This window comes from Lederbergia citri, assembly GCF_018343625.1.
Lineage (GTDB): Bacteria > Bacillota > Bacilli > Bacillales > Bacillaceae_C > Lederbergia > Lederbergia citri.
In genome coordinates this window covers 1175516-1233186 of record NZ_JAGYPG010000001.1, presented here as the reverse complement: position 1 = coordinate 1233186, position 57671 = coordinate 1175516, and the positions used below count along the sequence as shown (strand labels likewise).

The 57671-nt window shown below is 34.7% G+C and carries 65 protein-coding genes, 3 pseudogenes and 3 riboswitches (2 of these 71 running past the window's edge); of the genes and pseudogenes, 54 read left to right on the top strand and 14 right to left on the bottom strand.

Going from position 1 to position 57671, the window contains the following annotated elements; translation table 11 throughout:
- On the top strand, positions 1-527 hold the end of the coding sequence (locus KHA97_RS06285) for an LTA synthase family protein (RefSeq protein ID WP_213123845.1). The gene continues 1354 nt to the left of window position 1, outside the view; 527 of the gene's 1881 nt are visible here — the last part of the coding sequence; the start codon falls outside the window, past its left edge; the stop codon is at positions 525-527.
- A 146-nt stretch (positions 528-673) separates the two neighbouring features.
- Entirely contained in the window at positions 674-1810 is a 1137-nt protein-coding gene (locus tag KHA97_RS06280) for a YqgU-like beta propeller domain-containing protein (protein WP_213123844.1), read from the top strand.
- A gap of 61 nt (positions 1811-1871) precedes the next feature.
- Here the strand turns inward: KHA97_RS06280 and KHA97_RS06275 are convergent, their stop codons facing one another.
- On the bottom strand, positions 1872-2045 hold the full coding sequence (locus tag KHA97_RS06275; protein ID WP_213123843.1) for a DUF2759 domain-containing protein: 174 nt from the start codon (positions 2043-2045) through the stop codon (positions 1872-1874).
- 217 nt (positions 2046-2262) lie between these two features.
- Between KHA97_RS06275 and KHA97_RS06270 the strand changes: the two genes are divergently transcribed.
- A complete protein-coding gene (locus KHA97_RS06270) occupies positions 2263-2886 on the top strand; it encodes an MBL fold metallo-hydrolase (RefSeq protein ID WP_213123842.1) in 624 nt (207 codons plus the stop codon).
- A gap of 103 nt (positions 2887-2989) precedes the next feature.
- Here KHA97_RS06270 and KHA97_RS06265 read toward each other — a convergent pair whose 3' ends face one another.
- Entirely contained in the window at positions 2990-3235 is a 246-nt protein-coding gene (locus tag KHA97_RS06265) for a DUF2626 domain-containing protein (RefSeq protein ID WP_213123841.1), read from the bottom strand.
- Positions 3236-3484: 249 nt separating this feature from the next.
- On the opposite strand from KHA97_RS06265, the gene comGA reads away from it, so the two are divergent.
- From comGA to KHA97_RS06205, 12 genes and pseudogenes are all read left to right on the top strand, one after another.
- Positions 3485-4540, top strand: a complete 1056-nt coding sequence (comGA, locus tag KHA97_RS06260; RefSeq protein ID WP_213123840.1) for a competence type IV pilus ATPase ComGA — start codon at positions 3485-3487, stop codon at positions 4538-4540.
- The gene (gene comGB / locus KHA97_RS06255) at positions 4494-5564 is read left to right on the top strand and encodes a competence type IV pilus assembly protein ComGB (RefSeq protein WP_213123839.1); all 1071 of its coding nucleotides are present in this window, start codon (positions 4494-4496) and stop codon (positions 5562-5564) included. Before comGA ends, comGB begins: the two co-directional genes overlap by 47 nt.
- 19 nt (positions 5565-5583) lie before the next feature.
- Positions 5584-5784, top strand: coding sequence for a competence type IV pilus major pilin ComGC (gene comGC, locus KHA97_RS06250; protein WP_213123838.1), 201 nt, complete (start codon positions 5584-5586; stop codon positions 5782-5784).
- Between the two features lie 518 nt (positions 5785-6302).
- Positions 6303-8324, top strand: a complete 2022-nt coding sequence (locus KHA97_RS06245) for a hypothetical protein (RefSeq protein WP_213123837.1) — start codon at positions 6303-6305, stop codon at positions 8322-8324.
- 887 nt (positions 8325-9211) lie between these two features.
- Positions 9212-10066, top strand: coding sequence for a tyrosine-type recombinase/integrase (locus tag KHA97_RS06240; protein ID WP_213123836.1), 855 nt, complete (start codon positions 9212-9214; stop codon positions 10064-10066).
- Positions 10067-10394: 328 nt separating this feature from the next.
- Complete coding sequence (locus KHA97_RS06235) at positions 10395-10940, top strand: DUF5067 domain-containing protein (RefSeq protein ID WP_213123835.1); 546 nt, start codon at positions 10395-10397, stop codon at positions 10938-10940.
- 46 nt (positions 10941-10986) lie between these two features.
- Positions 10987-11145 carry a hypothetical protein gene (locus KHA97_RS06230; protein ID WP_213123834.1) on the top strand — a complete coding sequence of 53 codons (159 nt, stop codon included), beginning with the start codon at positions 10987-10989 and terminating at the stop codon, positions 11143-11145.
- Positions 11146-11302: 157 nt separating this feature from the next.
- Positions 11303-11443: a hypothetical protein gene (locus KHA97_RS06225; protein ID WP_213123833.1), complete on the top strand. Its 141-nt coding sequence runs from the start codon at positions 11303-11305 to the stop codon at positions 11441-11443.
- 211 nt (positions 11444-11654) lie between these two features.
- Entirely contained in the window at positions 11655-12779 is a 1125-nt protein-coding gene (locus KHA97_RS06220; protein ID WP_213123832.1) for a hypothetical protein, read from the top strand.
- 134 nt (positions 12780-12913) lie between these two features.
- Positions 12914-13114 carry a sporulation protein Cse60 gene (locus tag KHA97_RS06215; RefSeq protein WP_213123831.1) on the top strand — a complete coding sequence of 67 codons (201 nt, stop codon included), beginning with the start codon at positions 12914-12916 and terminating at the stop codon, positions 13112-13114.
- Between the two features lie 68 nt (positions 13115-13182).
- A pseudogene (locus tag KHA97_RS23905) lies at positions 13183-13383 on the top strand (DnaJ domain-containing protein); the annotation flags it as partial.
- A 671-nt stretch (positions 13384-14054) separates the two neighbouring features.
- Positions 14055-14217: riboswitch (cobalamin riboswitch) on the top strand.
- A 128-nt stretch (positions 14218-14345) separates the two neighbouring features.
- Entirely contained in the window at positions 14346-14972 is a 627-nt protein-coding gene (locus KHA97_RS06205) for a hypothetical protein (RefSeq protein WP_213123829.1), read from the top strand.
- A gap of 248 nt (positions 14973-15220) precedes the next feature.
- Here the strand turns inward: KHA97_RS06205 and KHA97_RS06200 are convergent, their stop codons facing one another.
- The 4 genes from KHA97_RS06200 to KHA97_RS24260 form a co-directional block, all read right to left on the bottom strand.
- Positions 15221-15583: a response regulator gene (locus KHA97_RS06200; protein WP_213123828.1), complete on the bottom strand. Its 363-nt coding sequence runs from the start codon at positions 15581-15583 to the stop codon at positions 15221-15223.
- Positions 15584-15654: 71 nt separating this feature from the next.
- Positions 15655-15742: riboswitch (cyclic di-GMP riboswitch) on the bottom strand.
- A gap of 109 nt (positions 15743-15851) precedes the next feature.
- Complete coding sequence (locus KHA97_RS06195) at positions 15852-16223, bottom strand: hypothetical protein (protein WP_213123827.1); 372 nt, start codon at positions 16221-16223, stop codon at positions 15852-15854.
- A 134-nt stretch (positions 16224-16357) separates the two neighbouring features.
- Complete coding sequence (locus KHA97_RS06190) at positions 16358-17179, bottom strand: ATP-dependent DNA ligase (protein ID WP_213123826.1); 822 nt, start codon at positions 17177-17179, stop codon at positions 16358-16360.
- Between the two features lie 198 nt (positions 17180-17377).
- On the bottom strand, positions 17378-17563 hold the full coding sequence (locus KHA97_RS24260; protein ID WP_213123825.1) for an aspartyl-phosphate phosphatase Spo0E family protein: 186 nt from the start codon (positions 17561-17563) through the stop codon (positions 17378-17380).
- 1825 nt (positions 17564-19388) lie between these two features.
- Here KHA97_RS24260 and KHA97_RS06180 point away from each other — a divergent pair.
- The 5 genes from KHA97_RS06180 (at position 19389) to KHA97_RS06160 (ending at position 22941) form a co-directional block, all read left to right on the top strand.
- Positions 19389-19613, top strand: a complete 225-nt coding sequence (locus KHA97_RS06180; protein ID WP_213123824.1) for an ArsR/SmtB family transcription factor — start codon at positions 19389-19391, stop codon at positions 19611-19613.
- 138 nt (positions 19614-19751) lie between these two features.
- Positions 19752-19901: an FAD-dependent oxidoreductase gene (locus KHA97_RS06175; RefSeq protein WP_213123823.1), complete on the top strand. Its 150-nt coding sequence runs from the start codon at positions 19752-19754 to the stop codon at positions 19899-19901.
- 527 nt (positions 19902-20428) lie between these two features.
- Entirely contained in the window at positions 20429-21133 is a 705-nt protein-coding gene (locus KHA97_RS06170) for an FTR1 family iron permease (protein ID WP_213123822.1), read from the top strand.
- A 267-nt stretch (positions 21134-21400) separates the two neighbouring features.
- Complete coding sequence (locus KHA97_RS06165) at positions 21401-22249, top strand: DUF2935 domain-containing protein (protein ID WP_213123821.1); 849 nt, start codon at positions 21401-21403, stop codon at positions 22247-22249.
- 305 nt (positions 22250-22554) lie between these two features.
- Positions 22555-22941 carry a YmaF family protein gene (locus KHA97_RS06160; protein WP_213123820.1) on the top strand — a complete coding sequence of 129 codons (387 nt, stop codon included), beginning with the start codon at positions 22555-22557 and terminating at the stop codon, positions 22939-22941.
- Positions 22942-23548: 607 nt separating this feature from the next.
- Here the strand turns inward: KHA97_RS06160 and KHA97_RS06155 are convergent.
- Complete coding sequence (locus KHA97_RS06155) at positions 23549-24424, bottom strand: cation diffusion facilitator family transporter (RefSeq protein WP_213123819.1); 876 nt, start codon at positions 24422-24424, stop codon at positions 23549-23551.
- 824 nt (positions 24425-25248) lie between these two features.
- On the opposite strand from KHA97_RS06155, the gene KHA97_RS06150 reads away from it, so the two are divergent.
- From KHA97_RS06150 to KHA97_RS06140, 3 genes are all read left to right on the top strand, one after another.
- Positions 25249-25332 (top strand): YjcZ family sporulation protein, encoded by an 84-nt coding sequence (locus tag KHA97_RS06150; protein WP_213124332.1) that lies wholly within the window; start codon positions 25249-25251, stop codon positions 25330-25332.
- A 136-nt stretch (positions 25333-25468) separates the two neighbouring features.
- On the top strand, positions 25469-25540 hold the full coding sequence (locus tag KHA97_RS24585; protein WP_407658005.1) for a YjcZ family sporulation protein: 72 nt from the start codon (positions 25469-25471) through the stop codon (positions 25538-25540).
- 69 nt (positions 25541-25609) lie between these two features.
- The gene (locus KHA97_RS06140) at positions 25610-25804 is read left to right on the top strand and encodes a hypothetical protein (protein ID WP_213123817.1); all 195 of its coding nucleotides are present in this window, start codon (positions 25610-25612) and stop codon (positions 25802-25804) included.
- Between the two features lie 220 nt (positions 25805-26024).
- Here KHA97_RS06140 and KHA97_RS06135 read toward each other — a convergent pair whose 3' ends face one another.
- The gene (locus tag KHA97_RS06135) at positions 26025-26258 is read right to left on the bottom strand and encodes a hypothetical protein (protein WP_213123816.1); all 234 of its coding nucleotides are present in this window, start codon (positions 26256-26258) and stop codon (positions 26025-26027) included.
- 152 nt (positions 26259-26410) lie between these two features.
- On the opposite strand from KHA97_RS06135, the gene KHA97_RS06130 reads away from it, so the two are divergent.
- The 7 genes from KHA97_RS06130 (at position 26411) to KHA97_RS06100 (ending at position 30480) form a co-directional block, all read left to right on the top strand.
- Positions 26411-28141: a recombinase family protein gene (locus KHA97_RS06130; RefSeq protein ID WP_213123815.1), complete on the top strand. Its 1731-nt coding sequence runs from the start codon at positions 26411-26413 to the stop codon at positions 28139-28141.
- A 50-nt stretch (positions 28142-28191) separates the two neighbouring features.
- Positions 28192-28344, top strand: a complete 153-nt coding sequence (locus KHA97_RS06125) for a hypothetical protein (RefSeq protein ID WP_213123814.1) — start codon at positions 28192-28194, stop codon at positions 28342-28344.
- On the top strand, positions 28328-28777 hold the full coding sequence (comGD, locus tag KHA97_RS06120; protein ID WP_213123813.1) for a competence type IV pilus minor pilin ComGD: 450 nt from the start codon (positions 28328-28330) through the stop codon (positions 28775-28777). The genes KHA97_RS06125 and comGD overlap by 17 nt, the downstream gene beginning before the upstream one ends.
- Positions 28764-29072, top strand: coding sequence for a hypothetical protein (locus KHA97_RS06115; protein WP_213123812.1), 309 nt, complete (start codon positions 28764-28766; stop codon positions 29070-29072). Before comGD ends, KHA97_RS06115 begins: the two co-directional genes overlap by 14 nt.
- Positions 29044-29538, top strand: a complete 495-nt coding sequence (gene comGF, locus KHA97_RS06110; protein WP_213123811.1) for a competence type IV pilus minor pilin ComGF — start codon at positions 29044-29046, stop codon at positions 29536-29538. Before KHA97_RS06115 ends, comGF begins: the two co-directional genes overlap by 29 nt.
- A 199-nt stretch (positions 29539-29737) precedes the next feature.
- The gene (locus KHA97_RS06105) at positions 29738-30244 is read left to right on the top strand and encodes a shikimate kinase (RefSeq protein WP_213123810.1); all 507 of its coding nucleotides are present in this window, start codon (positions 29738-29740) and stop codon (positions 30242-30244) included.
- Between the two features lie 56 nt (positions 30245-30300).
- Entirely contained in the window at positions 30301-30480 is a 180-nt protein-coding gene (locus KHA97_RS06100; protein WP_213123809.1) for a YqzE family protein, read from the top strand.
- A 4-nt stretch (positions 30481-30484) separates the two neighbouring features.
- Here the strand turns inward: KHA97_RS06100 and KHA97_RS06095 are convergent, their stop codons facing one another.
- Both KHA97_RS06095 and KHA97_RS06090 read right to left on the bottom strand, forming a co-directional pair.
- Positions 30485-31297, bottom strand: a complete 813-nt coding sequence (locus KHA97_RS06095; RefSeq protein ID WP_213123808.1) for a YqhG family protein — start codon at positions 31295-31297, stop codon at positions 30485-30487.
- Entirely contained in the window at positions 31266-32960 is a 1695-nt protein-coding gene (locus tag KHA97_RS06090; RefSeq protein ID WP_213123807.1) for a DEAD/DEAH box helicase, read from the bottom strand. Before KHA97_RS06090 ends, KHA97_RS06095 begins: the two co-directional genes overlap by 32 nt.
- A 118-nt stretch (positions 32961-33078) precedes the next feature.
- Positions 33079-33169: riboswitch (glycine riboswitch) on the top strand.
- Between the two features lie 158 nt (positions 33170-33327).
- Between KHA97_RS06090 and gcvT the strand changes: the two genes are divergently transcribed.
- The 3 genes from gcvT to gcvPB are packed head-to-tail and all read left to right on the top strand — an operon-like array spanning position 33328 to position 37253.
- On the top strand, positions 33328-34434 hold the full coding sequence (gcvT, locus tag KHA97_RS06085) for a glycine cleavage system aminomethyltransferase GcvT (protein ID WP_213123806.1): 1107 nt from the start codon (positions 33328-33330) through the stop codon (positions 34432-34434).
- A 19-nt stretch (positions 34435-34453) separates the two neighbouring features.
- Positions 34454-35800 carry an aminomethyl-transferring glycine dehydrogenase subunit GcvPA gene (gene gcvPA, locus KHA97_RS06080; RefSeq protein ID WP_213124331.1) on the top strand — a complete coding sequence of 449 codons (1347 nt, stop codon included), beginning with the start codon at positions 34454-34456 and terminating at the stop codon, positions 35798-35800.
- Positions 35801-35825: 25 nt separating this feature from the next.
- Complete coding sequence (gene gcvPB / locus KHA97_RS06075) at positions 35826-37253, top strand: aminomethyl-transferring glycine dehydrogenase subunit GcvPB (protein ID WP_233713399.1); 1428 nt, start codon at positions 35826-35828, stop codon at positions 37251-37253.
- A gap of 45 nt (positions 37254-37298) precedes the next feature.
- Here gcvPB and KHA97_RS06070 read toward each other — a convergent pair whose 3' ends face one another.
- The gene (locus KHA97_RS06070; protein WP_213123804.1) at positions 37299-38096 is read right to left on the bottom strand and encodes an AAA family ATPase; all 798 of its coding nucleotides are present in this window, start codon (positions 38094-38096) and stop codon (positions 37299-37301) included.
- Between the two features lie 288 nt (positions 38097-38384).
- On the bottom strand, positions 38385-38774 hold the full coding sequence (locus KHA97_RS06065; protein WP_213123803.1) for a rhodanese-like domain-containing protein: 390 nt from the start codon (positions 38772-38774) through the stop codon (positions 38385-38387).
- 416 nt (positions 38775-39190) lie between these two features.
- On the opposite strand from KHA97_RS06065, the pseudogene KHA97_RS06060 reads away from it, so the two are divergent.
- From KHA97_RS06060 to KHA97_RS06050, 3 genes and pseudogenes are all read left to right on the top strand, one after another.
- A pseudogene (locus tag KHA97_RS06060) lies at positions 39191-40009 on the top strand (ribonucleotide reductase N-terminal alpha domain-containing protein); the annotation flags it as partial.
- Between the two features lie 321 nt (positions 40010-40330).
- A pseudogene (locus KHA97_RS06055) lies at positions 40331-42067 on the top strand (vitamin B12-dependent ribonucleotide reductase); the annotation flags it as partial.
- Between the two features lie 113 nt (positions 42068-42180).
- On the top strand, positions 42181-43065 hold the full coding sequence (locus tag KHA97_RS06050; protein ID WP_213123802.1) for a patatin-like phospholipase family protein: 885 nt from the start codon (positions 42181-42183) through the stop codon (positions 43063-43065).
- Here the strand turns inward: KHA97_RS06050 and KHA97_RS06045 are convergent.
- Both KHA97_RS06045 and KHA97_RS06040 read right to left on the bottom strand, forming a co-directional pair.
- Complete coding sequence (locus tag KHA97_RS06045; RefSeq protein ID WP_213123801.1) at positions 43062-43406, bottom strand: SA1362 family protein; 345 nt, start codon at positions 43404-43406, stop codon at positions 43062-43064. The two genes, KHA97_RS06050 and KHA97_RS06045, sit on opposite strands and share 4 nt — an antisense overlap.
- A gap of 60 nt (positions 43407-43466) precedes the next feature.
- On the bottom strand, positions 43467-44411 hold the full coding sequence (locus KHA97_RS06040; RefSeq protein WP_213123800.1) for a DUF1385 domain-containing protein: 945 nt from the start codon (positions 44409-44411) through the stop codon (positions 43467-43469).
- A 299-nt stretch (positions 44412-44710) separates the two neighbouring features.
- Between KHA97_RS06040 and KHA97_RS06035 the strand changes: the two genes are divergently transcribed.
- From KHA97_RS06035 to xseA, 18 genes are all read left to right on the top strand, one after another.
- On the top strand, positions 44711-45211 hold the full coding sequence (locus tag KHA97_RS06035) for a YqhR family membrane protein (protein ID WP_213123799.1): 501 nt from the start codon (positions 44711-44713) through the stop codon (positions 45209-45211).
- A gap of 78 nt (positions 45212-45289) precedes the next feature.
- On the top strand, positions 45290-45736 hold the full coding sequence (aroQ, locus tag KHA97_RS06030) for a type II 3-dehydroquinate dehydratase (protein ID WP_213123798.1): 447 nt from the start codon (positions 45290-45292) through the stop codon (positions 45734-45736).
- Positions 45736-46797 (top strand): M24 family metallopeptidase, encoded by a 1062-nt coding sequence (locus KHA97_RS06025; protein ID WP_213123797.1) that lies wholly within the window; start codon positions 45736-45738, stop codon positions 46795-46797. Before aroQ ends, KHA97_RS06025 begins: the two co-directional genes overlap by 1 nt.
- Before the next feature lie 23 nt (positions 46798-46820).
- Complete coding sequence (efp, locus tag KHA97_RS06020) at positions 46821-47378, top strand: elongation factor P (protein WP_213123796.1); 558 nt, start codon at positions 46821-46823, stop codon at positions 47376-47378.
- A gap of 149 nt (positions 47379-47527) precedes the next feature.
- On the top strand, positions 47528-48463 hold the full coding sequence (gene spoIIIAA, locus KHA97_RS06015) for a stage III sporulation protein AA (protein WP_213123795.1): 936 nt from the start codon (positions 47528-47530) through the stop codon (positions 48461-48463).
- The gene (spoIIIAB, locus tag KHA97_RS06010; RefSeq protein ID WP_213123794.1) at positions 48456-48971 is read left to right on the top strand and encodes a stage III sporulation protein SpoIIIAB; all 516 of its coding nucleotides are present in this window, start codon (positions 48456-48458) and stop codon (positions 48969-48971) included. The genes spoIIIAA and spoIIIAB overlap by 8 nt, the downstream gene beginning before the upstream one ends.
- A gap of 17 nt (positions 48972-48988) precedes the next feature.
- The gene (gene spoIIIAC, locus KHA97_RS06005; protein ID WP_213123793.1) at positions 48989-49192 is read left to right on the top strand and encodes a stage III sporulation protein AC; all 204 of its coding nucleotides are present in this window, start codon (positions 48989-48991) and stop codon (positions 49190-49192) included.
- 22 nt (positions 49193-49214) lie between these two features.
- Positions 49215-49601 (top strand): stage III sporulation protein AD, encoded by a 387-nt coding sequence (spoIIIAD, locus tag KHA97_RS06000; protein ID WP_213124329.1) that lies wholly within the window; start codon positions 49215-49217, stop codon positions 49599-49601.
- Positions 49602-49628: 27 nt separating this feature from the next.
- A complete protein-coding gene (spoIIIAE, locus tag KHA97_RS05995; RefSeq protein WP_213123792.1) occupies positions 49629-50816 on the top strand; it encodes a stage III sporulation protein AE in 1188 nt (395 codons plus the stop codon).
- 233 nt (positions 50817-51049) lie between these two features.
- Positions 51050-51661 (top strand): stage III sporulation protein AF, encoded by a 612-nt coding sequence (gene spoIIIAF / locus KHA97_RS05990; RefSeq protein ID WP_213123791.1) that lies wholly within the window; start codon positions 51050-51052, stop codon positions 51659-51661.
- Complete coding sequence (spoIIIAG, locus tag KHA97_RS05985; protein WP_213123790.1) at positions 51651-52322, top strand: stage III sporulation protein AG; 672 nt, start codon at positions 51651-51653, stop codon at positions 52320-52322. The genes spoIIIAF and spoIIIAG overlap by 11 nt, the downstream gene beginning before the upstream one ends.
- Entirely contained in the window at positions 52322-52852 is a 531-nt protein-coding gene (locus KHA97_RS05980) for a SpoIIIAH-like family protein (protein WP_213123789.1), read from the top strand. Before spoIIIAG ends, KHA97_RS05980 begins: the two co-directional genes overlap by 1 nt.
- Positions 52853-53130: 278 nt before the next feature.
- On the top strand, positions 53131-53625 hold the full coding sequence (gene accB, locus KHA97_RS05975) for an acetyl-CoA carboxylase biotin carboxyl carrier protein (protein WP_213123788.1): 495 nt from the start codon (positions 53131-53133) through the stop codon (positions 53623-53625).
- Positions 53626-53637: 12 nt separating this feature from the next.
- Positions 53638-54993, top strand: a complete 1356-nt coding sequence (accC, locus tag KHA97_RS05970; RefSeq protein ID WP_213123787.1) for an acetyl-CoA carboxylase biotin carboxylase subunit — start codon at positions 53638-53640, stop codon at positions 54991-54993.
- A gap of 15 nt (positions 54994-55008) precedes the next feature.
- The gene (locus tag KHA97_RS05965; protein WP_213123786.1) at positions 55009-55422 is read left to right on the top strand and encodes an Asp23/Gls24 family envelope stress response protein; all 414 of its coding nucleotides are present in this window, start codon (positions 55009-55011) and stop codon (positions 55420-55422) included.
- 386 nt (positions 55423-55808) lie between these two features.
- The gene (gene nusB, locus KHA97_RS05960) at positions 55809-56192 is read left to right on the top strand and encodes a transcription antitermination factor NusB (RefSeq protein ID WP_213123785.1); all 384 of its coding nucleotides are present in this window, start codon (positions 55809-55811) and stop codon (positions 56190-56192) included.
- Positions 56193-56207: 15 nt separating this feature from the next.
- Positions 56208-57068 (top strand): bifunctional methylenetetrahydrofolate dehydrogenase/methenyltetrahydrofolate cyclohydrolase FolD, encoded by an 861-nt coding sequence (gene folD / locus KHA97_RS05955; protein WP_213123784.1) that lies wholly within the window; start codon positions 56208-56210, stop codon positions 57066-57068.
- A 237-nt stretch (positions 57069-57305) separates the two neighbouring features.
- Positions 57306-57671 carry the 5' end (the start) of an exodeoxyribonuclease VII large subunit gene (gene xseA, locus KHA97_RS05950; RefSeq protein WP_213123783.1) on the top strand. 990 nt of this gene lie beyond the right edge of the window, so only the first 366 of its 1356 coding nucleotides appear in the window; the start codon lies at positions 57306-57308; its stop codon lies off the right edge, out of view.

The following is a 57671-nucleotide window of genomic DNA, read 5'->3' as shown; positions in this document are numbered from 1 at the left end:
AAAAATTAAAAGATGAAGGAATATATGAAAATTCCATTATCGTTATGTACGGAGACCACTACGGTATTTCTGAAAATCATAATGAAGCAATGTCTCAATATTTAGGAAAAGAAGTTACACCATTTGTAAGTGCACAACTACAAAGAGTGCCATTAATTATTCATATTCCTGGAGTAACGGATAATGGAAAAGGAAAGACCATTTCAAAAGTAGCTGGCCAAATTGACTTAAAGCCAACCTTACTTCACCTTCTTGGTGTAAATACTAAAAATGATATTCAATTTGGTGAGGACCTATTTTCTCCTGATCATCATGATTTTGCTGTTTTTAGAGATGGAACATTTATAACGAAAGACTATGTATATACGGATAGCACTTGTTATTCAAAAGAATCTGAACAACCCGTCGAAGACTCTTTTTGTGAGCCGTATAAAGAGAAAACAAAAACAGAACTTGATTATTCTGATAAAATCATTAACGGTGATTTGCTTCGTTTCTACGAAAATAGAGAAGAGCTGAGCCAGTAAAACAAAAAAACCCCATCAACGGAAGTTGCGGGGTTTTTTTGGAAATACCCTCTGTAAAATTACTGTAATTTTTGTAAACCAATTGAAACATTTATAGCGTTAAAACGTACTATTATATGAGTATCAAATTTGAAAGAGGGGTGCAAATGTGTAAGACTGCTATTTTCCATATAGTGATTGGATTATTTCTTTTTTTTCTTCTTTCAGGCTGTTCTATATCACAAGCAGATGCACCCCCTTCTAATAAACCGCAAAGCCATCCTAGTGAAACGGGTGAAAAAAATGAGGATATCAATATGGAGCAACCTAAGCCTCTCAAAGTCGAAAGAGGGTCTTTTGAAAAAGTATATGGATGGCTAGATGATCAAACGATTCTTTATTCTTATGTAATGGAAGGAAATTATTATTTAACTTCTTATAATATATTTGGTGGAAACCAAGAATCAATATTTACTTCAGATGCGCCAATTATGAATGTGTTAATCCATAAGAATACCGAAAAACTTTTTATTCATACCTCCCAATATTCTCATTCTGCGAATATATATTTTACCGATTATAAAGCGAACATCGAATTTTCAACTGAAATAGATTCATATGAACTTGTGTATGAATGGAATGAAATGAATCCTTCGTTAATGCTGCTCACTGCTTTTTTTGAAGATTGGTCCTATAATGTGAAACTGATAAACAGTGAAACTGGATCGGTTGAAAACATAGAGGATGTTCAGCCATTTTTAAAATGGTATGATGATAAGCAAATTCTTGAGCAAGATTGGAAAGAAAATGAGGTATCTTTCTTTGCCCCTGTCTTAAAAAAGTCATTAATATCCACAACTGATTCTGAAAAAATATTTGATAAAGTATTCCGATTTGATACATTTAATGATCATTTCATGACCATAAAAGTAGAAGAGGAAAATAAAGAAGAAATAAAATACTCATTTTATGATTCAAAACTGAAAGAAATATCTCACATTGCATTCCCAAATCTAACACAATATTCAGATTGGCTCATTCCTTATTACACTTTTAATAAAAATGATACTTTCCTTACCTTTGCTCCAAAAAAACACGATAGTGCTGATCATTACAATGAAGGATTTGAATTGGTCAGTATTGATATAAAACAACATAAAAAAAATGTACTATTTAATGATTTAGAAAATAAGCCGATTATGTGTTCCAATGAAGGGGATTTATGTTTGTATGGGTACCAATATGAACAGTTACTAAATATAAAAACCGGCAAACAATTTCCGCTTGTTATAACTTCTACTTAATACAAAAAGAGGCTATTCCAGAAACAATAATGTTTTGGAATAACCTCTTTTCTTATCGTTATTATTGTGGAAGTGATGCAGGGAGTTTTATTAGTGTCATTATGGCGAAAAAGCCAAATACTCCAATAGAACCAGCACCGAATAGAATTCCAAGAATATTTTTGTTTTTTAGAGCGCTAAAAGTGCCAAAAACCGCAAGTATCGCAACTAAAAGGAAAATAATAGCTGTACCCATATTTAAAAGCTCCCTTCTGAAATTATTCAGCAATTTCTATGTACGAATATATAATGATGCTCCTACATATTTTATTACTTTTCTTTGGCTTTGTCGAGTTTCAAAAGTGACACTTCTATGAATGAAAATATAGAGGTATACTTATATTGCCCTTTTGTATGAAAAACAAACGATGGCTCATGTATAATTGTATAAAATGAAGTAGGAGGTAAGCGCAGTGAAATGGATTCAAATCCCGCTTGGTCCAATAGAAACCAATTGTTATATTTTATTTAATCAAGAAAAAGAATGTATTATTTTTGATCCAGGTGATCAAGGGGAGGATTTAAATAACTATTTAAAGGAAGAGGGCCTAAGACCACTAGCTATAATGATGACACATGCTCATTTTGATCATATTGGAGCGGTTGATTTGGTTAGAGAGGAATGGTCAATTCCTGTATATATACATGAAAAAGAAGCGGATTGGTTAACAAATTCAGCATTGAATGGATCTGCTCGTTTTGGAGCAAATATTACTGCAAAAGCAGCCGATCATTTAATATCTAATGAAGATCCAATAACAATCGGTCCATTTTTATTACATATTCTTCATACCCCTGGTCACTCACCAGGTAGTATTTCTTATTATTCAAAAGAGGCTAATGCGATTTTTGCAGGAGATACACTCTTTGAGGGCAGTATTGGAAGAACTGATCTCCCTGGTGGAAACCATGAACAACTTATCGCAAGCATCAAATCAAAGCTTTTTAATTATCCGGAAACGACAGAAGTACTTCCAGGACATGGGGCAGTTACGACCATTCAAAAGGAAAAAGAAAGCAATCCATTTTTAAAATAGAGTAAATAGTAAAAAGGCTATACCTTAAGTAAGGTATAGCCTTTTTAATTGATTAAGAAATGATAAAATTGGACAGGCGCTTTGCGCTTTTCTTGATTTGCTTTTATCCTAATCCGCCGCCTGGAGGCATTAGGAACAATGTATAGTATGTAAAACCAGCAAAGAATACTGTTAAATATGCGGCAAACACATACATATACATACGTTCAGTTAATCTTAAATAACTAAGCAGAACAAAGAATCCTGTTTGTCCTAGGAAAAGCAAAGCGGTTTTGTCCATGCCGCCAAGATAAAACATAATTGTAAAAATACCAGTCCAAAATCCTAAAACTCTGTACATACGATCCATATGTATCCCTCCTTTGCAGCCTAAGTCCATCAATACATTATTATAAATGAATTAGTTCAATAATGTAAATATATGTGGCGCTCTTGTTTGTGACGAATGAGTGATATTATATTATTTCTTCACTTATTTATTATACCTCATTAAGGAAAAAAATAATAATTTTAAAAACTTTTATTTTCTTGCAGGAAAATGATGAGATGTGTCGAATGTAAGTAATTAACGAAAAGTAAAGGTGGTGTTTTATGAAGAATGAATATTGAAAGAAAAGCAAATCTTCTTCTTTTCCAGGCTTTGCATGATGATGCAACAGATATTCATATCATCCCCAACTCAGAAAGTTATCATATCCAGTTTCGTATTAATGGAATTTTATTTCCACTCAAACAGATTCCATTTGATGTAGGGGAGAGACTTATTTCACACTTGAAATTTCTTGCCTCGATGGATATCGGCGAAAAAAGAAAACCACAAAGCGGATCCCTTCAAACAAAAATCATCGGATTAGACATTTCTCTAAGAATTTCCACTCTACCTTCTGCACATTTAAAGGAAAGCATTGCGATAAGAATTCTGCCTCAGAACACCATTTCACTTGATCATTTATCTCTATTTCCAAATTCCATTCATCATTTAACAACTTTAATGGCTCAAGCAAATGGATTGGTTGTTCTGACTGGTCCAACTGGGAGTGGCAAATCAACTACAATGTATGCACTTGCACAATATTGCGCTAAGAATTTAAATCGACATGTCATTTCACTTGAAGACCCAGTAGAAAAACATCATGAAGATCTTTTGCAAGTGCAAGTGAATGAAAGAGCTGGCATTTCCTTTCACTCAGGATTGAAGGCGATTTTACGCCATGATCCAGATGTTATTCTAGTTGGAGAAATACGGGATGCAGAAACAGCCAAGATTGCAGTAAGGGCGGCAATGACTGGTCATCTAGTTTTAACAAGTATGCATTCTAGAGAGGCAAAGGGTGCCATCCAGCGTCTTCTTGAGTTTGGAATTAAAGATGGAGAATTGAAGCAAACATTATTAGCTATAACAGCACAAAGGCTTGTCATTTTAAAATGTCCTTTTTGTGGTGCGAATTGCTCTAAATACTGTACTAATTTGTTTCGTATAAAAAGGCTCGGAATTTATGAGATTCTTTATAGAAACACGTTATTATTCGAGCTTAAGAATATGGGAGAAGAGAGGAGCAAATATCGATATAATACACTTCAACAATTAATTAGAAAGGGGATTGCGCTTGGCTACCTACCTTCTGAAGAATATGAGCGTTGGATTATTGAATAGAAAAAATAAGTTAACACTTAAGGAGCAAGGCATTTTTTTAACAAGAGCTAGTGATATGCTTCAAAATGGGTTTACATTACTGGAAGTGCTTCACTTTTTTATGAAACTGGATAACAAGAAGCACTACATGATGGACTCGATGATTAAAGATTTAAAAAAAGGCAACAAAATCCATGAAGTATTTCTGAAGCATCATTTTGATCAAGAAGCTTGTGTCCAATTATTTTTCTCTGAAAAACATGGATTTTTAGCCGAAGCACTTCTCGAGTCAGGTGTTTATCTACAGAGAAAAGATCAAGAAAGAAAAAAAATATTTAAAATTATGCAGTACCCACTTATTCTACTGTTTATTCTTCTGCTTGTTGCGATTCTTCTTAATACTTTATTATTGCCTCGATTCCAATATCTTTATCAGTCTATGGGTTATGAGCCGACCGTAGGGATAAAGCTTATCCTTCACTTCATGCAAAACGTTCCATTTTATGTTTTACTTTCAATGCTTTTTGGTATATCCATTCTTTTATTCATGAAAAGGCATTTTAGAAAAAAATCTGCATTAGAGATTGCTGCTTTTTTTTCATCATTTCCGCTTATTAATTCCTTTTACAAACTATACCAAACCATTTTTCTTTCAAGAGAATGGGGATATTTGCTAAGAAGCGGTTTTTCCATTAATGAAATTATTATGATTATGGAAAGTCAGACTTTCAGACCACTCTTGCAAGAATCTGCACAGCAATTGAAAAGTATGCTACTCGTGGGCCATTCCTTTGGAGATGCTTTATCAGAATTAAGCTTTATTGAAAAAGAGATGGTCTATATCGTAAACCATGGTGATAAAAACGGAAGAATTGAGAAAGAACTGCTTTATTACAGTCAACATTGTCTTCAAAAACTGGAGGGAAAAACAGAATCCATATTTTTAGTTGTCCAACCGATTATTTTTTCATTCATCGGGATTATTGTCGTAACGATTTACATGTCCATCTTTTTACCAATGTTCCAAATGATGGATTCAATTTAATAAAAGAGGAGATATCAATATGAGAAAAATATTAAATCATAATGAAAATGGCTTTACGTTAATCGAAATGATGATAGTTCTTCTTGTCATTTCGATCATCTTGCTTATCGCATTGCCTAATGTTACAAAACAAAGCTCTAGCATCAACGAAAAAGGATGTGATGCGTTAGAGCAAATAATAGAGTTCAATTACAACCTTTATTTTGAAGGAAAATTTTAATAAACATGATTAAAAGAAAGTATAGGATAATTTCCCTGATACCAATTATAGCAGATATTTATTTAATTTAAAGAATTGAAATAGAAAATTTTAGGAGGTACATTAATAATACCCGAACAAAGTAAGTTGAGGGTTGATAATTTTATGTTTTAATTTATTTAAAAACGAATTATTGTGGTATTAATTTATATGATTGTTCGTTTTTAATGTCAGGGAGGTGATTGGAATGAAATCATATGAATCATTCGCTTTTTAGTAGCTTGTTTTTTTTGGATATGCTGAGCGATAGTAGAGTAAAAAAAAATGTTGTATTCAGTCAACGAATGGCAGGATTCTTAATGATGAATGGTTTTAAATTATTAAAATAGAACCTTCGGAAAAGGATTCAACCCACTTTGTTTACTTTTTTCCTAGTCTATGTGGAAGAAATGGTTAATGAATATATGAAAAAATAAACATAATCAGCAAACTAAAATTCAACGGAGGAAAGAAAAATTAAAAATACTATTATTGATGAAATGTTTAATTACATTAGCGAAGATCATCAAAGAAATATACATATATCTGCATTTGGCGATATTGCAAATGTTTTTTTAGAATTAAAATCCGAATATGATTCCCAACTTAAGCAATTAATAAACAAAGAGGAAATAAACGATAATGTTCAATGGGTATGTAATGCAAGTATGGGGCACGGTAAGACAACGGCATTAAAATGTTTTCTTAAACATCTTGTATCAGAGGGAAATTCGAAAAGAAGAATTCCTGTTTTGTTGGTTATTCGTGAAAAAGGAATGGCAGAAGAAATATTTGAAGAAATGCAGGAGTTTAACAGTGGTTGTGTGTTACTGGTAAATTCCGAAAATAAAAAAGAAGTTGAGCCATATGTACCTTATCATCAAATTGTAATTATTACTCATTCAAGACTAGATAATCTGACATTAGGATATGGGAATTTAAATACATATAAAATGTGGCAGCAATATAGGGATGGCTGGAGCATACATAGAAAGTTAGATCCAAAAAATCTTATTTCCAAAAGATACAGATTGCTAATTATTGATGAAAAACCTTCATTTGTAAATGGGAGTATATTTGATATCGGTAGCAAGAACAATACTTTAGATTGGTTCGATGATTTAGTTTCACCTTTAGAGTTGAATCCTTACGAAACACAAACGTATAAATCTGAAATAATCAAACTCATTGCTCATCAATTGGCTATTAATACTTCAAGTGTAACGACATCCTTGATACCGGAAAATGAGAATTCTATATTCCTTAAAAATCTCAAAAGGAATTTGAAAAAAATGAAGGAAAATGAATTCAATAAACCTAAAATCTCATCTTTGAAACAATTACGGCATTTTGAAAAGTTACTGAAAAAAGATGGTGCTGGCAGGATTGATGATTATCAGATCAAAGGGCAATCAGGTAGGAAAATAATCATTTCAGAAAAAATTGATTACTCAAAGTTGAAATTGAATACATTAATACTTGATGGTACTGCCCAATTAACCTGGCAACAATATAGTGGACTTTTTATACCGAAAATAGTCAAGAACTATAATGATTATAGAAGATTAAATTTTAATATCGAAAATATCAATACTTCAAAATACTCTCGGAGTAAGATAGGAAATACTACCCAAAAGGCAATAAGTAATCGAATATTGGAATTAAAACAAATACATACCGATATGTTTGTTTTACCTGTTAAATCGGACATTCCTATATATAAAAATGAAGGGGCAATAGGAAAAGATATTTCATTCTTTGAGCAAGAAAAATCAAATGGTGAAGCGAAACCAATTAATCTTCTTAACACTACAGGAAAAAACGAATTAAAGGACAGGAAATCATTGTTTTTGACCAGTTTACCAAAAATGAATGCAGATTATTATAAGATGATTGCTATTGCTCTGTATGGCAATGATATTTCCCTAAACATGAGTAATGATAATTTAAGTGACAATTGGTTTGATGATGAAAAATTACAATCTGTTTATATGGGAGAAATGTTTGCGGAAATATGCCAAATCATTCATAGAACAGCTTTAAGGAAAATCAACAGTAAAGATACAATTGATATTTATATAGCCTATGATGATGAGGATAATGAAAAGATAATGAGCAAACCAAACGGGGCTAAGACTCTTTTGTTATCCGAGACATTAAACGTCAGATATTTCAACAGACAAGCAAACATTAAACATCATTCAGTCGTAGATGAATCACTCTATGGAAGAGGTAATAAAGTTCGACAGTTTGCAGAAGAAATTGACAGATGGATTAGGTTAAACATAACTGTCTACAATGATTTGCCTAGGCGAGTGGGTGAAATTGACAAGGAAGGTGAATTAGGTAAGAAATTTAGACAGTGGTTAAAAAGAAACTGGACTGATGAAAAAATAGAAATGATAAATAATGTGTTTGCTGAATATGGCTTAGTAATCGAAGAAAGAAAAGATGAGTATAGCGACAAGTCAAAATATATAAACAAAATGAACGATACTTATTTTGAAGAGTTATTCGGTTGATAACGCGGTACACCTTACCTTTCTTATAGGGAGAACTTGTACCACGCTTTGCAATTCACCAAGGTCAAAATATATACTTTGGGTTAGGGACAAAATGAATATCCAATCTTTTTAAATCGCACTTTATTTAAAAAGTGGGCGGGTGAGCTTACAACGGATTACCGTAAGCGAGGAGCTAGCCCTTCTCTTATAACACAACTAGAACGAAACTATTTAGGTTAAAAATAAATGAGGCAAAAATATTCAGAGCGACAACAAATTTATGTCGTTCTTTTTTTACCATTAATAACTTTTTCCTGTTTAGGTATCATAGAACACTTATTCCTATTTGTTCTTGTTATAAGACGAGTGGCGAATGACAAAAACGCCCCCAAACCTTTATATGTAAGGGGCTGAATCGTGCGAATGATCGTATTAACGAATGATCTTACATAAGTAAAAAGTTAGTATTCCCAAGGGTTTGAACGTTTCAATAATTATTAACGATTCAATTACGATACATAAAAAAAGAGGTGCTACAAATGAGCACCAAAAAAATGTATGTATTCTTCACCCACCCAGCTTGTATGGTACTGGATTCATTTTGAATTGTCCAATCGTCAAAATTGTATTTTTGATAGATTAAGTGATTTAAAATCTTATTTTCACCTAATCAAAATGATGTATTTGAAATAGTTAATCATTATAAAAATAAACTTTCGCCATTTATAAATAAGGGTAGAGTAGGACATTTGGAATTATTCTAATCCGGAAAATATTTCAACATAACATAAACTATGTTGCATTTATGTTGATTTAATGGTACTATAATTAAAGATAATTCAACATAGTTTATTACATAGAGATGAAAAGTCAATTCAACATAGTTTATGAAAGGAATGATAATAATGAATTTAGTCGAGCGGTTGCGCCATTATTTAAAAGATGATGACAAAAGCGAGAATACAATCAAGGGTTATATTTTGAACGTGAATGGATTTTTAAAATGGTTTGATGAATCTAAGGATATGGAATTTTCAATGTTGCATAGGGAGAATGTGAAGGAATATATCTCCTTTCTAAAAACAGTGAAGCAATCGAAGCCCAAAACAATCAATACTAAAATCAATGCCCTTGTAAAATTCAATGAGTTTCTAGTCGAGAAAGGACACCAACAAGATATAGTTATTACAAAAAAGGATTTTCAAAAAGTCCAACAGCAATATGCTTCACTTGCAAAGGTAGAACAAAAAGACGTTGAGAAGTTTCGCCAATTAATTTTGGAAAGTGAAAATAAAAGGAATTACTCTTTGATTACATTATTGGCTTATGCTGGATTAAGGATAAGTGAAGCATTGAATCTTAAAATGAATGATTTTAACTTTGTCAGTCGAGAGATTATTGTAAAGGATGGCAAGGGAGATAAGTCAAGAACAGTATTCATGAATGATAAAGTCAAAGAATCATTGCAAAGCTATATAAGAGATCGTGGTGAGGTTGAGAGTGAATATCTTTTTATTAGCAATAGAGGTAAGCAATTAGACCGTACAACAGTAAATAAGCTATTTAAAACATTTTCTAATAGGTTACAAAAAGAGATCACGCCCCACGATTTAAGGCACTTCTTTTGCAGTCATGCAATAAATAAGGGAATGAGCGTTCATGAGGTTGCAAATCAAGCAGGACACAGTAATATTCACACTACACTTTTATACACGAATCCAAGCAAACAAGATCTAATTAATAAGATGAATCAATTATAAGGGATATAAAATATCTTTAAGTGGGAGGTCTGAAAAGATACCCTTTTTTTGTTTCTTTTTAACGCCCCTGCAAAGCCCTATACAGGTTTGATATAAAAGGTAATAGAATTAATAGAACGCCTAGAATAAAGCGTTAGGCTTATTTGAGAGAGAATAAATGAGATATGACTATGATGTTATATTGTTAATATGAAGTAATTATAAAAAGCACCTTGTCTGGAATGGATAAGTTGTTTTCTCTTGCAGTGACGGATTCACTAATTCCTTGCATTATATTTCCAGATGTTGGACAATGAACCTATGTTAATTCATAGGAGGGAATGGCGAGATGAAGAAATTAATCGTAGCATTACTATCCTTTGGAATGTTAACAGGTTGCGTTCAGTATAAAGACGGTAAACCAGTTGTGAAAGATAATGAATCGCCAAAAGAATCAAAGCAAGAACAACCTAAAGCTAAAGAAGAAAAACCAAAAGTAGAAAAACAACCAAAGGAAACTAGTCACAAAATAACTGTAGACGAAAAACTCTTATTCGGGGAATTAACTGTAAACTTTCAACAGGTAGAAATAAAAGACAATAAAGCTATCATAACGTTCAGTTGGATCAATCAAGCTGGTGACGGAAAGAAATTTTTCTTTGCGTTAATGGGAATAGACGTTATGCAAAACGATGTAATTCTCGATGAAGTATCGGGGGCATACGACGCAGCAAATAAGAATACAAGTGATGTTTACTTTCACAATGCAGAAGGCGGAGAGAAAAAAGTCACGCTTGAGTATGAGTTAAAGAATAAAGAAGCGCCGATTAATATTAGTTTCACACCTTACAATGGAATTGAGGATTCACAAAGCTTAACAATAGATATCAATTAAGGCATCTGATTAATTCAGGTGTCTTTTTTATTGGAGTGAATGCACATTGAAGGTAGTCAATCCATTCTACAAAACTAAGGTGTGGATCCGTAAGCGCGGTCTAGAAGGAAGAAGTGGAACGAGCAAAGCTGATATACGCAAGACTTTTAAAGTAGGTACTGGAACAATATACAGATTATTGGAACGTGAAGGAATCAAACGATAAGTAGAAAAATTTATTGAGTATCTGAAATGGTACTCTTTTTTTTGTTTTTTTTACGCATTACAAAGCTACTACAAGCCCTATACAGGTTTGATAGAAAAAGTAATAGAATATCGAATGAAACGCCTAGAATAATTATTTGAGGGAGAATGAATGAGAAATGACATTGAATGAGATGAAAGTTGAGATTGTTCATATGAATGATTGGTTTAAAAGAGAGATAATCAAAAAGGAAGAAATGAATCAGGAAATTTATAGATTAATTGAGAAAATTGATGACTGTATAGTGTATAGAATGTAAATCTAATAATGAGGAGTTAATTGTAATTGAATGCTGAAAGTAAATTTTTTATGAAAATGAGAGTATTGTTTATCTGTATGGCATTGGTTGGAGTAAAGATGTTGGGTGTGTATTGATCTATGAGCAAGATATAGGAGAAAGTTTTGCTGATGGATTAATTGTATTGATATAAATTATCTCTTATTGTTAAATGTTGGTAAGGGGTGATTTTATGAGAAACTTTGAAATGACTGTTAGTACATTTCCAGAGGACAGCACTAATTTAGAAAAGGAAATCGAATTAGTCAAAGTAGGATTGCTTTATTGTGATAAAGTAACCTTAAAAAGCATTAAAGCTGATATGATATTTAGATTCATAGAATATACTCAAAAGACAAAATTATTAGATCGGATGTATTCTTTAAGGGATATATCACATATGGGATTAATGGGGTTGCATGATGAAATTACGCAAATAATTTTGAGTTATGAGACACTGATAAGTCGAAGGATGGATAATCCTAAGATGATAATATTAAAGAAACAGATTGAAAAACAGTTTGAAGATATTTGGAATGCAATGAGTGCTACACTAGATGGAATCGTACAAAGGTCTGATATTGATTCTTTAGACAGGCTTATCAAATTAGATAAGTTAAAGATTGAAAGATATCCGTCTAATGCAGAAGATTTTTATGACGATTCTCATATTGAAGCTTACTTTGAAAGTTTAAAAGATACTTTATCTCAAAGCAATAATTATCCATTGTTGGATGATAAAATAACCGAAATTGTAAAAATAGGAATAAAAGAGGGAAAAATAGATATTGCTAAGGGAACTAGAGAAAGAATTAAGCATTCCACTCTTTCGTTGACAATGCTAGAGCAATTACCTAGTTTCGAGAGAGCTAGTATTAATGAGATAATTGATATACGTTCCGAATTGGATAAGTATTTAATAAGGTTCAGAAGTGCAATTGTAAAATATACGGATTTGATAGAGTCGGATATTGATGACGATGATTTATTTTATGAAATTGACAAATTAATTTTAAGAGAAATAAATCCGATTATCCAAGAGATAGATGAGCAATGTAAAGGAAATGGTTATTTGAGGGAACTAGCTTACAGGCTAATTAATTCTAAATGGGTTCAAGGAGCATCTGTGGGAATAATGCTAGGTAACATACTTGATGTATTCACAGTCACTACTAATACTATTTCAGCAGCAATTCCTGCTGGTGTTCAGGCTGTAAATCATCATAGAGAGTGGAAAGAAAAGCAGAGCGATATTGAAAAAAATAACTTATTCTTTTATTATCAAGCAGGTAAAGAACTGAATAATAGATATAATTAGTTTTTTCAATCACCTACTAAATATTTATTAGCGGGTGCTTTTTTAATGAGTAAAAAGAGGACTTTTGGCATATCTTGTTGAATACTGAAATGCAGGTAATTATTACTAATACAAAAGAAGGGGCGTAATTAGCTATGTTTACAACTCAAGTAAAGTTAATTGAAGGAGATTCTTTAGATACGTTTGAAATCGATTTAAAAAGATTTGTTATAGAAATTGATCCTGATAATTTAATTGATATTAAGTATGAAGTTTCAAAGTTCTTTAATACCTCTAATGAAAGAAGTTATGCGTCTGAAGTGCATTATTCGGCATTAGTCATTTATAAAGCATAACGTGATAAGAATACATTCATTTGGGTGTTTTCTTGTAATAGCATTTAGTTAATAAGGAGAGTCTTCTAATGGATAATTTTATCGATTATTACAAAGTCTTAAACGTCTCCTATTTCGCAACAAAAGATGAAATTAAAGATGCTTATAGGATAAGAGTAAAGGAGACTCACCCGGATAACAAAAATGGGGATTCTAAAACCTTTAAAATTGTAAAAGAAGCATACGATCTGTTGTCCAATGATGAAAAACGAAATCGATATAACGATTTCCTTTTCAAATATACGAAGGTAAATACACCAGTTAATAATTTTCAGAGAGAAGAAGTTCCGCCTAAACAATCTACTAGTGCGATTAGGTCTGATACAAAGAAGAAGGTTTGGAAACCACTTGCTGTAGTTTCTTTAGTTGTAAATGCAGTATTAATAGGAGTGGCTTTTTGGGGATATAGTCAGCTGATAGAACAGGAATATATTATTACTGAAATTCAAACAGATGTGGAAAGTGTCACAAAAGAGTTGTCAGATTTCCAAGTGGACTACAATACACTTAATGGCCTGTACGTTAGCCTGGAAAATGAATATAGAGAATATATAGAACAAACTGAAACAAAAGACGTAGTAAAAGAAGCTACAAATAATGAAATACCTATCGATAATACAGAAGATATATCTAAGATAGTAGCAAATAATCCTGCAGGAGCTTTTACTCAGGGATCTAGTAAAGATCATGTTAAAAAAATAATGGGTACACCATCTAGTTTAAATAAAATGCCGTTAGGTGAAGAAACATGGTGGTATGGGGGAACTGCGTTTGTAAATTTTAATGAAGAAGGATTAGTTGAAGGCTGGACAGATATTAAGGGTGACACATTAAAGGTACAATAAAGAAAATTTCGAAAAGTTGAGGGATAAAAGTAGTAACAACTCATAAGTTAAATACATACGATTTTTGACCAACTCATGATAACCTAACGAGTCAAGTTATGAGGGAATTCGGTAAAAAGCCTAAACTGCCCACGCAACTGTAAATGCTGACGAAATAAATAAACCCACTGTATAAGATGGCTACCAAGCAGGTAAATCTAATATTTGATTCATTATAGGCATCCATTTTATGGTACATACTATAATTTTAATCAAATAGATTGGGAAGTTTTCTATAAAGGCTTAAAGGATAGTATGTAAGACGATTGAAGGGTAACTAAAAAATGTGAAGGAGAAGAGATATTTCCATGATTCAAGATGAAATCAAAGAAAAAGAAAATGAAAAAACTGTTTTAATTAATAAAATGGAGGAGCAAAAGAACTTATTTTTATCAGAATTAGTACTGTTTTTAAAAGAATGGTTTCAAAATCAAACAAAGAGCACTATAAAGAAAAATGCAGATAAGGTAGTTGAATTAGGAGAGGATCGAGCAAAAGAACTTAAAAAAGCAATAGCTGAATTAATAGATAGGACAGAGAACATAGTGCAAGAATATATGAATGACGATATTCTTTGGTGGCACACAAACGAAGATGATGTTAGTTATTATTCATATGATCATAGACTATTAGATAAGACTGAGAAGAGAATTAGAGAGATGACTGGTGAACTTGGAGATATATTCATAAAATATGACATAGTAAAACCAACAAGTGAACACAGTAGAAATTATACAAGCGATTGGATTAAGGAAATATATGGTAAAACCAAAACCAAGTATGCTTATTCTATTTCATACTCTGAGAAACTTCTTAGTATTAATAGACAGTATGTAGAAATGATTAAGGTTGCTCAGGATACCAATAAGAAAATAGAGGAACTGAAAGAAAAACAGAAAAGAGACAACGTGGAAGAATGGTGGGACTCTCTTTAATATAAAATATAAATAAAAAATATTAATCTTAACTTCTACTGAAACACTCAATTGATTGGGTGTTTTTATTTTGATAAGGAATGAGAAAAATGGAAAACACTATGAAACCAAATCAAGTAACAAATATTTATTTAATCGTGAAGGTAAAAGAATTTATATATGAGTCAAAAGTATAGCAAATATTATATAAATTTGTAATATGCGGAAGATTATCCTTATAGTTCAACATATAAATAAAAAAAGGCACTCTACTGAGTGCCGAGTACCTTATTTACCTTTTCAACTAAATTATCGAAAAATGGTTTAATTACAAAATCTCTAGCTCCGCTTTCTATTGCATTTTTTACTAGATTATGGTGTCCTATAGCGGAACACATGATGACTTTTGCTTTTGGATCTATTTTTATTATCTCTTTAAGGGCATCAATACCGTCAAGCATGGACATGGTAAAATCCATCAATACAATATCCGGGGAATATAATTTGTACATTTCAATTGCTTTTAAACCGTCTTCAGCTTCAAGAAAATCATCAAAATCATTTTCTAAAAGAAGTTGTTTTAGTAAATTTCTCATAAAAAGAGAATCATCAACTAACAAAATTTTTGTCATTGACTATTTACCCTTTCAGTATATTTAGGCAAACTCGAAAGGTAAATTTAGTTATTTTTATTCAGGTATTACCTGGCAACCCGGCTACCGTGACAACAATGTGTTTTAGGCCCGTGGCTTTGCGTATCTGCCTTTCGATCAGATTTGCCTATAAGGGAAGGATATCGAAATTTGTAGGTAAATGGAAATGAAAAGATTTATTGCATAGTTGACACATTATACGAAACAGAATATTTCTGATTCAAAAGAAAAAACAGGCTTTTGCCTGTTAAATAAGATTGTTGTTCTTAAATCTTTCAAATCCCTTTTTAGTTAAATCCCTAAGCTCATGAAATAAATCCTCATCGATTTTTTTAAAATTAAAACATGATTTACCTTGCATTCGTTTTTTTAGGTTTGGTGATATATCTTGAAGTAAATCAGGACATGCATAAACTGGCATTAAATGATAACTGACGTAGTTCTTTTTGATTTGAACAGCACCAAAGAACAGGTTTTTCCTATTGTGTTCCATTATATGCTTAGTATCAAGTGAATAGCTTTCGTGGGTGTCTATTTTAACTTCAAGGTAACTTTCATAATTATGCATTATGCTTTTTAGTCTCAAGAAGATATCATTAAAGGTATTCCCTTTTTCCATTTTTCTTCCTCCCACTGAATATGGCAATTGATAGATTGATCATACACAAAAATGGTATTTAATAATATTAAAAAGTTAGAAACACTAAATTAATATTTTTGTTGCACATTCCGAAGAAAATGTGGAGTGGTAAATTATGATACCCACTCCACAAAACTAGGAATTCTGAGTAATCCCTTGCTAGTATAATTACGAAATTTAACAGATGCTTTCAGCTTAGGGCTTAAATAGACAAATTTATCATTTTCATCAATTACACAATCTTTGTAAACAGTATAAAACTCTCTTTTGTTTTGAGGCGGCATGAATTCTAGTAATCCAGCATAAGACCCGTTCTCATAATTTAAGAGTAATCCAAACTTATCTTTACGCAAACCAGATATAAATACATTCTCATATTTATAGTTAATGACTTTTAACCAATCGTTAGAGCGCTTATTGATTTGATATCTTGAGTCTGATCTTTTTAGCACGATACCTTCAAGGTCATGCAGTTTAACTAAGTCAAAATAAGTTACGCCATTACTAATAGTCCATTTCATCTTTGTAAGCAGCATGGTATCTTCCGGGATGATTTGCTCAAGGATCTCTTTCCGTTCAAGTAGAGTACAGGATAGTTTCTCATTTGAAGAGTAAACAATATCAAACACACAAAATGTAATCTGGTGATTAGATTTCATGGATCTAAAACGCTCCATGACATATTCAAAGTTTGGTTTGCCGTGAGAGTCCGTAACGACTATTTCACCATCTAAGACAGTACCGTCGGTTATCGGTAAATCTATTAATTCAGGAAACATTGAAGTGATCTCATTGTTATGTCGAGTATAAATTTTGACTTTGCTATTAAACTTAGTCCAGATACAGCGAAAACCATCGGCTTTTAGTTCTGTGATCCAAGAAGTATCATCAAAAGGCTGATCTATTTTATGTAGCAACATTGGAGAAATAAACATATAAACACCTCACAGTAATTTTAACATGTACAAACGAGGTGTAGGGCGGTTTCACCATTGGTAAGTTATTCAAAAATAGGGAGGAATCGAAATGAAATACAAAGGCATATGCCATAAATGCGGTGAGATGGTAGTGAAGGGATATGGCAGCTATAAGAGGATTAAGGGGAGTTGGAGGACGGAGTGTAAACAGTGTAGTTAAAACTTATATCTATTAAAAAATTGATATATATTCATTAATTGATCTAATGTCTGACTAAGTTTTATGGTCTTTTTATGTCTCAAACCATACTTAAGACCATAAAAAATCATTTCATTACGAATAATTTCTATTCTATCAATAAGTCTTTTCTCTATATTAACTTTATCGTGTAATTTACACATCTTCGCAACGCTCCTTTTATTAATAGAAGTGCTACAAAAAATGCCCGGATTACTTTATAGTGATTCGTAAGTCCTAGCTCTAATATACTATATTCAGGAAGGTTTTGGCAATGGGAATTTTCGTATATAGAAATAAATAGTAATAATATATTATTTAGCGATGGTGGTAAGAGTCACGCCAGATGGAGTGTTTAAAGGAACTGTATTAGAGAGCTAGGAGCGAAAATACACAATTTCGAATAAATTGTAAAAAGGTCTTTCAGTGTGATATATAATTGCTTTTTACTTTGGAGTGACTAGTGTTTATTGAGGTGCAATTCCTTAACGTTCCATATATAAGTGGATGACTCGTTGTAAAATTGAATTGTCGAAAAATTCACCGCGAAGCGTTAGGCGTATGAGAATTGATTTTAAAAAAAGGAATAAAAGAGGTATTTTAATGTAATTGGAATAGTGGGGGGGTATTTTACATTTATAAGGTCTATTTGGTGTTGTGTATTGCATAGAACTGATACAGTCACCTAAGGTACTAGATTTTTTACGATTCAAAATTATTAATTAGTCGAATTAGCCGATGCTTTAAAATAACGTAATAAAGCGATTTTAGACGTTTTCCCTATTCATGATAAATCCCCTTACCTTCCTATTCCCTCATTGAAAATCAACTGAAAACGTTTTACACGACCATATATACACTTTTACCTAAACAATTTCCCTATATCCTTTCCAGTTGATTTTTCCTAGCATTCCTCTTTCCAACTTTCCCTTTTTGAACTGTATTCACAAGTGTGTATAATAATCCTCCTGTTTTATTAACTTTAGAAAAAATAACTTTTCAGTCTTTAATAATTTCACTCCTGAGCATGGATATAACTTTGTAACGACATACTTTGCTGTTGTGTTTAGTTCATAATCACACAAAAATGATAATGAAATAGGACTTGTTTTGAAAAATCTATTTTCACCTACTTTAACGTAGCAAGCAAAACATAGATTCCCTTCTTTATCAATTGATCTCAACTTAATTATTACATCTTCAGCATTAATCCCCTCCCTAATAACTGTCTCCAGCTTCTGAAACAAATTTTCAAGTTGTATGCCCGTTCTCAATTTTCACAATTACCTCCTTTTCAAGTAGTACTTAAATACTATCTTCAACAATGTTTCATAAAAGCCTTCTTATATCAAACAACATGATCAGTAAATGGTTTCAATTCCCATAAATTGAGTGTGAATCTTTTTATGTGACAAGGTTTTCATGATTTTAGAGGAGTTTCGATTTGTGTGTCGAAGGTACGCTATGAAACTATTTTTTATGGAATGAATCTATGTCTCAATAGCTAAATTCTGTTACATCTCCATCATTTATATGCACTTGAAAAGAATCTCCGTTTTATCAATAAATCCCATCATTACTCGTCTAACAGCTTTATATGCAACCATAATAGCGTCCCTTTTCTAAGGGGCGTTTATTGTTTCAAAACAAAGCACTCTCCAATCATCAACTAAAAGAAGTATGTCTACATTAAACTTCACGGCCAATCTAACTCCAATCTTTTTATTTACATCAATATTACATTAGATTCAGTCTAAAAGGGAACGTAGGTTCTTATTCGGGCAAATAAAATGTATATTACACTACTAAAATCCTTTGATACTCTCTAAATAAACGACAGTAAATAGACTTTATATACTTTAGTGAATTATGCATGGAAGTTTCTAATCTTTAGTTAGGGTTTGGCATTGGCATGAAAAATGGAGTAGATTATGATAAAGAAAACATATCGCGAAAATACGATATGTAAATAAACGAAGGAGTCAACTTTTGATTAACGAGGAAATCTTTCGCTTTTTAAAAGCTTTGGCTAGTGAAAAGAGGCAGCAGGAAATCATATTTTTATTTTTAAACAGAAATGAGGTAACAGTGAATGAGGTAGCTAAATTAGTTGATATTGGTCAATCAACTGCTTCCGAGCAATTAAGGATTTTAAAAAATCAGGAATTCTTTCTTCTCGGAAGGAAGGAAAGAAGTTTTCTACTCAACAGATAGAAATAAAATCATGGAGTTATTACAGAGCTTAAATCAAATACTGACGGATTGTTGTAAGTGAACATGTAGGAATTCTATATGTTCATATTTATTCAACGATATATCGTTAAATAACGATATGAAAAAGGAGAATATAAAATGAAAAATCAATTTGATTGTATTGTTATTGGTGGGGGGCAGTCGGGATTATCTTCTGGTTACCACTTGCAAAAAGAAGGTATAACATATTTGATTTTAGAAGCGGAAGAACAAGCTGTTGCTTCATGGCAAAATACTATGACAGTTTAGAAAAAAGTACAGCAACTGAGAGAATTCTATCCAAATAAGGGGAGGTTTATAGATAAGTTATTTAAAAGTTTTTTTAACCTTTCAACTGAATCATTGGGAGACATTATAACTCCTTTTTATGAAACATCTCATGATTGCAAATTATGATAATTCATACGCTATATTTATATATGACATAAAATAATCCAATAAGTAAGTGCTGAGAAATGGATCGAGCTTGCAGACAAATCCAGAATAATATATGGCTATAGATAATAAGATTATGCAAAAAGGATTATACAAAAAGTTGGATTCTGTTACTACGTTGTTTATAGCGATATGAGATTATTCTTTATTTAATTGGTACACATTGTGTTCGTTAGTAAAATGTTCGTTCTTATAGGGAAAAAAATTTATTATTTCCTTCTTTAAAAGGAAAGCTTTTAATTAAAATCAAAAATTTTTTACGTCAAACATATTGACACTAAACAGGTAATCTTATAACATCTAATTGAAAATGATTATCATTATCAAAAGGGGGGTTTAACATGATTGATAGTTTGTTGTTATCTTTGAGGGAAGGGCTTGAAGCAGCACTTATTATTGGAATTATTCTTGCTCAATTAGTCAGGATTAATCGAAAAGGTCTAACTAAATTTGTTTATATAGGTGCTATTCTTGGTTTTATTGTAAGTGCAATAGGAGGGATTATTGGATTTAACGAAGCACAAGAAGCAGCGGAATCTTCAGAGGAACTTTTTGAAGGGATTATAATGCTCTTATCCGCAGGGCTGATTGCCTATTTTATTCTTTGGTTACATAGGAATCACGGCCATTCTTCTATGACAAAAAAGGTTACACAAAATACAAATGCAATCGGACTCTTCATGTTGTCATTTTTATCTGTTTTTCGTGAAGGAATGGAATTGGTTATTTTTAATCTAACTAAAATTACTGAGAGTGCTTATACTGTTGCTACAGGCAGTATACTAGGTATTGTAATAGCTATTCTTATTTCTTTTGTTGTTTTTAAAACTTCAATTAGGTTCAACCTTTCCATACTATTTAAAATATTGGGTGTTATTTTGATTTTAGTTGGTGGAGAGATGTTTGGAGAAGGTTTAGTGAAAATTTTTGAAGGAGGAGAGATTTTAGAAACACTAGGCGTGGCTGTTTTTATCGTTCTTTCTTTTATAATTTTTTTCCAGCAAGATTTAAAGAGATTATTTAAAAACCGAGTTGTTGCAAAATAATCCAAACACACTTTAACTAATAAAATATTATTCTTTAAAAAGCCCTCTTTATGCAAAGAGAGGTTTTTTTGTAGATAAAACTTATTCTTAAAACCCATTCAATTCTTATCATTAAGACAACTTAACTTTGAATATATTAGAATAAAACCTGCCTTCGTTTCAAATTCTATCCTATTTTCTCAAAGTTTTTATTTAAATCGTGTTTTTTTGTAGTCCTTATTTTTAAAAAATGAGTTTTTACAGGCTTAATAATGGAGGGATTACGGTATGAATTGGAATGAACAACCTCAAGAAGGAACGAATCAAATAAATCCAGTAATGTTTGTTGTACGCTCTTTAGAGGAAATCCGCTTTTGGTCGAGGATTATGAAAGAGCATTCATTATTCCTTAGATTAGGATTTAGGTGTGAAGATACACAATTAATTACCGAAGCTAATCAATTTTATCGTTTGTTTGAACAGATTGAACAACGATCTCATACATTGACAGATCAAACTGAGCCCGAACATATGAGAAGATTTAATTCAGAAGTTCAAATAGCTGCGACTAACATATTTGTATTTAAACGAAAAGTCTTAGGATTGATACTGACTTGCCAATTACCTGGTGCAAATAACTTTCCACTTTTGGTTGATCATATAAGTAGAGAAGCTAATTATTTTAGAAAACGATTATATGAATTAAACGAAGGGAAATTAAAATCTCTTCCTGATGCCATCATTAAAGAGAATGTTTTCTTTTTAAGAATTATGGGTGATCATGCTAAATTTATTGGACACCTTCTTGACCCATCTGAAAGAAAGCTTGTCGATATGGCAAGAAACTTTAGTCATGATTTTGATCAATTGCTTTATCAGGCTGTGGATTTAGAGGGAATGAAACCACAATCTCAAACAGTTCCTCTCTTGGATCAATTCCTTGATCAAAATCGTGTATCTGTTGTTTCGCTTAGAGATTTCAAAAAAACAGCACGAGATTTAATTGAGGAATGTAGAATAAAAAGTATTATTCACCCCCTACTTGCAGATCATGTTTTCCGAGAAGCAGAACATTTTCTGGAAATTATTGACATGTTTGAAGCTCATCTTACTGGGATAACGCCTCAACCTCAATAAAGGTAAACTCTTCATAATATTAATTGTACTTATCATAATTTCAATAAGAGGCTCTATCCAAATCTATTTATTTATCTACTAATCTATTGTAGGGATGACCACAGACTTTCCTCTCAAAACCTTCACATAAATGAACCCAAATGTTTCCATTATGATATTGCTTGTTTTCAAAACTAATGGAAATAGGTAATCATCACTCCGTAATACTCAAAATCAAAGTGTTCTAAAAAAAGAAAATAGGAATATTGATTAGTTGAGTACAACAAGAGGCAGTTTCAAAAAACAAGGAAGGTGGAATATCAATAATGGAAATCCCTGTCACTGGTTTTATCGTTCAGTTTTCTGATTCAAATATGGATTCCGAGCATTCCCATACTTTATTTCTAACTTCTTGGGATGGAAGACCCGTCCACAGTCATCATTTCTCAGGAGTAACCTCATTTGATGTTGGGCATGAGCATCGATACGCTGGCAGAACTGAACCTGCTCCCAGTGGTGTACCCCATCGGCATGAGTATTGTACCTTTACTTCCTTTGATGACGGACATAAACATGAAATTCGTGGAGTTACTGGACCTGAAATTCCCTTACCGAATGGAGGACATTATCATAATTTTCGTGGAGTAACTTCAATTAGCGGCTCCCATCCACACAGACATCAATATGACGGTGAGACTAGTCCAAGTGCTTAGTTTAGCACGTCCAGGTTTTTCATAATTTCCCACAAAATTATGCCATACTTTTTTCATCATTCCATTTTTGTAAGTTAAACTGAATAACAATGAATAAAAACACACGTAAGTTAACACATTAAATGTATTGACCCGTGTGTTTTTGTATATTGAAACACTCGTAATTATGGTTATCTCCACATCTTTTTACAATCTGCCATTTCAAATGCCTGTTTTAGTTTAATATCATCAGACTAATGGTGACTTTTCTTTGCAGACCTGCTTCTTTTGTAAATTGGACAAGCCTTTAAATCGTAAAAATTCTGCGAGAATTAAGATGATCATGAAATGCAAATCTATTCCTTCATTTCCTTTAACAGCAATTTCAAATATTTCTTTTAAAAAGCTTCGATATTCCCATCAACTTCAAGTGTGGTTTCTAAAATTTTATAGCCCGCTCAGTAGTAGTTGTTTTTTCATTATCTAACCCTTCATGATTTTTCGAGTTACTCCTCTTCATCAACCACCTATTAATGATTTGTCTACTGTTTGGCATCCAATATTGGTAAATCTTCTTGAATTATACCTATCCTTCACTTGTATTTGTAAATGAATTTGTGCTTACTTTTTATTTGTTTTTTACTTGACGTTCATGCTCAGGTTCGGGATGTATTAATACATGGGCATTGGAAAATCGATTCATGATATCTTTTTCTATCTTGTCACATAGCATATGAACCCTTTCAATGTCATAGTGAGACGGCACCACAAGATGAAAATCAATCCACTCACTAGGGCCGGAGCGTCTTGTACGAAAATCATGGAATTCAATAAACTCTTTTTTATAAGAATTAATAACGTTCAGAATTATTGCTTCTTCTTCCACTGATAAGCTTGCATCCAATAAAGGAGGAAAAGATTCTTTCATTAATTTATAAGCCTCAAACATAATGTATATGGCCAGGACTATTCCGATAATTGGATCTAAAAAGTGCCATCCGGTGATATTTACAAGTATTAGACTTATAGCAACACCAAGCGAAGTAAACACATCTGTCAACAAATGAAGAGCATTGGATTTCATAGCAATTGATTTTGTTTTTCTAGCTGTATTACTAATAATTTTTGACACAAAGAAATTAACTAAAGCCCCAAATAACATTACAAGAATCCCTAAGGTAGGTAGTTTAATTGGCGAGGGATTTATAAGCTTATGAACACATTCATACATTATCCAAATTCCTGCCACAAAAATTAATAATGTTTCAATTGTACCAGAAAGGTTTTCCACTTTTCCGTGTCCATATCTATGAATTTTGTCAGCAGGCTTTTTTGAAATTCTAACAGAAAAAAAAGCAATTAACGAAGCCACTAAATCTAAAGACGAATGGATACCTTCAGATAAAACTGCGACTGAACCGGTAAAGATTCCTACAACTACTTTCAATATAACAAGAACTGAATTACTTATGACTGATAGAAATGCAACTTTTGAAGAATTCACTTTTATTACCTCGATATTTTTAAATTTTCCCTCATGCTAACATGGCAAGGTTGTGTGGGTCTACAGCAACCTTTTTAGTTGGCTCTATAAAAATGCACCATTGTAAATATTGTTTCGTATAGCCAATATAAGTGGGTATTCTTGTTCAACTGTTTATAAAAAAGTTAACCGATTGTAAAGAAGATGAACCGGGATCATCTAAATTCAGTCTTTCTTATTGAACTATAGATAGTTTAATAAGATTTTTGAATGAAATCATTTTTACTAAGATTCGAGGGAAGTGATTTTTAACAAGAAAAATAAGATGAATCAATTAGGTGATAGTATAAAAAATAGCCGGAAGGAAAAAAGAGGTTAAAAAATTATACACAAGGAGGCATTGATATATGAATCCTTATATGTTAAACGTCTTGGCTGGGACAAAGAGCTTTATCTAGAAAACTTTTATGTCCTCCATAATCTCCTAACAAAATCCTATCCATTTTCCTCCAATTAATCTTGTACATTTATTTGGGTATATTACTCCCGTTTTAATTATCAATTTGGGTGATGCGGCTTCACCATTTTCAATTCTAATGATTATTTAATTTATTCTATCATTAGCGCAATAGCAGAATAAAGCAACGGAATTAATGAATATACCTTGATACTAAAAACACTTTTATTCCAAGATTCAATTAATTAGAGTTAAGTCTATTAGACAAGTGACGATTTTTCTCTCATTTTGTTCGTTTGTCCAATACACTTTTTTAAACTTCCATATTGTATTATATGGGATTCTATTCATAGTATCCCTAATTTTCTCGACGGAGGTGCTTTGTATAATGGGAACTTCTTTTGCTTTGATCGTCGTATTGTTTATCTTGCTTATCATTGTAGGAACATCTTTCGTTGGAGGCGCTTACTAATTCCTTCGATGTTTGAGTAATCCAACTCCTATAGTATTTAAGTAAGAAATTCTGTAATGTCAAAGGAGGTGAACGTAGTATGTCTTATGGGTATAGTGGTTATGGCGGCTATGGCTCCGGATACTCAGGTGGAGGCATGTCATTTGTATTAATTGTTGTCTTGTTCATTTTATTGATTATCGTAGGAACTTCTTTCGTGAGTTACTAATGTGCATCCACAAGGGGGCAGATAATATTCTGCCCTTCCATTTATTTCGGATTGGAAGGGAGCGATAATATGCATCCATTAATGAGATATCGAGGTGAGCACGTTGAAGTCAGAGATCATCATGGTAGAGTTCATAGAGGTATAATAGACGGAGATCCATCAACTGGCGGAATTTTTTTAATATCTCCATTTAACAGAGTATTCATCCCATTTTTTGCAATCGCCTTTGTCTTTTCATTCCGACTAAGAAGACGTATATTTTAACAAATAATAAATTCTAATCTAAGTGATCTCACACAATTTAAATAACAGTCCTTGTGGTTTAGTATCTTTAATTCTATCTAAACCACAAGGCAACCAAGCCTACTGATGAGAGAATGTTAACCGGCTTTCAACTGCTTCCTCTTCCAAAGAAATATCACAGACGCTTGCTATCTTCAATAATATAACACCCTATTATTAATCGTTAAAACTACCCCTCCGTTTATATGAAAAAATTGCCCGGCGGAAATTTCTCATAAATCAAAGTGTGGAATCCTCTTCGTCCAAAGCTATAATCGTATTCGTGTCCTTGGTGAACAATGGGTTCCCTACTATCAGAGAAGGGTGCTGTGGATAGGTCCTTTTGGTATTCATCCCACATATCATGTAGTTCTCCAATATGTTCAGGCATCATGAAGCCATTCCATTTTTTCATGCCTCTATCTTTTATATCCAAGGTAATCACTCCAAATAACTTTTATTATTATTATATGAGAACATTTGTTTGATATGCGAATTTTTCAATAACACGTAATTTAAAACCAAAAAGTCCCAATAATATGTTAAAATTGTAATTAAAATACACTAAATACATAAAGGAGGGGCAAGTTGAAAAAGGTTGCAGTTTATACTAGGGTATCAACGAAAAAAGATGAGCAAGCTTTGTCCTTTAAATCGCAAAATGAATATTACACAGATTACTGTATAAAAAAAGGATACGACTTGGTCAAATTGTATGCAGATAAAGGACTTTCCGCTACAAGTGCAAGGCGTGAGGAATTTTTGTTTATGATTCATGATGCAGGGATTGATTATAAGGATATGGGGGATGGCAGATCGTTCTTTAAGGCTTCAACTCGTGAACCCTTATTTAATCTTATTATAGTTAAAGACCATACTCGTTTTAGTAGAAATTCTACAGATGGTATGGAATTAGCTAAGCAGTTGCAAGAAAAGAACGTTTCTATCTTGTTTGAGTCAAGTGGACTTATGACGGGGGAACCTAATTGGGAGTTCACACTTGATCTTTTGTTTAATATGGCAGAACAGGAAAGTCGAAGTTTATCCCAAAAGGTTAGCTGGGGAAAAAGGGTTAGGGCAGAACAAGGAATATATCATATGACAAGACTATCCTTAGGTTATGGAGATAGAGATGAATACGGGAACTATACTATCAATGAAGATGAAGCCGAAATTGTAAAAAAGATATTCTATATGTATACAAGGGAAGATGACCCAAGTAAAAGGATTGGTACAACAAGAATAGCCAAATATTTAAATAGTTTTGGAGTTCCCACAAAGGAAAATAAAAAATGGTCATCTGATAAAGTATTGAGGATATTAAGAGATACTAAGTATTACGGCGATGTGTATGTGCAACGAACTACAAGAAAACAGATTACAAGTTCAAAAAGAACCGAGAGAGATAAGGAAGATTGGGTATTAATTGAAAATGCAGTTCCACCAATTATCGACAAAAAAACTTATGATTTGACTCAGAAAATAATTAAAGAAAACACCATTTCGCATGATGGGCAAATAAAGGGAGTAAAAAAATATAGGGACGATATTTATTTCAGAAAAATTGAGTGTGGAACATGCGGTACTCATTTTGTTAGACATTCAAAAATTAAAAAAGTAAATGATGAGAATGAAATACATTATCTTTACATGTGCGAGAGTAGAAGAAAACATGGTGATTGTAACCAAAGGGGAATATCAGAAGGTGTATTAACGAGAAATATTGCTTCGATTGATGGTGAAACGATACGGACTTTATCAAAAAAATTCGCAAGAGAAGAAGAAGTTTTTAATATCATTCTAAATAGAATAAAAATTGTAGAGGAGGTAATCAGAGAAGTTCATGAATCCATTGACAAAAAGATTGCTGAAATCATTGAGGAAAAAAATAAAATTTTTGAGCAGATCATGTCAATTGGTACGGAAGCTAAAAGTATTGTAAAACTGCTAAATGAAAAAGTAGAGACATTAGAAAATGAATTATTAAATCTTAGCCAGCAACGTAATAAATATGATAAAAATATGCTAACTAGATTTGAAAGAGATTTACGTAAAAAATACGATGAGGTTATTAAGTTTTCAAAAAGGGAAAGGTTTCCACTGAATGAAATAATAAAACTTATTAAAAAAATCATTGTGCATCCCAATAAAGAATTCACGGTAATTTTATCTTCACCTTCAGTAAATGGATTTTATAATGAACTTCACAATCTTCAAAAAAGTATTTATAAACTGGGCGTTAAAATTCCTGCCCAAGTCGGTGGGGCATTTGCTATTTTTCATATTAATGATGACCTGAAATTGCATTTTAAATATTGAATGCAATTTTCAATATTTAATGGTTGTTTTTCAGAACTACGAGACAAATGGTGCAAGGACAAGTTCAAGCCTATTATATGGAAAATAAAAAATACCCCGCAACACTTGGTGCATTAGAAGGTGATTACGTAAATGAAGGATTTGAATTTAAATGTCCGAACGGGAAAGTTCTTTCGATAGATGAAAATGGAAACGTTCATTAAGAGAGAAGATGGGTTTACTCTGCTGGAGGTAATGATTGTCATTACAGTCATGACAATCATTCTTTCATTTAGCTTTTTCACCTTAACATCTTTTTGGGCGTTGATGCAAAAAAATATGTTTCTTAATCAATTGCAGTCCGATCTATACTATGCCCATGCTTACGCCTTAAATCGACAAGAAACAATCAATTTTAGGTTTACTCGAATTACCCAGCAGTATGAGGCTGCTTCTAAAGATTCGAATAAGATGATCATTCAGAGAAAATTACCTGCTGCCATTAATATAGACAGAGAAACGAACCTTTCGAGCTTTACTATTACACCAGATGGAAACGTATCAAATTTTGGGACGATGATATTGAATGTGAAAGGGAAAAAAGTAAAGATAACATTTTATATCGGAAGGGGGAGGTTTTTGATTGAGGAGGAATGAGGATGGTTTTACGGTTGTGGAAGGACTTTTGTCATTTGCCGTAGCCATATTCATTTGTGCATTCTTATTTCCTTTGCTTTTTAAGATGCTTTTTCATTTATACGATGGAAAAAGGGAGATGATTGCAAATAGACTATTATACGAACATATCGAGCAGCATTTTCCGATTGAGAATTCATCGAAGGAAATTAGAGTCATTCGAAACGTTGAATACGAACTAACAATTGAAAGAAATGGTGATGATTTTTGGAAAGCTTGCGTGAAATATGATGAACATCAAAAATGTTATGAATGATCAAAACGGATTTACCCTGCTTGATTCTATTTTTTCTATGCTCATCTTATCTCTCATCATGTCTTTAATGCCGTTAATATTTCATTCATTCGCTGCAATTGATAGAACAATAAAAGTAGATGAAGATTACGAATGGAATCTTTTCTTGATTCAGTTGAGAAATGAATTAGAGGATGCAAATATGGTGCTTGTTTCCAGTAATCGCATTATCATCGATAAAAAAGTAGGAGGGGTCTTTTACGAAACATATGGCCACAGCATTAGAAGAACAGTCAATGATAAAGGGCATGAAGTTGTCCTGCAACATGTACCTTCAGTATTATTTTCACAACACGGTCAAATGTTAAAATTAAATGTTGCTTTTGCAAATGGTGTTAAAGAAGAAGCGCTTTTCGTCATTCCGCTAGATAAAGGAGAGGAAGAAGTATTAGAAATGAAGATGGAGCAGCGTTCCCAGTTGTATTGATTGTGGCAGTCCTTTCTCTATTTGTTATATATGAAGCAACACAAATATATATTTCTGAATTAGGCTATGTGGTAGAAATGAAGAATTATTACGAAAAGCAAATATTGGATTTGCTTTATGGATCGTGAGAATGAAATTAATATGGATTGACGGCCCACCTATTATATAATGAAAGAAGAATATAAAGAGGTGGATGAAAATGACAAAAAAATCAATCTACTTAATTGGCTTTATGGGGGCTGGGAAAACGTCTATTGGCAAGGTCTTAGGAGAAAAAAGCGGGCTTCCAGTAATTGATACTGATGAACGGTTTGAGGAATATTCAGGAGTCCCGATTAAGAACTATTTTGAACAATTTGGTGAAGAACGTTTTCGAGAGAAGGAAACTGAAATTTTACTTAATCTAACCGATACGCCATCAATCATTACGACTGGTGGAGGGATTATATTAAAAGAAAAAAACCGGAAATTCCTTAAGGAAAGTGGAAGAGTAGTCTTTCTGGAATGCAAACCTGAAGTATTTTTGGAGAGATTAAAAGATGATCTAACAAGGCCTCTTTTAAAGAATAAATCAGTTGAAGAAATAAAGGATATGTATGAAAAAAGACTCCCCTTATATTTAGATAGTGCTTCTTTCACTATTGATACATCAGATTTAACTATAGAAGAAGCCGCTGAAAAGATTATTAGTCGAATGAATCTATAAAACTTGGCTATACTTCTAATAATCGAATGGTTTTTGTAGAGGGAAGGAATAGATTCATGTCTACGAATGATTATGTGAAGTATTTGACCGAAACATTCATAAAACACTTTGAACTGCCTAAAGAGGAAAGAAAAAAATTAAAACTTGATCGGAGAAGTGCAAGGGAACCAGCTTTAACGCATTGGTTTGGCTTGCTTCCGATTTCAATAAGCATGATATTAAAAAGGAGAGGCTGACTTATCAGCCTCTTTCGTACATATATGGATTCGTTGCTAAATAATAAAATCCACCATTTATGATTTCCATATTGACTACAGGTTCATATTGATCCTTTAATGCTTCTTTTTCAATATGATAGGTTTCAGGTTTTTCGGTATGGTCTTCATAGAAATGATCTAATAATTGTAAATCCTCATTCCACCTTTTTATCGCTTCGTTTGCCCAAGGATGTTCACTTTTTTTCACTTCATTTATTAATAGATTTTCTATTCGTTTAATACCACTTACCGGTTTAATAATCGGTGAAATGGTAAAACAGTAGTCTGGTATGGTTGCTTGTAAGGGTATTGTATCTACCTTTTCGTAAAAATCTTCAAAAATAGAGCCATTGATTAAATTTATTCCAATTGATCTTATTAAATCTTTTTTTCTGTCACACTGGTAGGAGATTTTGATATTAAGCATAAGCCAGGGATGAAGGGGAATTTGACTTTTGCTATTCGCCTTGTTCGGTATCTCGTACAATCTAATATAGGCAGAATTTTTTTTCGTTGCCTGAAATATTTGGTGAAGTCTTGGTACTCCAAAATGGATGACTTCTCCTTTTATATGATCTGGAGTTTTTTCTTGATCGGTAATTAAGGTTATTTTCATTGGATTAGGAGTTCCGCCTGTCTTCTCCAGATAAGTCCAATAAAAAGGCCGGTTCATTAATTCTTTATCCATATCAACAGTTAATTGTACAACTAGGTGTCCGGGTCCTTTTTCTTCAATCAAGCAATCATTTTCACAAAAAAAAGTTTCAAGATATTGATGAATTTCCATTTGCAGCATTCCCATCTTCCTCCGTTCTCATAGTGTCCGCAAATTGAATCAATGAAGTTAAATTTCCCATCTTTACTTTCATTTCACCTTCTGATTTTGATTGCTCAAAAATATCTTTTAAATACTCATCGAAATTCATGAATTCCAGCCTTGATAATATTTCATCCAATTCTCCAACTACACGCTCGAATAGTTGTATTTTTTCATAGAGTAGTTTTACAATATGCTCTTCGATTGTGTTCATAATTGTAAAATTGTATATATGAACATTATTTTCCTGGCCAAGTCTATGAATACGTCCAATTCTTTGTTCAAGGCGCATTGGGTTCCATGGCAAGTCAAAATTAATAATATGTGAGCAAAATTGCAGGTTGATGCCCTCGCCACCAGCTTCAGTCGCAATCAACACTTGGGCTTGATTTTTAAATAGCTCACGCATCCAATCTTTTTTTCCTCTTTTAAATCCTCCTCTAAAAGGGACAGAACGAATCCCGTTTTGCCCTAGAAACCATTGTAAATACATTTGTGTTGCTCGATATTCTGTAAAAATAATGACTTTGTCATCAATCTTATTAATTAATTCCAGTGCTTTACTCGCTTTAGAATTTTTCACGACTGCATCCATTTTCTGTTGAATGAATTGAAGAGCTTCAATAAACAATTCAGAGGGATTTTCATATTTTGCAAGCATGTTTTTCAATGTAAAATAGACAGCTTCCCTACTACTGCATGCCTCACGTTTTAATGTTAATAAAGAAAATCCGTGTACAGGTAAATCAGTATCCCTCAACATTTCGATTGCGTTATATAGTTCTCGCTCTTCTTTCGTAAATTCAATAGGAATTGTTTCTACATGGCGTTCAGGCCATTCTATGCCTGTGTCTCCACGTCTATTTCTAATCATGACTTTATTGACGAGTTCTTTTAAAAACGTATCTTCTTGTACCGATAATTTTTTATCCTTATATTTATCCGTAAAACCGCTCTGACTCCCTAAATGGCCGGGCTTTAAAAGAGATACAAGGTAAAACATTTCTTCAATTTTATTTTGGATAGGGGTAGCTGTTAATAATAAGCAGAATTTCTTTTTCAAGGATTGAACAAATTCATAGTTTTTGGTTTTATGATTTTTAAGTTTATGTGCTTCATCAATAATAATAAGATCATAATTCTGTTCGGCTATTATTTCCCTATGGGGGCTCCTTTTTGCCGTATCAATGGATGAGACAACGCAATCATATTGATCCCAAACATAACTTTTTCTTTGGGCAACTGCTGGGATATAAAATTTCGAATTAAGCTCAGAGACCCATTGAGAGACAAGGGAAGCAGGAACAAGGATCAATACTTTTTTTACTAGTCCACGAATCATATATTCTTTTATAATCAGGCCGGCCTCAATTGTTTTTCCAAGACCCACTTCATCAGCTAATATTGCTTTACCATTCATGTTTTCGACTACTTGGCGTGCAGTTTCAAGTTGATGTGGCAAAGGTGTAAAATTAGGCAGAAATTTTGGAGCGACCAACCCTTCAAAAGAAGGTACATTTAAAAATTTTTCCGCTTGTATCGCTAATTTAAATAATTCTCGATTTGCCCAAGGTCCATCTTTATCTATCTTTTGCAAAAAGTTTTTTTGCCAGTCTTGTTGAAAGACTACTTGTATTGACATAATTACCTCCTACATTACGAAAAGCATTGATGAATATATAAAATGGTGATACGATGTTGTTGATGTTAAGTGATATGTAAGATTTAGTATATCCAGTAAATGTACATAATATTGGCGAATGAAGACACGGGGAGAGACTGCATGTGCAGCGCCGAAGGAGCAAGCAACAAAGTTGTGAATCTCTCAGGCAAAAGAACCCTTGTTTGACGCAACTCTGGAGAGTGTTCTAATTATTGAGAACCACCAAAGGGGTAAGCCGCAAGGTGAAACTCTCAGGTGCCAGGACAGAGAATCCTACTGCAACGGGATTTTTCTGTCCTTTTTTGCATTCTCGTACATATTAGGCTAAGGAGAAGGAGGTTTTTAAATGACGAATTTAAAAAGAACGCCATTGTATCCGCTTTATAAGGAGTTAGGCGCAAAAACAATTGATTTTGGTGGGTGGGATCTTCCAGTTCAATTTTCTAGTATTAAAGAAGAACATGAAGCGGTAAGGACTAAGGCTGGTATTTTTGATGTTTCTCATATGGGGGAAATAGTGGTAAAAGGCAAGGACAGTCTCGCATTTTTACAAAAAATGATGACAAATGATCTTTCAAAACTCAAATCTGGAAGTGCACAATATACGGCGATGTGTTATGAAAATGGTGGAGTAGTAGATGATCTACTTGTCTATAAATTAGCCGATGAGGACTACCTTCTTGTAGTAAATGCAGCCAATACTGAGAAAGACGTTAAATGGCTAAGTGACAATGCTGAAGGCAATGTTGAAATCCAAGATGTTTCAAGTGACTATGGGCTAATCGCCATCCAAGGGCCAAAAGCAGAAGCCATTCTTCAAAAATTAGTAAATGCTACAGATTTAAAAGAAATTAAATTATTTAAATTTAAAGAAAATGTTGATGTGAATGGTTCAAAAACATTAATCTCTCGTACAGGCTATACAGGAGAAGATGGATTTGAAATATATTGCAGTACTTCTAATGCGGAAAAAATATGGGAGGACCTCATTTCAGTTGGAACGGGAGAAGGTTTGTTGCCGTGTGGACTTGGTGCTAGAGATACACTTCGCTTTGAAGCAACCTTAGCTTTATATGGGCAGGAACTATCCGAGCATATCTCTCCATTGGAGGCTGGGATAGGCTTTGCTGTCAAACTCAACAAGGAAGAAGATTTTATCGGAAAAAGCGCTTTACAAAAACAAAAAGATGCCGGTATCCCTAGATTGATTGTAGGAATTGAAATGATTGATAGAGGAATTCCAAGAAATGGATATAAGGTATTTGCTGGTGATAAGGAAATTGGCTTTGTTACTTCGGGGACTCAATCTCCCACTTTGAAAAAAAATATTGGGCTTGCGATTATAAATTCCGAATATAAGGAACTTGGAAATGAGCTTACAGTTGAGATTCGTGGAAAACGACTAAAGGCAAAAGTCGTTTCGACTCCGTTTTATAAGAGAGCCAAAAACTAAGCTGGAGGAGAAAAATATGATTAAACATCGCTATTTGCCGATGACCGAGCAAGATCAAAACGAAATGCTTGAAGCAATAGGCGCTGAGTCAATTGATGACTTATTTTCTGATATACCGGAGAAAGTTCGTTTTAAAGGTGAATATAACATTAAAAAAGCAAAATCGGAATCCGCATTATTAAAGGAACTCGCAAGTCTGGCGGGGAAAAATGCTGACTTAAAACAGAATGTTTCATTCCTAGGGGCTGGTGTATATGATCACTATATTCCGACAATTGTTGACCATGTCATTTCTAGATCTGAATTTTATACAGCATACACTCCGTATCAGCCTGAAATATCACAAGGTGAGCTTCAAGCTATTTTCCAGTTTCAAACAATGATTTGTGAACTAACCGGCATGGATGTTGCGAACTCTTCCATGTATGATGGGGGAACTTCACTTGCAGAGGCTGCTATGCTTAGTGCAGGTCAAACGAAACGGAAAAAGATTCTTGTGTCCAAAACCGTAAACCCTGAATCAAGAGAAGTTTTAAAAGCATATGCAAAAGGTCAATATATCGATGTTGTAGAAATTCCTTACCTTAACGCTGTAACCGACTTAGCTGCTCTGAAAAATGAACTTAATAATGATGTTGCTGCTGTAATCATACAATATCCGAACTTTTTTGGTCAGATCGAACCATTAAAGGATATTGAGCCATTAATCCACGAACAAAAGGGTTTATTGATCGTTTCAAGTAATCCACTTGCACTTGGAGCGTTAACTCCTCCTGGAGATTTTGGTGCTGATATTGTGGTTGGGGATGTTCAGCCTTTTGGAATCCCTGCTTCCTTCGGTGGTCCGCATTGTGGATACTTTGCCGTTACATCAAAATTGATGAGAAAAGTTCCCGGCCGTTTAGTCGGACAAACAACTGATGAAAACGGAAAAAGAGGATTTGTTTTGACGCTGCAAGCTAGAGAACAGCATATTCGCAGAGACAAAGCAACATCCAATATTTGTTCCAACCAAGCATTAAATGCATTAGCTTCCTCTGTCGCCATGACAGCCCTTGGTAAAAAAGGTGTAAAAGAAATGGCAGTGCAAAATATTCAAAAAGCTCATTATGCGAAGACCATTTTTAAAGAAAATGGATTTCATCTTCCGTTCGAGGGCTACCAATTTAATGAATTTGTCGTCAAGCTTAATAAGCCTGTTAGGGAAGTAAATGAAATATTGCTTCAAAAAGGAATCATTGGCGGATATGATTTAGGTCGAGATTATCCAGAACTTGATGGACATATGCTTGTTGCCGTCACTGAACTTAGAACGAAGGAAGAGATTGTTAGCTTTGTAAAAGAAGTGGGGGAGAGCTGTGAATAATCAAGACTTAAAATTAATTTTTGAAATGTCTACTCCGGGGAGAATTGGTTATAGCTTGCCTGAAATGGATGTGCCAGAAATCGATATAGCTGAATGTTTGCCTGAGGGATATGTTAGAGAAAATGAACCCGAGCTTCCAGAAGTATCAGAGCTTGACATTATGCGACATTTTACGGAACTCTCGACACATAATCACGGTGTGGATTCAGGATTTTATCCACTCGGATCATGTACGATGAAATATAATCCAAAAATTAATGAACAGGTTGCACGATTCCCTGGCTTTGCCCATATACATCCTTTACAGCCTGAATCATCTGTTCAAGGAGCACTTGAATTGATGTTTGATTTACAGCAGCATTTAATTGAAATTACAGGGATGAATGAAGTAACTCTGCAACCTGCAGCTGGAGCACACGGAGAATGGACTGGACTCATGATGATTCGTGCTTTCCACGAAGCAAATGGAGACACGGAAAGAACGAAAGTCATCGTACCTGACTCTGCTCACGGAACGAACCCTGCATCTGCAACTGTAGCCGGATTAGAAACGATTACTGTTCGATCTGGTGAGGATGGATTAGTTGATTTGGATCACTTAAGAGAACTGGTTGGTCCTGATACAGCGGCATTAATGTTGACTAATCCGAACACTCTCGGACTATTCGAAGAACAAATACTTGAGATGGCAGAAATTGTCCATGGTGCTGGCGGTAAGCTTTATTACGACGGTGCTAATTTAAATGCTGTTATGTCCAAAGCTCGTCCTGGAGATATGGGCTTTGATGTTGTCCATTTAAATCTTCATAAAACATTTACAGGCCCACATGGAGGTGGTGGTCCAGGTTCTGGTCCTGTCGGCGTGAAAGAAGATTTGATTCCATTTTTGCCTAAGCCGGTTATTACGAAAAAAGATGGTAAATTTGTAATCGACTATGATCGCCCTCAATCAATTGGAAGAGTTAAACCTTTTTATGGTAACTTTGGCATTAACGTACGCGCTTATACGTATATTCGTACGATGGGGCCAGATGGATTAAAAGCTGTTACAGAATTTGCGGTACTCAATGCTAACTATATGATGAGAAAGCTTGCTCCTTATTTTGATCTTCCGTATGACCGACATTGTAAACATGAATTTGTTTTAAGTGGAAAGCGTCAAAAGAAGCTAGGAGTTCGTACGCTTGATATGGCGAAAAGATTGCTTGACTTTGGATATCATCCACCAACAATTTATTTCCCGCTTAATGTTGAAGAATGTATGATGTTTGAACCGACTGAAACAGAATCAAAAGAAACGCTTGATGCATTTATTGATGCAATGATTCAAATTGCGAAGGAAGCGGAAGAAAATCCTGAACTCGTGCAAGAAGCTCCACACACAACTATCGTAAAACGACTTGACGAAACGAAAGCTGCAAGAAAACCGGTTTTAAGATATGTAAAAGAATAATAAAAAATGAGGCAGACTTTTATTAATAAAAAGTCCGCCTCATTTTTATAAATGCCTTAAAAAAGATTGGGGCGATTCAAGAAAATTTTTCGTAATTTGAACATGTTCCACTTCTTCATATTGTATTAATTGAGGAGGCTGAACATCAAAACTATAAATATCTGCATCTGGAAGCGCCATAATGATAGGAGAATGCGTTATGATAATAAATTGAGAATCTTCTTTCACATCATCCAAAATAATACTGATTAAACTTAATTGCCTCATAGGTGATAGAGGCGTTTCAGGCTCATCTAACAAATATAGCCCCCTCGGTCTAATACGAGCTTGAAAATAATCAAGAAATCCTTCACCATGAGAACGAACATCCAATCCTTCATTGTATAAATGCTTTAGCTCTGCGAGTGTTCGTGCGTGAGGCATTGATGCAAGTCCTTTTGCTAAAGCAGATTTATTTTTGTATTCGAACTCAATATTTTTTAATTCTTCTTCAGCATCTTGTTTCATTTTCTTTATCCTATTGACAAAGGAAATAAAATCTTCCGCTCTTAAGAAAAAGCCATTTTTCGTTTTTTGAATCCAAGATAATTTTAAAGCATTTGCTAATTTTTGAGCATGCACCAAGTCGCTATCTTGGGAAATTTCTACACCTCGTGAGACTGGTAAGTCTGATGCAGCTGCAATCCCTTCTAGAAAAGTAGATTTTCCACTTCCGTTTTCGCCTACTAAAATAGTAATGGGCTTCCTGAAAGAAAGCTCCTTAAAATCTTTCAAAACCGGAAGTGTAAAAGGAAACTGTTTTTCATTTTCATTTTGTATGAACTTTACCTCTTTTAAGATCACTTTCCCCCAACCTTTCCTATAAGAAAAGCGCAAGCGCCTTGCTCATCGACGTACAGGCCCGCAGGATGCGGGTCCGTCGACGTTGCCGCAGGACGTGGCGATTTTAGTCGACGTTCCATTTGGGCCTTTGACTTACGCAAAAGAAAAGGACAGGAAGTTTGCTAGTCGATAGGCGCTAGAACTGGACAAAGCAGACATCCATTGCCATGAAAATCCTATTTGAAATTTATACTTTCCTTATTTATTACAAAAAACCGCGGAGTTTCATCCGCGGTATGATGTCAGCTATTATACTTTTTTCTTCGTTTTGATTCGTCCAGACCATTTTTTAAATCCACCCTGTAAATGGTACAAATCTCGGTAACCTTTTCTGTATAAAGTTTGTGCGGCTCTTCCGCTGCGTAATCCCGTTTGACAATATAAATATACAGGTTTATCTGGGCGAATTTCCTTCATGCGTGTTTTTAATTGGGACATTGGAATGTTGCGCGCTCCTAGTATATGTCCACCTTCAAATTCATTTGGCTCGCGAACATCAATCAATTGTGCTTTCCGATAACCAGCACGAAATTCTTCTTCGGTTAATGTTTTTAAGATTTTTTTCTGATGGAAGTAATTATAAAGGGAAAAAGCAATGATTGCTCCCAGTAAAATTAGTAATGTGTATAAAGCCTCCAAAATTCTTCCTTCCCCTTTCTAGTAAATAGCCCTATATTCTATTATATTCATCATAGCACTATGAATCAAAATCTTTTTTATAGATTTTCATTGTCAGATAAAATTTTAAAAAATAATTTTTTAGGCCATTTCCAATAAACCTTATCATACAAACGATGAAAGAGGAAATAAAAAGAGCAAATGCAAATTTTGTTCAAAAATCGTGGTATTTGTTGTAATTTCGTATAAAATCTTTAAAAATCTTTGTTTTACTGCTTTTTTTGAATTTGACAAAATCAAACAAAGTTCAACTGAATCACTATATGTAGTGTGGTGGATGAAAAATAAAATACAATATATTGTGTTTAAGCATTGATTTAATGGTTATACATATGGTAACGTAACTAATAGAATGATTTGTAAAAGGGGTTGACGCAATGTCTGTAGTTTATTCGCAGAAACAAATTCTCAACATAGAAAGACTTAATCAAGATATCCGATTATTTAAGCCGGTGCATCCTATTACGCCTGACATGAAGATTACCCATAAAGGGGTATCTAGGCTTGTTATGATTGACCGCTATGCCTTCAAGGATACAGAAAAGATTACTTTAACAGAGGGCGATTTCGTCGTTCTGACTATTAAAGAAGATCCAAAATTCCCCGCAAGAGGGCTTGGATTTATCAAGTCTATTAACTGGGAAGAGAAGACGGCTGAAGTAATTGTCGAAGAAGAATTTCGAAGTGCACTTGATAGTGATGTAGAAAGAGAGACAGGATTGATTATCCGACCACTTGATATTATCGAAAAGCCACTAGAAATCTTCTACGAGCAAATTGCAAAACGTAATGCAACGGGTCTTGCAGCTGTAGAAAAGACAGAAGAAAAAAGACAAGAATGGTTTGAAAAATTTTATAAAGAACTTTCAAATCTTAACTTTATCCCAGCAGGTCGTGTTTTATACGGAGCGGGTGCAGATACGGATGTAACGTATTTTAACTGTTATGTTATGCCATTTGTGGCTGACTCTCGTGAAGGAATATCCGAACATCGCAAGCAAGTAATGGAAATCATGAGCCGAGGCGGTGGAGTAGGTACAAACGGTTCTACACTAAGACCTCGTAATACACTTGCAAGAGGAGTAAATGGTAAATCATCAGGCTCTGTATCTTGGTTAGATGACATTGCGAAACTAACACACCTTGTTGAGCAGGGTGGGTCAAGACGTGGAGCACAGATGATAATGCTAGCGGATTAAAAGAAAGATGCACTAGTCCGCGTCAACCAGAAAATGGATGACAAGAAAATCGGGTGAATTGCAGGGAAATCCTTAGAGGCTGACAAGCTACAACGTGACTGGAAACGGTGAGCGTGAATGCTTAAAAATTGTCAGCATTGGGCGATCTGCAGCCAAGCGTCATTGGGCATAGGTGATGGCGAAGGTTCAACGACTAGAGAGTGAGCCCCAACAATAAACTCTCATTAGCGCCCGGCCCCTAACAGTTAAGCTGAGGGTGATGATATAGTCTAGTCCGACTGCAATAGCAGTGTAAATATCCTGAAAGGGACGGTAAATGCGTGGCATCCTGATATTATCGAATTTATTATTTCTAAAATGCAAAATCCGCGTATTTTACGATTCTTGATTGAAAATACAACGGATCCTGTTATTAAAAAGCATGCAAAAGATAAGTTGAAGTTTACGCCTCTTTCCGATACAGAAGAAGCTATGTATCAAGGAGTGCTTAATTATCGCAATATCCCAGGCCTTGGCGGATTTAGCGAAGGAATTTTCCATGAAGCTGAGGAAAAATTGGCTGAAGGTGGTACATATTCAGTCCATAATCCTGAGTTTCTGACAGGGGCTAATATTTCTGTCTGTCTTACAAAAGAATTTATGGACGCGGTTGAAAATGATGGGGATTATGAACTTCGTTTCCCAGATGTAGAAAATTATAATCAAGAAGAAATGAAAGCATACAATACCGAATGGCAAAAAGTCGGCGATGTCCGTGAATGGGAAAAACTTGGTTACAAAGTACGCACATATCGTAAAATCAAGGCGAAAGAGCTTTGGAACTTAATTAATATTTGTGCAACTTATTCCGCTGAACCGGGCATTTTCTTCATCGATAATGCCAATGATATGACGAATGCTCAAGCCTACGGTCAAAAAGTTGTAGCAACAAATCCATGTGGAGAGCAACCACTTGCGCCATTCTCCGTATGTAATCTTGCAGCTGTTAACTTAGCTGAAATGGCCGATAAAGAAAACAAATCGGTAAATTTCGAAAAGTTAAAAGAAACCGTACGTATCGGTGTTCGGATGCAAGACAATGTCATTGATGCTACTCCATATTTCCTTGAGGAAAATAAAAAGCAAGCACTTGGAGAGCGTCGTGTAGGTCTTGGTGTAATGGGTCTATCAGATTTGTTAATCTATTGTGAAAAAGAATACGGTTCTATTGAAGGAAATGATTTAGTGGACAAAGTATTCGAAACAATTGCTACAACAGCCTATGAAGCATCAGTGGAGCTGGCAAAAGAAAAAGGAAGCTTCCCATTCCTTGAAGGGGAAACGACAGAAGATACAAATCGTCTCCGCAAAGCATTCATTGAAACAGGTTATATGAAAAAAATGCCAGGGGATATAAACGAATCAATCCTTAAATATGGAATCCGTAATTCTCATCTTCTAACTGTAGCCCCAACTGGATCTACAGGAACGATGGTGGGAGTATCAACCGGATTAGAGCCGTATTTCTCCTTTACGTATTATAGAAGTGGACGTCTAGGTAAATTTATCGAAGTAAAAGCAGATATTGTGGAAGAATATATAAGCCGTCATCCAGAAGCCGATCCGGATAACTTGCCACACTGGTTTGTTACGGCGATGAGCTTATCTCCTGAGGCACATGCTGATGTCCAATGCGTAATTCAGCGCTGGATTGATAGTTCTATCTCTAAAACGGTCAATGCTCCGAAAGGTTATGCCGTTGAGCAAGTTGAACAAGTGTATGAGCGCTTATATAGAGGGGGAGCTAAAGGCGGTACAGTATATGTAGATGGAAGCCGCGACTCCCAAGTTCTCACATTAAAAGCAGAAGAAAATAGTATGGAAGCAAGCGAACAGCTTTCCTTTAAGGAGCCAGTTGTTTTAGTCGATACAATCCAAGATTTACGTTCAACAAGCGTGACAATTGGTTCTGAAATCGGCAATACATGCCCTGTTTGCAGAAAAGGCCAAGTAAAAGAAATTGGCGGCTGCAATACATGCGATAATTGTAATGCGCAATTAAAATGCGGTCTTTAATTAGACATCATTAAAAAACAGGTTATCCCATTTTGTGGGAAGCCTGTTTTTTGTTCTAATTTTTACCACTCTTTCCTAAAGATAAATAAGGACCTTTTGGAGGAGTGGAGAGCATGAATATAGATGGTGTTTTTTCAGGAGGAGGTATTAAGGGTCTTGCACTAATTGGGGCATATGAGGTGTTAGAGGAAAGAGGTTTTACCTTTAAAAGATTAGCAGGTACAAGTGCAGGGGCCATTATGGCTGCCTTTATAGCCGCTGGTTATACGAGTCAGGAAATAAAAGATCTAATGGATGAAACCAAAATGAAAATGTTTTTAGACCAGCGAACTACTCTTCTTCCTTTTGCTCTTGCAAAGTGGCTTTTGTTATATTGGAGAATGGGGATGTATAGAGGAAATGAGTTAGAAGAATGGTTAGGGAAAAAATTGGCCCAAAAAGGTGTCTATACGTTCAAGGATATGCCCAAAGGAAAATTGAGATTAATCGCTTCAGACCTTTCAACAGGAAGGTTGATTGTCTTGCCTGATGATTTAGAAAGCTATGGTATCCCAAAAGAGACATTTCCCGTGGCAAGGGCTGTCCGGATGAGTTGTGGAGTGCCCTTTTTTTTCGAGCCAATAAAATTACGCTCTCTTTCAGGAGAAAATATTATAGTTGATGGGGGACTTCTCAGTAATTTTCCTTTATGGTTATTTGAAGATGAAAACAAACAACGGCCGCGTCCGGTATTGGGGATAAAGCTTAGCTACAATATGGAGGAGCAGCCGAAAAGAGTAATAAGAAATGGATTATCATTATTTGAAGCACTTTTTAGTACTATGAAAGATGCACATGATGCTAGGTATATATCTCGTAAGCATGAAAAGGATATTATTTTTATCCCGCTTGATGAAAACTTTTCATCTGAATTTTCAATATCTGAAGAAAAAAAACACGCCCTTATCGAAAAAGGACGTATTAGAACAAAACAGTTTTTACAGAAATGGACTTATTAAAAAATAGCTCGATCTTTTTTCTTGCTCTTTTTACCTTCGATGACAGTTAAATGTGCAGCTGATCTTTTTCGAAGCGGTTTTTTTCTTATCTGACTGCTTGCTAAATGACTCTTACGATTCCGCTTTTTTGAAAGTCTTGCAGCCTTAGCGAAAGATCTATTTTCGCTTCGTTCAGGTTTCTTTCCCATCCAAACCCGATAAATTAAATAGATAGCAGCAGAGACAAGTCCAATAATAAAGATTTGTCGAAATAGTCCGGCGGGGTTATTGAAAATGTATGAGCCGAGACCAATTATTGCCATTAAAGCTATGATTCCGACCAACCAATTACGTACGTTCAAGAGCGCCACCTCCTCGGGAGTAATGTCATTTTTCCCAAAAAGAAATAGATATATACTCTATTAGACGATTTTCTCTTTTTCTATTGTGTCTACACTTTGCTTTTCCACTTTCAATAATTCCTTAAACGAAGCAAGAGCAACTTCTACTTGATCATTGCTTGGTTCTTTTGTCGTTAATAATTGAAGCCAAAGCCCCGGATAACCAAGCCACTTAAGAACAGGAATATTTCGCATTTTATTTGTTAGCTGCAATACTTCAAAAGATACACCTAAAACAACGGGTATTAATGCAATTCTATTTAATATTCGGACCCAAAGTGGATCTACCGCTACAAACATGTAGATAATTACCCCTACGACGACAGTAAAAAGAATAAAACTGCTGCCGCATCGATAATGGAGCCTTGACATCGATTGGACATTTTCAACTGTCAAGTCAAGATTATGCTCATATGCATTAATGACTTTATGTTCGGCACCATGATATTGAAATACTCGTTTTATTAATGGAGTCATTGAAATAAAATATATATAGGAAAGTAAAAGAATAAGCTTAAAAAGTCCTTCAATCAATATTTGGACTGTATCTCCCGGAAGGATTGGTTTAAATAAAGCTGCCAAAAAGACTGGAACGAGAGTGAAAATAAACTTTGAAAATATAAATGATAGAACACCAAGAGCAGCTACACTTAATACTAATGTTGTCTTAGACATCTTTTCTTCTTGGATTTTTCCATCATCACTCGGATCAACATCATAACGATCTGTTGAAAAGGTTAAATGCTGGGCACCATTTCCACTCGCTTCTACAATAGCAATAATTCCTCGGAGGAATGGAATTTTTTTCAATGTTTGAAGAACAGGCCTCGTTTTTCTTGGTAAATAAAAATATTCAATAGATTGATCTTTGCGGCGAATAGCGGTAACAGTTTGATGTTTACCGCCAAACATAACTCCCTCGACTACAGCCTGCCCACCATAAGCAGGTTTATTTGTGTTTTTCATAGTTTGTCACCAACTTATTGGATTTTAGTATTGCGTTGAAAATGTGAAACTTGGAACTTTGTGGGCAACTTTGCATTAAGAAAGTTTCCATCTAGCTCAAGAAGCCATCTACTAAATTAATAATGTCCTTAAATTTTCGTTGAAAGATCAAAACATAATGGCCCTTTCACCGATAAAGAGGAACTGCACTTTGCAGCATCTCTTTTTATCTTACTAAAATAATCGGAAATTCACCAGATAAAATATTATATGCACAAATGAGGCGAAGCATGGACATGATAAAGGTGGAGGTGGAAATAATGGAAAAAGAAAAAGAAGCTGTAATAAAATATCAAATGTCTGTTTTGAAATTAGCTTGTGTGACTGGGTTTGTAGCGGGTGTATTTGGCACATTGTTTGGCTTTTTTTTGCATTACTTCAATTTCACAGAAATTAGCCCTAAAGTAATTTTAACTCCATTTTCGGGAAAATGGACGGATGGCTGGCTCGGATTTGTAATTACAGTACTATTGTATGGATTGATATCTATCGTTATAGCATTGCTATACTATATGGCATTAAGAAAACAAAAGTCCCTTATTTGGGGGGCTCTTTACGGTGCATTGATTTTTATTATCATTTTTTTAGTCTTATATCCGATAATTCCTGATGTAAAATGGTTGTTCCGTTATCCATTTAATACCATTGCCACAGAACTTGGATTTTTTCTACTTTATGGGCTTTTTATTGGTTACTCAATTTCTTATGAATATGAAGAACAATCAAATTGGAGCAATGTAGAACAAAAGCAAGGACAGTGAAAAGTAACGCTAGTTGAATTTTATAAATTTATGGTAGAATGTTCTAGTAATCATTCTTGACTAGGACGTGAATCATTCGTGAAAATTCTCGTTTTAAATGGTCCGAATTTAAATATGCTAGGTAAACGTGAACCCGGAATATATGGGAGCAATACTTTATTAGAACTCGAAAAAAGCATTCAGGATGCAGGTGGAAAATTAGGAGTGGAGATAAGGTGCTTCCAATCCAATTATGAAGGTGCGTTATTGGATGAGATTCATCAGGCAGCTGATAAGGGTTTCGCAGGGATTATTATGAATCCAGGGGCATTTACACATTACAGCATTGCACTAAGGGATGCGATTTCATCGATTGATATCCCAGTAATTGAAGTCCATATATCCAATGTTCATGCTAGAGAGGAGTTTAGGAAGCATTCTGTTACTGCTCCAGTCTCAATTGGTCAAATTGCCGGTTTTGGATTTTATGGCTATGAAATGGCGTTAAATGCAATGAAAGAATATGTAAAAGGGAGAGAGGCATAGTGGGGAAGGTAGAAAAACTTAGAGAGCAATTTAACCAATCAGATATTGATGGTTTTTTAATTACAAGTACATATAATCGCCGCTATATGACAAATTTCACTGGAACAGCAGGAGTAGCTCTTATTTCAGGTGATCGAGCACTTTTTATTACAGATTTTCGTTACACAGAACAAGCAGCTAAGCAAGCTAAAGGATACGAGATTGTAAGACATACTGGGCCAATTTCACAGGAAGTGGCTGAAAAAGTAAAAGAGTTGGGAATTAAAAAACTTGGGTTTGAGCAGGATCATATGCCTTTTTCTACTTGGAAAGAGTACGAGAAAGCTCTTGAGGCTGAACTAGTACCTATTTCAAATGTTATTGAGAATCTCCGTTTAATTAAAGATGCTGATGAAATCAGTATTTTAAAAGAAGCTGCAGATATTGCGGATGCCGCATTTAAACATATTCTTGATTTTATAAAACCAGGTAAAACAGAGTTAGAGGTCGCCAATGAATTAGAATTTTTCATGCGCAAATGGGGTGCAACATCTTCTTCCTTTGATATTATTGTGGCATCAGGATGGAGAGCGGCGTTACCGCACGGAGTGGCGAGCGAAAAGGTTATTGAAAAAGGTGATTTCGTTACTATGGATTACGGAGCCCTCCATAAGGGGTATGTATCAGATATAACCCGAACTGTTGCAGTAGGGGACCCATCTGAAAAATTAAAGGAAATTTATAATGTTACTCTTGAAGCTCAGTTAAAAGCGATGGAGCTCATAAAACCTGGAATGAGCGGAATTGAAGCAGATGCGATTGCAAGAGACTATATTACGGAAAAGGGATATGGAGCGAATTTTGGCCATTCTCTAGGTCATGGAATTGGTCTTGAGGTTCATGAAGGACCAGGACTTTCATTCCGTTCAGAGACGAAGCTAAAACCGGGAATGGTCGTAACAGTAGAGCCTGGCATTTATTTACCGGGTATTGGCGGCGTTCGGATTGAGGATGATACATTAATAACGGAATCAGGAAATGAAACGTTGACACATTCAACGAAAGAATTAATAATTTTATAAGGGACTTTTTAGGAGGAATATTAATGATTTCAGTAAACGATTTTCGAACAGGATTAACAATTGAAACAGACGGAGGAATATGGCGCGTCATCGATTTCCAACATGTGAAGCCAGGAAAAGGTGCTGCATTTGTTAGATCTAAATTAAGAAACCTGCGCACAGGAGCGATTCAGGAAAAAACATTTAGAGCTGGAGAAAAAGTAGAAAGAGCGCAAATCGATAATAAAAGAATGCAATATTTATATGCAAATGGAAATATGCATGTATTTATGGATAATGAATCATATGAACAAATTGAATTACCAGCATCGCAAATAGAATATGAATTGAAATTTTTACAAGAAAATATGGAAGTTCATATCATTATGTATAACGGTGAAACGCTAGGAGTAGAATTACCGAATACAGTAGAACTGGAAGTCGTTGAAACGGATCCAGGCATAAAAGGAGACACAGCTTCAGGTGGGTCAAAACCTGCAAAAATGGAAACAGGCCTAGTTGTTCAAGTACCATTCTTTGTGAATGCGGGAGATAAACTTGTCATCAATACATCAGAAGGATCTTATGTATCTAGAGCATAATAAAATATTAAATAACTTATATTTTCTTTATTTCTTTTAAAAAACTGAGGGATTTCCTCGGTTTTTTTTATTGGTCACAAACCTTCCTTTCATATTTAAAGACAAGCTGAATACATATTAGATAGTAAAGATGTTAGGAGGGAAGCAAGATGAATTCGGTGTTACGGATGTTGCCAGCTCGTATATGTGAATTGATAAAGAAGCTTCCTACCGACAAATGGGATGAAGTAGAAGAAATTAGATTAAGGATTAACCGCCAGGTGGAAGTGGCATCCAATGGCATTCCTCAATTCCTCCCTTACCTTTTTACTAAAGATGATGCGGAGCATTTCATTAGTAAACTGGCCAACCATTCCTTCTATACACTTGATGAGGAATTAAAGAAAGGCTATATCACGATAGAGGGAGGACACCGAATCGGCCTTGCAGGAAAAGTCATTCTCGACAATGGCTCAGTTAAAGCAATCAGACATTTGGCTTCGTTCAATATTAGAATTGCGAGAGAAAAAATTGGTGCTGCTAAAAAATATATTCCTTATTTATTTGAGCAAGAATGGAAAAACACGATGATTATCGGCCCTCCACAAACTGGGAAAACCACATTATTAAGAGATATAGCGAGAGTAGTTTCAAGTGGCGTATATGATAAAGGAATTCCTTCATTAAAAACTGGAATTGTAGATGAGCGTTCAGAGATTGCGGGATGCGTACATGGGGTACCTCAGCTTCATTTTGGTCCTAGGGTTGATGTATTGGATGCTTGTCCGAAAGCAGAAGGAATGATGATGATGATCCGTTCCATGAGCCCAAATGTCTTGATTGTAGATGAGATTGGGAGAGAAGAAGACAGCATGGCGATAATGGAGGCGGTAAATGCAGGAATCACTTTAATTATGACCACTCATGGAAAGAATTTTGAAGAAATTAGGAAAAGACCCCTTCTTAAACCTATTATAGATCAAAAAGTATTCGAAAGATTTATAGAGTTGTCTAGAAGTGAAGGTCCTGGAACAACAGTATCGATAAAAGATGAAAATGGAAATCCAGTTCCTATGAAAAGAAGGGCTGCGGTCGTTCATGATTAAAATTATTGGAGCGATTTTTATTGTTGGAGCGACAACCTGGGCAGGATTTGAATTTTCGAAACAATTAAGTGAAAGACCTAAAAACATACGATTATTTAGACACTCCCTTGAAACATTGGATGCGGAAATAATGTATAGTCATACTCCACTTGGAGAGGCGGCGGACAAAATATGTAAGCAAATACCTGAACCGATTGCAAACCATTATAAACTTTTTTCTGAAGCTTTAAAGCAAGAGAATGCGATTGTAAAATCTGCTTGGGAAGAAAGCCTAAAGAGAATTAGGGAATCCGCTTCATTAAAACAAAGTGAATATGAAATTTTAGTTCAATTCGGAGAAAATTTAGGAAGACACGACCGGGATACACAACAGAAACAGATATTGTTAACCCTTACTAACTTAGAAAGAGAAGAAGAGAATGCTCGCGAAAAGCAAAAAAAGTATGAAAAAATGGTGAAAAGCCTTGGAGTCCTTGCTGGTATGCTTATCATCATTTTGCTTTTGTAGTGATAGGAGGAAATGATATGGGCATAGATGTGGATGTCATCTTCAAAATAGCCGGTGTAGGAATCGTTGTTGCATTTCTCCATACTATACTTGACCAAGTAGGGAAAAAAGAATATGCACAATGGGTTACATTATTTGGATTTATTTATATTTTATTTATGGTCGTGTCAATTGTTGATGGATTATTTCAGAAAATCAAGTCTGTTTTTTTATTCCAATAGATAGGGGGAAACCGCTATTGCAATCTTACAAATTGCGGGGATTGCCCTCATAACTACTTTTCTTGTCCTTGCGATCAAGGAACAGAAGCCGAATTTTGCCTTTTTGCTTGTATTATTTGTTGGAACAGGCATTTTTCTATTTCTGGTCGATCAAGTGCAAAAAATCATTTTAATGATTGAGAATCTTGCAAGCAGTGCGAATGTCAACACTCTTTATGTTAAAACGATTCTTAAAATTATCGGTATTGCCTATATTGCAGAGTTTACAGCACAAATCAGCAAAGACGCGGGTCTAGGGTCTATGGCGGCGAAAGTTGAATTAGCTGGGAAAATATTGATACTAGCAATTGCTGTACCTATCATGACAGCCTTAATAGAGACCATTATAAATATCATGCCAGTTCATTAGACTATACTTTGGAACGGAGTGGGATACATGCGTCGAGGACTGCAGATTCTTTTCATATGTCTTTTTCCGTTTTTAGGAATCACGACAGTAACAGCAGAAGAATTAGGAGATGAAATATCCCAATCAAATGATCAGATCATAGATCGTTATTTAGAGGACCTTGGATTAGATGAGTTATCAGAACATTGGGAGAAGGTTTTACATGATTATGGTGGATATTTACCTGAGAGTAAAAGAGGTACATTCCTTGATTTTGTAAAAGGGGACAAGTCTTTTTCTTTTGCAGAATGGGTAAATGGCATGATTTCATTCATGATGCAAGAAATAATTTTAAATATAAAACTGCTTGGATCACTTTTGCTCCTGACCATTCTAAGCGTGTTTCTACAATCCTTACACAACGCCTTTGAACAAGGTGCTGTCAGTAAAGTAGCTTATTCTATCATCTTTATGGTTCTGATAATTATTGCCTTAAATAGTTTTAGAATAGCAGCAGATTATGCAATAGACGCTATCGACGCAATGAGTCAATTTATTCTAGCCCTTTTACCATTACTTTTAGCATTAATCGCGTCTTCTGGGGGTGTTGCAACATCAGCATTTTTCCATCCAGTCCTCGTATTTTTAGTAAATATTAGCAGTATCGTAATAAAAAATGCAGTATTGCCTATATTATTTTTGGCAACTTTATTAAGTATTGCCAATACGTTAAGCTCACAATTTAAAGTTTCCCAGCTCTCAAATTTATTGAAAAAAATTAGCATTGGGATTCTGGGTGCCTTTATTACTATTATACTCGGCGTAATTTCTATTCAGGGAGCAGCTTCAGCAGTTGCAGATGGAATAGCGATTAGAACAGCGAAATTTGTTGCGGGAAATTTTGTCCCGGTAGTAGGGCGAATGTTTACGGATGCTGCTGATACTGTTTTAAATGCATCTCTGCTGCTTAAAAATACTGTAGGAATTGCTGGTGTAGCAGTTATTTTGTTAATTGCCGCATTTCCCGCATTAAAAATATTAGTCATTTCCTTCATATATAAGCTTTCAGCTGCACTTATGCAGCCTCTAGGAGATGGACCTGTCATAGAATGTCTCGATGCGGTCAGTAAAAGCGTGATGTATATTTTCGCCTCTTTAGCAATCGTCTCCTTTATGTTTTTTATTAGTATGACGATCATCATTACTTCAGGAAATATAACGATGATGGTGAGATAAGAAAAGCACAAGCGCCTTGCTCACCGACGTACAGGCCCACAGGATGTGGGTCCGTCGACGTCGCCACAGGACGTGGCGGCTTTTAGTCGACGTTCCTTCTTCGGCCTTCGACTGAGATAAAGGAAACACGATGAGTCCAATAGGACGAATCGATGTTGACTTATCGTAGGGAGCAGGACAAGAAGTTTGCCAGTCGATAGGCGCCTAGAGCTGGACAGAAAAGGGTGAATACCATGGAATATTTGAGTGAATGGATTTTTAATATCATCATTTTTTTAATCCTTGCCATGGTTGTGGACATGCTCCTTCCTGATTCAAGTATGAAAAAATATACAAAACTAGCAACGGGGCTAATTCTTATCGCTATCATCCTTACTCCAATACTAAAATTGATGTCTACTGATTTTGAAAAAGTATTGGCTTCTTTCACTATGAATATTGAAACAAGTGATCAAGCTACTGAAAATTTGTTGAAAAACAAAAAAAAAGAGATACAAGCTTCACAGCATGCATATATATTAGAGCAAATGGCTGTCCACATGAAAACAATGGTAGAAAAGGAGTTGATTGAAAAGTATAGCTTGGAAATCAGTAATATCCAGATTTTAGCCACACCAAATAATGACGGAGCTATAAACGAAATAGATAATGTCGTCGTTTATCTATCACCTTCAGAAAAGGCAATAAAAGTCATTCAACCAGTGAACATAAATTTTCAGGAAAAAGACGAGATAGTGGATACTACCGACTACGAAACAATTAAATCAATGTTATCCTCCAGATGGGAAATTCCATTATCATTGATTGATGTTGTTCCAAAGGAGGAAGCAGCAAATGAAGAATAAAAACTTGGGTCCGATTGATTGGCTAAAAGAAAAATTGACAAACCATAACACTCAATCTAGTGAAAAAAACAAAGCTAAACCATATTATTTACTAATTCTACTAATTGTAGGAGCTCTCTTTATGATAATGGGCACAATTTGGAAAGGGAATGTAGATAATCCACCTAAAGCTGTTTTTAACGAAGACAATGGCGATCAAAATAGTTCAGAAACATTTGGTGTCAAAAATTCCGACAGAGACGATGGCATGAAGGTTTTCGAGGAGCATTATGAAAATCAACTTAAAGAAGCCCTTGAAGAAATAGTAGGGGTTTACAGTGTAACAGTCATAGTAAATGTTGAAGCTACTGAAAAAAAAGTGTACGAAAAAAATTCCATACTTAAAAATCAGACGACAAATGAAGAAGATGAAAAAGGTGGTAAACGTCAAATAGAAGATCAATCAAAAGAAGATCAACTCGTCATTATTAAGGAAGGAGAGAAGGATATCCCTCTCGTTTCGGAAACGAGGAAGCCTGAAATTAAGGGGGTTCTAGTAGTTGCCGGTGGTGCAGAAAACATACAGGTGAAAAAATGGATCGTTGAAGCGGTAACTCGGGTTTTGGATGTTCCAAGCCATAAAGTTGCAGTTATGCCTAAAAAATCTAAGGGGGATTCTTGATGCTATTAAAAAAGCAAACGGTTTGGCTTTTAACAATGCTTAGTCTTGTGGTCGTATTGTCTGTCTACTACGTTACATCCGAACCAGATGGAAGAGAAATGACTACAAATGGGGAAAATGCTACAGAAACTGAGGCAAAGATGAGTGACAAAGATATGAAAATTATAACAGAAGCTACTGGTGATGAAGCCTATGAAACTGTCAGAATGGGTTTAATGGATAAAAGGAGTAAGGAGAAAACTGAATTAACATCTCAAGTAGCTGCACCGGACCTAACTGTAGATGAGAAAAACAAATTATACGATAAAATGAAAGAAATTGATACAATCGGTGTGAAGGAAAGAACGATAGAGAGTTATATTAAAACGTTGGGCTATAGCGATTCACTTGTTAGGATTGAAGATGATCAAGTTTATGTTACAGTGAAGGCAAAGGAACACTCAAAAGCCGATGCAGTTGATATCATACGACTTGTAAGAGATGAAATGGGAACGGCATATATTCCGACTGTTGACTTTGACACGAAATAGGATCATGACGGATGGTAAAAAGCCCATCCGTCATGATTTTTTCTTGCCTAGAGAAAGCATAAACTTTTTTATACGTCTGTAATATATTCCAAGAGTGTCTAGCGCAAACAACCGTTAACCGATTCACATCTTACGGGCAGTACGTCGATGGGCAAGCCGCCTGATTTTTCTAGTGAAAAAATAAAAAAGTATTATATTTTATCCTCCAACATTGAATTTTTATAAGGTATTATATTATGATGTTAGGAGCTACTCATTATTTTTCAAGGAGTGTCATTATGTTAAAAATTCAAGAAATTCGTGAAATCATAAAGCTAATTGATCAATCAGATATTGAGGAATTTAGTTATGAGCATGAAGGCTCAAAAGTTAAATTAAAGAAACGAACAGCTACCGTACCTGTTGTCGAGCAACAGCCTATTGTTCAACAGCCTGCAGCAGTTCAGCCGCCAGTTCAAGCTGTAGTTGAAGCTTCAGCCCCAGCTCCTGAGAAGGTAGAGGCAAAAGTAGAAGGGACTACGAATAAAGAAAATTATCTCCAAATTGTTTCTCCAATGGTTGGAACTTTTTATCAATCGCCATCTCCTGACACCCCAGCTTATGTGCAAGTTGGATCTCAAGTAAAAGCAGATACGGTTGTTTGTATCGTAGAAGCGATGAAATTATTTAATGAAATTGAGGCGGAATTGGACGGAGAGATTGTGGAAGTCCTTGTAAAAGACGGCGAACTTGTTGAGTATGGACAACCATTATTCTCAGTAAAGCCTAGATAAGGAGCGTTTTCCATGATAAAAAAAATATTAATTGCAAATAGAGGAGAAATAGCTGTTCGAATTATTCGGGCTTGTAAAGAATTAGACATTGAGACAGTTGCTGTCTATTCTGAAGCAGATCATGAAGCACTGCATGTTCAATTAGCAGATGAAGCGTATTGTATTGGTCCCAAATTATCTAAAGACAGCTATTTAAATACTGCAAACGTAATAAGCGTTGCAAAGTTGACGAATTGTGATGCCATCCATCCTGGCTATGGATTTTTAGCTGAAAATGCAGATTTCGCAGAACTATGCCGAGTTTGCAATATCATTTTTATCGGGCCAAGCCCTGAAGCCATTTCAAAAATGGGTACAAAAGATGTTGCTCGAGAAACAATGAAAGCGGCAGGAGTACCTATTGTACCAGGATCTAATGGAATTATTAATGATATTGACGAAGCCTTAGAAATTTCTGAAAAAATTGGCTATCCGGTCATCATTAAAGCTACTGCAGGAGGCGGCGGGAAGGGAATTCGCGTTGCCAGAGACAAGGAAGAGCTGGTTAAAGGGATTAATATTACTCAGCAAGAGGCATTGACTGCATTCGGCAATCCAGGGGTATACATAGAAAAGTATATTGAGGATTTTAGGCATGTTGAAATCCAAGTGATTGGCGATAATTTTGGTAATGTTATTCATCTTGGTGAACGTGATTGTTCCATTCAAAGAAGACTACAAAAATTACTTGAAGAAACTCCTTCACCAGCAATAGACCCTGAAACACGGGAATTAATGGGGGAAGCAGCAGTTAAAGCTGCCAAGGCTGTTGATTATTCAGGTGCTGGAACTATTGAATTCATTTATGACCATAGGAATCGCAAGTTTTATTTCATGGAGATGAATACTCGTATTCAAGTTGAACATCCCGTTACTGAAATGGTTACAGGAGTCGATCTCATAAAAGAAATGATCCGCATCGCATCAGGTGAGAAATTATCTCTAACTCAAGAAGATGTTGAATTTCGCGGCTGGTCGATAGAATGCAGAATTAACGCAGAAAACCCTGAGAAAAACTTTCTTCCTTCTGCCGGAAAAATCGAAATGTATTTGCCGCCAGGCGGGTATGGAGTTCGCGTTGATTCAGGGGCTTATCCCGGCTATACAATTCCGCCATATTATGATTCAATGATAGCAAAGGTCATTTCATATGGGGCTACACGTGAAGAAGCAATTTCTAGAATGAAAAGAGCACTAGGAGAATTTGTTATTGAGGGAATTAAAACAACCATTCCATTCCATTTGAATTTGCTTGAAAATGAAACATTTGTAGGTGGAGACTTCAATACAAAGTTTCTTGAAATACATGATGTAATGAATCAAAAATAAGCGGAGGTGTTTTAAATGGAAGAGAATATGAGCATGCTTGAAATGACACAGGAAAATGGTCAAACCTTAGGGAAAATTGAAATTGCTCCTGAAGTCATTGAAGTAATTGCCGGAATAGCAGCTTCGGAAGTTGAGGGTGTTGCTCAAATGCGTGGAAATTTCGCCACAGGGGTTGTAGAAAGACTCGGCAAAAAAAACCACGGTAAAGGAATAAGAGTAGAACTTACGGATGAAGGAATAAAAGTAGATGTGTATTGCTTAATGAATTTCGGTGTCTCCATTCCTACAGTCGCCCAAAAGGTTCAAGACAATATCCGACAAACGTTATATAATATGACGGCACTAGAAGCAGAAGAAGTGAATGTCCATATTGTAGGTGTAGCTTTTGAAACCCAAAAGCAGGAAATCCAAGAGTATGAAGAACAATAATTAAAAATGGATAGCGCCTGCATCATCAATATTAAGCTTTTCTATAGGCGCTGTTGATAGACGAGAACTATATTCTAACAAGTGCTACAAAAGTTCCTAATTTATAGTTTCGTAAGCAAGAATAAAAGCCAGAGGGTGATCCTTTGGCTTTTTCAATCATTATTTAAGTAATAATAATTTGGAACATTATGGACAGCTTTCTAGGGAGGAAGTTATCGTCCAGCTCCAGCGCCTATCGACTAGCAAACTTCTTGTCCTTCTCCCTACGATAAGTCAACATCAGCTCGTTCCTCGCTGTGTTTCCTTTATCTCAGTCAAAGGCCCTTAAGTCTGTACGTCGATGAACAGGCGCTTGCGCTTTTGTTCTTAAAAGGAGTATACATTACATGAAAAGAAGAATTGCTCGCGAAAAAGCTTTGCAAGCCTTATACCAAATTGATATGAGTGGGACTGATACTTCCGAGGCAATTGAATTTGTGTTAGAAGATCAAAAAATAGATATGTTTTTGCAAGGTTTGGTAGAAGGTACTGTGAACCATCTTCCTGAAATTGATCAGGAGATTAACAAGCATTTGGAAAATTGGTCTATGGATCGGTTATCTAAGGTTGATCTGAATATTTTAAGGCTTGCTATTTATGAAATGAAATTTAATGAAGACGTACCTGAAAACGTCGCAATTAACGAAGCAGTAGAGATTGCTAAAAAATTTGGCGATGACAAATCAGGTAAATTTATTAATGGAATATTATCAAGGGTTAAGGGAGAATAGACAGGGGGAATTACGATGCCAGCCACAATTATTAATGGGAAAGAAATATCGAATCATATTAGAGCAGGACTTGAACAAGAAGTTGCTAAGCTAACTGTAGAAGGAATTAAACCGGGATTAGCTGTTATTTTAGTTGGAAATAACCAAGCTTCAAGAACATACGTTACCTCTAAACAGAAAAGCTGTAAAGCGATTGGGATGCATTCAGAGTTAATTGAACTTCCTGAAAATGTAGAAGAGCAAGTGTTGTTGAATGAGATTGAGACATTAAATAATCGGGATGATATTCATGGAATATTAGTTCAGCTTCCTCTTCCAGCTCATATTTCAGAGACTAAAGTGATCGAAACCATTTCTCCTAATAAAGATGTGGATGGTTTTCACCCAATTAATATTGGAAAAATGATGACAGGGCAGGATACATTCTTGCCATGCACTCCTTTCGGTGTTTTAGAAATGTTGAAATATATGAAACTGCCAATTGCAGGTAAGCATGCAGTCATCGTAGGACGAAGCAATATCGTCGGAAAGCCAGCTGGTCAATTGCTTTTAAACGAAAATGCTACCGTTACGTATTGCCATTCAAAAACAGAAGATCTTCCTTCTTATACGAAGAAAGCGGATATATTAGTAGCAGCTGTTGGACGGGCTAAAATGATCACGTCAGATTATGTAAAAGAAGGCGCAATTGTCATTGATGTCGGAATGAATCGAGACGAAAATGGTAAATTATGCGGTGACGTTGATTACGATGATGTTTTTGATAAAGCAGGTTATATAACTCCTGTTCCAGGCGGAGTTGGCCCCATGACGATTACAATGCTATTGTACAACACTGTAAAATCGGCTCAAAAAGTAATTGCCAATCGCAAATAAGATGGAATTATAGTAAAATAAAGACCAGCATACTAGAGAAGCTGTCATCCTAAAAAAATGGGGTGCAGCTTTTCTTAATACTAAAATACATATTGTAATTTCTAGCTCCTGCGCCTATTGACAAACAATTTTAATGGGTTTTTTCTTAATCACCAGTCAAAGACTGTCTCACATGTTGTAAGTGGTTTACATCGATGAGCAGGTGCTTATGCTTTTTCAAAACGAGGTGTGTTATTAATGACGGAACGCCAATATTTATCTGTAAAAGCTTTAACAAAATATATAAAACGAAAATTTGATGTTGATCCTCATTTATCAAATGTATTTGTAAAAGGTGAAATATCAAATTTTAAAAGGCATTCGAGCGGCCATCTATATTTTACTTTAAAAGATGAATCAGCAAGAATTATGGCCGTCATGTTTTCTTCTTACTCCCAATCTATGAAATTCATCCCTGAAAATGGGTTAAATGTATTAATCCGAGGCAGTATTTCCGTATATGAATCAAGTGGTCAATACCAAATATACGTTCAAGAAATGCTTCCTGATGGGATTGGGGAACTATTTCTTGCCTATGAACAACTGAAAAACAGACTAGAGCAA

Coding starts and splice junctions, on each gene's coding strand:
- KHA97_RS06170 (WP_213123822.1), top strand. CDS start 20,429: ATGATTGATAGTTTGTTGTTATCTTTGAGGGAAGGGCTTGAAGCAGCA.
- KHA97_RS06215 (WP_213123831.1), top strand. CDS start 12,914: ATGTTTACAACTCAAGTAAAGTTAATTGAAGGAGATTCTTTAGATACG.
- spoIIIAA (WP_213123795.1), top strand. CDS start 47,528: ATGAATTCGGTGTTACGGATGTTGCCAGCTCGTATATGTGAATTGATA.
- spoIIIAC (WP_213123793.1), top strand. CDS start 48,989: ATGGGCATAGATGTGGATGTCATCTTCAAAATAGCCGGTGTAGGAATC.
- KHA97_RS06235 (WP_213123835.1), top strand. CDS start 10,395: ATGAAGAAATTAATCGTAGCATTACTATCCTTTGGAATGTTAACAGGT.
- KHA97_RS06165 (WP_213123821.1), top strand. CDS start 21,401: ATGAATTGGAATGAACAACCTCAAGAAGGAACGAATCAAATAAATCCA.
- comGA (WP_213123840.1), top strand. CDS start 3,485: ATGAATATTGAAAGAAAAGCAAATCTTCTTCTTTTCCAGGCTTTGCAT.
- KHA97_RS06095 (WP_213123808.1), bottom strand. CDS start 31,297: ATGCTGCAAATGGAAATTCATCAATATCTTGAAACTTTTTTTTGTGAA.
- comGC (WP_213123838.1), top strand. CDS start 5,584: ATGAGAAAAATATTAAATCATAATGAAAATGGCTTTACGTTAATCGAA.
- gcvT (WP_213123806.1), top strand. CDS start 33,328: ATGACGAATTTAAAAAGAACGCCATTGTATCCGCTTTATAAGGAGTTA.
- KHA97_RS05980 (WP_213123789.1), top strand. CDS start 52,322: ATGCTATTAAAAAAGCAAACGGTTTGGCTTTTAACAATGCTTAGTCTT.
- KHA97_RS06265 (WP_213123841.1), bottom strand. CDS start 3,235: ATGGATCGTATGTACAGAGTTTTAGGATTTTGGACTGGTATTTTTACA.
- KHA97_RS06100 (WP_213123809.1), top strand. CDS start 30,301: ATGTCTACGAATGATTATGTGAAGTATTTGACCGAAACATTCATAAAA.
- accB (WP_213123788.1), top strand. CDS start 53,131: ATGTTAAAAATTCAAGAAATTCGTGAAATCATAAAGCTAATTGATCAA.
- KHA97_RS06220 (WP_213123832.1), top strand. CDS start 11,655: ATGAGAAACTTTGAAATGACTGTTAGTACATTTCCAGAGGACAGCACT.
- spoIIIAG (WP_213123790.1), top strand. CDS start 51,651: ATGAAGAATAAAAACTTGGGTCCGATTGATTGGCTAAAAGAAAAATTG.
- gcvPB (WP_233713399.1), top strand. CDS start 35,826: ATGTCTACTCCGGGGAGAATTGGTTATAGCTTGCCTGAAATGGATGTG.
- KHA97_RS06175 (WP_213123823.1), top strand. CDS start 19,752: ATGAAAAATCAATTTGATTGTATTGTTATTGGTGGGGGGCAGTCGGGA.
- KHA97_RS06190 (WP_213123826.1), bottom strand. CDS start 17,179: ATGTTTATTTCTCCAATGTTGCTACATAAAATAGATCAGCCTTTTGAT.
- KHA97_RS06090 (WP_213123807.1), bottom strand. CDS start 32,960: ATGTCAATACAAGTAGTCTTTCAACAAGACTGGCAAAAAAACTTTTTG.
- folD (WP_213123784.1), top strand. CDS start 56,208: ATGCCAGCCACAATTATTAATGGGAAAGAAATATCGAATCATATTAGA.
- KHA97_RS06240 (WP_213123836.1), top strand. CDS start 9,212: ATGAATTTAGTCGAGCGGTTGCGCCATTATTTAAAAGATGATGACAAA.
- KHA97_RS06200 (WP_213123828.1), bottom strand. CDS start 15,583: ATGACAAAAATTTTGTTAGTTGATGATTCTCTTTTTATGAGAAATTTA.
- KHA97_RS06140 (WP_213123817.1), top strand. CDS start 25,610: ATGCATCCATTAATGAGATATCGAGGTGAGCACGTTGAAGTCAGAGAT.
- KHA97_RS06050 (WP_213123802.1), top strand. CDS start 42,181: ATGAATATAGATGGTGTTTTTTCAGGAGGAGGTATTAAGGGTCTTGCA.
- KHA97_RS05965 (WP_213123786.1), top strand. CDS start 55,009: ATGGAAGAGAATATGAGCATGCTTGAAATGACACAGGAAAATGGTCAA.
- accC (WP_213123787.1), top strand. CDS start 53,638: ATGATAAAAAAAATATTAATTGCAAATAGAGGAGAAATAGCTGTTCGA.
- comGF (WP_213123811.1), top strand. CDS start 29,044: ATGATGAACATCAAAAATGTTATGAATGATCAAAACGGATTTACCCTG.
- KHA97_RS06195 (WP_213123827.1), bottom strand. CDS start 16,223: ATGGAAAAAGGGAATACCTTTAATGATATCTTCTTGAGACTAAAAAGC.
- KHA97_RS06160 (WP_213123820.1), top strand. CDS start 22,555: ATGGAAATCCCTGTCACTGGTTTTATCGTTCAGTTTTCTGATTCAAAT.
- KHA97_RS06035 (WP_213123799.1), top strand. CDS start 44,711: ATGGAAAAAGAAAAAGAAGCTGTAATAAAATATCAAATGTCTGTTTTG.
- KHA97_RS06225 (WP_213123833.1), top strand. CDS start 11,303: ATGACATTGAATGAGATGAAAGTTGAGATTGTTCATATGAATGATTGG.
- comGD (WP_213123813.1), top strand. CDS start 28,328: ATGGAAACGTTCATTAAGAGAGAAGATGGGTTTACTCTGCTGGAGGTA.
- KHA97_RS06280 (WP_213123844.1), top strand. CDS start 674: ATGTGTAAGACTGCTATTTTCCATATAGTGATTGGATTATTTCTTTTT.
- KHA97_RS06040 (WP_213123800.1), bottom strand. CDS start 44,411: ATGAAAAACACAAATAAACCTGCTTATGGTGGGCAGGCTGTAGTCGAG.
- KHA97_RS06275 (WP_213123843.1), bottom strand. CDS start 2,045: ATGGGTACAGCTATTATTTTCCTTTTAGTTGCGATACTTGCGGTTTTT.
- efp (WP_213123796.1), top strand. CDS start 46,821: ATGATTTCAGTAAACGATTTTCGAACAGGATTAACAATTGAAACAGAC.
- KHA97_RS06205 (WP_213123829.1), top strand. CDS start 14,346: ATGATTCAAGATGAAATCAAAGAAAAAGAAAATGAAAAAACTGTTTTA.
- KHA97_RS06150 (WP_213124332.1), top strand. CDS start 25,249: ATGGGAACTTCTTTTGCTTTGATCGTCGTATTGTTTATCTTGCTTATC.
- spoIIIAE (WP_213123792.1), top strand. CDS start 49,629: ATGCGTCGAGGACTGCAGATTCTTTTCATATGTCTTTTTCCGTTTTTA.
- KHA97_RS24260 (WP_213123825.1), bottom strand. CDS start 17,563: ATGTGTAAATTACACGATAAAGTTAATATAGAGAAAAGACTTATTGAT.
- nusB (WP_213123785.1), top strand. CDS start 55,809: ATGAAAAGAAGAATTGCTCGCGAAAAAGCTTTGCAAGCCTTATACCAA.
- spoIIIAF (WP_213123791.1), top strand. CDS start 51,050: ATGGAATATTTGAGTGAATGGATTTTTAATATCATCATTTTTTTAATC.
- KHA97_RS06245 (WP_213123837.1), top strand. CDS start 6,303: ATGTTTAATTACATTAGCGAAGATCATCAAAGAAATATACATATATCT.
- spoIIIAB (WP_213123794.1), top strand. CDS start 48,456: ATGATTAAAATTATTGGAGCGATTTTTATTGTTGGAGCGACAACCTGG.
- KHA97_RS06105 (WP_213123810.1), top strand. CDS start 29,738: ATGACAAAAAAATCAATCTACTTAATTGGCTTTATGGGGGCTGGGAAA.